We start from the raw sequence: 56,855 nt of genomic DNA on the forward strand, positions 1-56,855 counted from the left end.
GTGAACAGCGAATTGCCCGCCTCCAGCGTACGCATCGCATTGGGGTTCGTGGTCCAGTCCGTGCCCGGCGCTACGCCGAAGAACCCGAACTCCGGATTGGTCGCGTACAGGCGGCCGTCTTCGCCGAACCTCATCCAGGCGATGTCGTCGCCGAGGGTCTCCACACTCCACCCGGCGATCGTGGGCTCGAGCATCGCCAGGTTCGTCTTGCCGCACGCGGACGGGAACGCCGCCGCCACGTAGTGGACCTTGTTTGCGGGGCTGGTCAGCTTGAGGATCAGCATGTGCTCGGCAAGCCAGCCTTCGTCGCGGGCCATCACGGACGCGATGCGCAGGCTGTAGCACTTCTTGCCCAGCAGGGAGTTGCCGCCGTATCCGGAGCCGTACGACCAGATCTCGCGGGTCTCGGGGAAGTGGGAGATGTACTTGTTGTCGGCGTCGCACGGCCAGCGGACGTCGGGCCGGGCGTTGCCGTCGGCGTCGACGAGCGGGTAGCCGACCGAGTGCAGGCACGGCACCCAGTCGCCGCCGCCCAGCACGTCGAGGGCCGCCTGGCCCATCCGCGCCATGATCCGCATGTTCACGGCGACGTACGCCGAGTCGGTGAGCTGCACACCGATGTGCGCGATCGGCGAGCCCAGCGGTCCCATCGAGAACGGCACCACGTACATGGTGCGGCCGCGCATCGCCCCCGTGTAGAAGCGCAGCATCTCTTCGCGCAGCTCGGCCGGCGCGCGCCAGTTGTTGGTGGGACCGGCGTCGATCTCGTTTTCGCACGCGATGAACGTGCGCTCTTCGACGCGGGCGACGTCGGCCGGATCAGACAGCGCGAGGTAGCTGTTGGGTCGCTTGACGTCGTCGAGGCGCTCGAACGCACCCCCGTCGACGAGGCTCTGCGCCAAGAGGTCGTACTCCTCGGCGGAACCGTCGCACCAGTGGACCTGATCGGGCTGGAAGATCCCGGCCCAGTGGTCGACCCAGTCGCGCAGCTTCTGATTGGACGTCGTTGCAGTCATTGGTCTCCGGCTTCACACGGGGGAACGTGGTACCGGCCCAAAGAGGTCGCGACCACGCTGGGACCGCCACCCTACCGAGCGGTCACCTGCGGGTCCCATTCGTGCCGCCGGCCGTCACGGTCGAGTCGACGGTGACCGGGGCAGACGCACCACTAGCGGGTGGCCTTGACGACCTTGCCCGCTTTGAGGCACGACGTGCAGACGTCGATCCGCTTGGGGCTGCCGCCGACGATGGCCCGGACGCGCTGGATGTTGGGGTTCCACCGGCGCTTGGTACGCCGGTGCGAGTGGCTGACGTTCATGCCGAACGAGGGGTGCTTGCCGCACACCTCACACACCGAAGCCATGGATCCACCTTCAAGGTCGTTGGCCACGATGGGCCTGCCAGGACGGCTGACCATGGTACGGGCCGGCGGCCCTTGCCGACAAGCCGGGCCGGAGCAGGTGGGCCACCCGGACCTCACTACGATCGTCCCCCATGGCCATCCTGGAGCGGCTGGGCGCCGACGACCTCTGTCAGGTGATCGTCGCGTTCCGAGATGCGCTCCGCAGCCACCAGGAAGTCGTCAACCGGCTCAACGTCTACCCGGTGCCCGACGGCGACACCGGCACCAACATGGCACTCACCCTCGAATCGGTGGTGGCCGAGCTCGAACCGGTCACTCCGGCTGGCGGCGGCGCCGACCTCGCCGCGGTGTGCAAGGCCATCAGCCACGGCTCGCTGATGGGGGCACGGGGCAACTCCGGCGTGATCTTGTCGCAGATCCTGCGCGGCATCGCCGACGTCGCCCAGGCCGAGCCCGACGGCGACGGTGCGTGCTGGGCGAACGCACTCGGGCGGGCGTCGGCCGCCGCATACGAAGCCGTGATGAAGCCGGTCGAGGGCACGATCCTCACGGTCGTGCGGGAGTCGGCCGAAGCCGCGGCAGGCGCCGCTGCCGAGGGCGCGTCGCTGGTGGGTGTGCTCGAAGCTGCCCAGCTCGCCGGGCGCGCCGCCCTCGAGCGCACCCCCGACCTGTTGCCGGTGCTCGCCGAGGCCGGCGTGGTCGACGCAGGGGGCACCGGTTTTCTCCTGCTGCTCGATGCCGCGCTCCACGTGGCCGACGGCCGCCCGCTGCCCGAGGCCCCGGAGATCACCGGCGCCGACCCGGCAGCGGGGTTCGCCGCGCACGACCACGACCACGAGCCGGGCTTGTCCGACCTCCGCTACGAGGTCATGTACTTCCTGGAAGCCCCCGACCACACGATCCCCGCGTTCAAGGACGTGTGGGCCGGTCTCGGCGACTCCATCGTGGTGGTCGGCGGCGACGGCCTGTGGAACTGCCACGTCCACACCGACGACATCGGCGCCGCGATCGAGGCGGCGCTCGACTGCGGCCGGCCCCGCAACATCCGCGTCACCGACCTCCTCGAGCAGGTGGAGGAGGAGCGCTGGGTGCGCGAGGGCGCGGCAGCACCGGCCGGCGACGCGCCGCCGCCGGAGCCGGTGCCGTGCGGGGTGGTGGCCGTGTCGGTGGGCGACGGCGTGCGCCGGATCTTCCACTCCCTCGGCGTGCAGGTGATCGTGACCGGCGGGCAGACCATGAACCCGTCGACGGCGCAGCTCGTGGAAGCGGTCGAGGCGTGCCCGGCCGACCAGGTGGTGATCTTGCCGAACAACAAGAACATCATCCCGGTGGCCGAGCAGGTCGACGCGCAGACCTCCAAGCAGGTGCAGGTGGTGCCGACCCGGTCGGTCACCGAGGGCTTCGCCGCGCTGCTGGCGTACGACCCCCAGGCCGAGGTGGCCGCCAACGTGGCGTCGATGGGGGAGTGCGCCGCCAACGTCACCGCCGCCGAGGTCACCCGCGCCGTGCGCGACAGCTCCAGCGACGTCGGCCCCATCGCGGCCGGCGACTGGCTCGGCATCGCGGCCGACGGCATCCGTGCGGTGGAGCCCGACCTCGCCAGTGCCTGCACGGTGCTGCTCGGCGCCATCATCACCGCGGAGCACGAGATCCTCACGCTCATCGAGGGCGACGGCGCGACCGCCGCGGTCACCCGCCAGCTCACGGCGTGGGCCAGCGAGCAGTTCCCCGACCTCGCCGTCGAGGTCCACCAAGGCGGGCAGCCGCTCTACCCGTACCTGATCGGTATTGAATGACCGTCACCGAGCCGGACTTCCTGGCACGGCTCGCGGTCCATTTCCGGTACTTCGCCCGCAGCGAGTGCGACCGGACCGCTCCGCTGTACGCGGCGTTGTCCATCCGCGCGGCAGGTGATCCCGAGATCCTCGGCCTGCTCGCCCACGCGGCCCCCCGAGAAGCGCGCCCGACGCTGCTGTTCGCCGCCGTCCACTTCCTCGTGCTCGCCGAGCCCGCTTCGGAGCTGGCTTCGTTCTACCCGTCGGTGACCGGCCGCCCGGTTCCCGCGGGCGACGCGTATCCCGTGTTCCGGCAGTTCTGTCTCGACCGTCACGACGAGCTCGTCGCGCTCTTGTCCACCCGCATGACCCAGACGAACGAGGTCAACCGCTGCGTGGCGCTCCGGGCCGCGCTGGGCGCGGCGGTGGCCGACCTGCCCGATCAGCCGGTGGCCTTGCTCGAAGTGGGAACCAGCGCCGGGCTCAACCTCGGTTTCGACCGCTACGAGCTGCCCGGCCGCTTCGGCCCGGCCGGTTCACCCGTGCAGCTCGACTGCGACGTGCTCGGCGCGATCGCACCGCCGTTCGAGCCGGCCCTGCCGCCACTGTCGTGGCGCGCCGGGCTCGACCGCAGCCCCATCCGTGTCGCCGACGACGCCGAGATCCGCTGGCTCGAAGCGTGCTTGTGGCCCGAGCAGGTGGAGCGGGTGGCCCGCTTCCGGGCAGCCGTGGCGCTGGCCCGGGCCGACCCGCCGACCCTGGTGACCGGCGACATGGTCGACGACCTGGCGCGTGCTGCGTCGACCGCCCCGGCCGACGCGCACCTGGTGCTGTGGCACTCGTGGGTGATGACCTACCTGCCCCGCGAGCGCCGCCCCGACTTCGCGGCCGCGGTGGCCGACCTGGCCGCCGGCGGGCGGTCGGTCACGTGGCTGTCGGCTGAGGGCCCCGGGGTGCTCGACGATCTCGCCGCCCCACCGCTGGATGCCGATGCGTCCGACGAGCTGCGCGTCGCCACGCTGCTCGGCATCCAGCGGTTCCGCCGTGGAGCGGCGGGGGACCGCGTCTTGCTCGGCCGCTGCCACCCGCACCTTCGTTGGCTGGAGTGGCTGCGGCCGGCGTGATGGACCCTGGCGCTCAGGCCAGGGCGAGGAGGCTTGTCGCTTCGACCGTAGGAGCCCGACCTGTCGGTCCGGTTGCCACCGGGAGACCGCTTGGCGAACCCTCGGTGAGCACTGCGTGGCGAGATGCCCGCCCGGGCCTCGTCAGGTCGACGCCGGACGCCTCGTAGTCTCGGGGTCGTGGCTCGTCGGCTCGCGCAACTGGCAGCGCTTCCCGTCACGCAGCTGCGAGGGGTCGGACCCAAGTACGCCGAGGCCCTCGAGCGCGCGTTCGAGATCGAGACCGTGCTCGACCTGTTGACCCACTACCCCCGTCGCTACATCGACCGCACGAACCTCCAGGCCATCCGCGACCTGCGGGTGGGCGACGAAGTGATGGTGATGGCGACCGTGCGCCGCATCAGCGGCCGTCGCACCCGGGGTGCGCGGGGCCGACGCCCGATGGCCCTGGTGACGGCAGAGGTCGCCGACCCTTCCGGCGGGCACTTGCAGGTGGTGTTCTTCAACCAGGGGTGGCGCGAGCGGCAGCTCCCCGCGGGCGCCGAGTGCATCTTGTTCGGCAAGGTCACCGAGAACCGCGGGCGGCTGCAGATGGCGAACCCGCTGGTCGACCTGGTCGGCACCCAGACCGGCAAGATCGTGGCCGTCTACCCGCAGTCCGAAAAGGAGCGCCTCACGTCGTCGGACCTGAGCCGGTGGATGACCGAGGTGCTCGAACGGGCCGGGGAGTTCGCCGAGGCCGTGCCCGAGCAGGTGCTCGACCGGCTCGACCTGATCGACCGCACGTCGGCGTTCCGAACCGTGCACCTGCCCGAGACGATGGGCGAGGCCACCGCGGCCCGCAAGCGACTGGTGTTCGACGAGCTGTTGCGGGTGCAGCTCGCCCTCGTGTTGCGCAAGCGCGCGCTCGAGCGCGCGAGCACCGGTCTGGTGCACCGCATCGGCCCCGGCCCCGCAGGCGAGCCCGACCTGGTGTCGGCGTTCCACGAGCGCCTGTCGTTCCCGCTCACGGGCGCGCAGCGGCGGGCGATCGCGGAGATCGACGCCGACCTGGCGGGACCTCATCCCATGCACCGGCTCCTGCAGGGCGACGTGGGTGCTGGCAAGACCGTGGTGGCGGTGTCGGCGCTGCTGGTCGCGGTGCAGAACGGTCACCAGGGCGCGCTCATGGCACCCACCGAAGTGCTGGCCGAGCAGCACCACCTGGGCATCAAGGCGCTGTTGGAGGGCTTCACGATCGGCGACGGCGGCACGTCCCTGTTCGGCGAGCGACCCTTGCGGGTGGAGCTGCTCACCAACCGGGTGACCCCCACCGAGCGGCGACGCATCCTCGAGCAGCTCGCCGCCGGCGACGTCGACCTGCTGATCGGCACGCATGCCCTGATCCAGGAGGCGGTCGAGTTCCGGTCGCTCGGCGCGGTCGTGATCGACGAGCAGCATCGCTTCGGGGTCGAGCAGCGTGCCGCGCTGCGCGACAAGTCCGGCGGTGAGCACACGCCCGACGTGCTGGTGATGACCGCCACGCCGATCCCGCGCACCGCCGCCATGACCGTGTACGGCGACCTCGACGTGTCGGTGCTCGACGAGCTGCCCCCCGGTCGCACCCCGATCGACACGATCTGGATCCGCACCCCGGGCGACGCGGAGGCCGACGACCCCGCGGTCGCCGCCGCCGAAGCTCCGGTGTGGGATCACGTCCGCACCGAAGTCGCCGCCGGGCGCCAGGCATATGTGGTGTGCCCGCTGGTCGACGAGTCCGAGAAGCTCGAAGTGCGTTCGGCCACCGACACGTTCGAGCGGTTGTCGGCCGGCGAGCTCACCGGCTTGCGGGTGGGCCTGTTGCACGGGCGGGTGCCGTCGGCCGACAAGGAGGTGGTCATGGACCAGTTCCGCCGCCGCGACCTCGACGTGCTCGTGGCCACGACCGTCATCGAAGTCGGCGTCGACGTGCCCAACGCGACCGTCATGGTGATCCTCGACGCGGACCGCTTCGGCATCGCGCAGCTCCACCAGCTCCGCGGCCGGGTTGGCCGCGGCTCGGCCACGTCGCGCTGCTACCTGGTCGGCGCCGCCACCACCCGCGAAGCCGAGGAGCGGCTCGCTGCCATGGTGCGCACCACCGACGGGTTCGAGCTCGCGGAGATCGACCTCGACCTCCGCGGTGAGGGCACGTTGATGGCCGAGCGCCAAAAGGGCCGCAACGACCTCAAGCTGGCCTCGTTGCGGCGCGACCGGGTGTGGGTCGAGCGTGCCCGCGAAGTGGCCTTCGAACTGGTCGACGCCGACCCGCAACTCGCCGACCATCCGCTGCTCAGGGAGGAGGTCGACTTGTTCCTCGGTGAGGACGAGGCCGACTTCCTGTTGAAGTCGTGACCCGCGACGACCGATCGTCCGGCCGCGGGCCCCACGGCTCGGCTGGGTCCGGTGGATCGGCTGGGTCCGGTGGCTCGGCTGGGTCCGGTGGCTCGGTTGGGTCCGGTGGCTCGGTTGGGTCCGGTGGCTCGGCTGGGCCCGGCCGACGGAGCCGCGACTCCCGTGCCGCGCGCCCTGGCCGACCGGTCCGGCCCGCCGCCGCCCAACGTCGGGCCGAGCGCCGCGCCGAGCAGGCCCGCACCCCGTACGCGAGCAACTGGCGATCGGTGCTGCTCGCCGATGCCGCGGTCGGCGTCGTCATCGTGCTCGTCGGCCTGGTCGTGCTGGCGCTGTGGAACTTGTTCGCCGGCGCCGGCCTCGGCGCGCTCGGCGTGGCGTACCTGGCGATGGTCGCCCGCCGCTACCACTACTGGCGCCAACTCCGCCGCGAGGCCGGCCTCGACGACTGAACTGCGCCGATGTTTGGCTCGTTCCTTTCGGAATCCGAAACAAACGAGCCAAACATTCGGGGCCATTACCGACGGGGTGCGACAGCCTTGTCGGATTGCGCCCGCGGGCGCGCCCGAGGGCGCGGCGTCGGGCCGACGATCAGCGCGACGCTCGGTAACGGCGGATCAAGGCGTTGGTCGACGAGTCGTGGGCGAGGGCCGGGTCGTCGGCGCACTCGAGCTCGGGGATGATGGCGGTGGCCAGCACCTTGCCGAGCTCGACGCCCCACTGGTCGAAGCTGTCGATGCGCCAGATCGTGCCCTGCGTGAACACCTTGTGCTCGTAGAGGGCCACGAGCGCGCCGAGCCGGCGCGGGGTGAGCTGGTCGGCGAGCAGGGTGCTGGTGGGTCGGTTGCCCTCGCACACCCGGTGGGCCACCTGGTGCTCGGGTGAGCCCGCGGCTCGCACCTCCTCCGCGGTGCGGCCCATGGCCAGCGCCTCGGTCTGCGCGAACAAGTTGGCCATCAGCAGGTCGTGGTGGCGACCGAGCGGGGTCAGGGGTCTGGCGAACCCGATGAAGTCGGCCGGGATCAGGCGCGTGCCCTGGTGGATCAGTTGGTAGAAGGCGTGCTGGCCGTTGGTGCCCGGCTCCCCCCACACGACCGGCCCGGTCAGGTACGTCACGCGGTTGCCGTCGATGTCGACGTGCTTGCCGTCGGACTCCATGTCGAGTTGCTGGAGGTAGGCGGGGAAGCGGTGCAAGTACTGGTCGTACGGCAGCACCGCATGGGTCGCGGCGGCGAAGAAGTTGATGTACCAGACGCCGAGCAGGCCCAGCAGCACCGGCAGGTTGTGCTCGAACGGGGTGGTGCGGAAGTGCTCGTCCATCTCGTGGAACCCGGCGAGCATCTCGGCGAACGCGTCGGGCCCGACGGCGATCATCAGCGACAAGCCGATGGCCGAGTCGTACGAGTAGCGACCACCGACCCAGTCCCAGAAGCCGAACATGTTCGCGGTGTCGATGCCGAAGTCGGCCACGCCCTTGGCGTTGGTCGACACCGCCACGAAGTGCCTCGCCACGGCCGACTCGTCGCCGTCGTAGGCCGCCAGCACCCAGTCGCGGGCGGTGTGCGCGTTGGTGAGCGTCTCGAGCGTGGTGAACGTCTTCGACGAGATGATGAACAACGTCTCGGTGGGGTCGAAGCCGAGCGTGGCCTCGGCGAAGTCGGTGCCGTCGATGTTCGACACGAACCGCACCGCGAGGTCGCGCTGCGCGTAGTGGCGCAACGCTTCATAGGCCATGACCGGCCCCAGGTCGGAGCCGCCGATGCCGACGTTGACGATGTTGCGGATCCGCTTGCCCGAGTGACCGGTCCAATCGCCGTTGCGCACCCGGTCGGCGAACGCACCCATCCGCCCCAGCACTTCGTGGACGTCGGGCACGACGTCGTGGCCGTCGACCTCCATCACCGCGTCGGCTGGCGCCCGTAGCGCCACGTGCAGCACCGCCCGGTCCTCGGTGACGTTGATGTGGTCGCCACGGAACATCGCTTCGATCCGCTCGGCGAGCCCGGACTCGCGGGCGAGCTGCACCAGCAGCGTGATCGTCTCGTCGGTGACGCGGTGCTTGCTGTAGTCGAGGAACCAACCGCCGCCTTCGGCGGTGAGGCGGGTGCCCCGGTCGGCGTCGTGCTCGAACAGGTCGCGCAGCTGCAGGTCGCGGACCTGGCCGTGATGGGCCACCAGCGCCTGCCAGGCCGGGAGGTCGGTGGGCGAGGTCATGTCGTGCCTCCAGGTGCGTCGGTCGGATCGCGCCACCCGCCGAGGTCGGCGACCAACCCGTCGGCCTCGGCCGGCCCCCACGTGCCTTTGGCGTAGGGGTGGACGGGCACGGCGTCGCCGAGCACGTCTTGCACCACCCGCCACGCCGCCTCCACACCGTCGATGCGCGCGAACAGCTGCGGGTCGCCGTCCATGGCGTCGCCCAACAGGCGCTCGTAGGGCTCCATGTCGTCGGACGCGTCGTCGTTGACCAGCAGCTCGACCGCCTCGCCGACCATCGCCTCACCGGGTGCCTTGTAGCGGGCGCCCAGCGCGGTGACCACGTTGGGGCTGAGGCGGAAGCGCACGTAGTTGCGCCCGCCGATGTCGCGCTCCTCGAAGATGACCTGGGGCGACTGGTGGAACTCGACCAGCACTTCGGTGGCGTGCGCCGGGAGGTGCTTGCCGGCGCGGATCACGAACGGCACTCCGGCCCAGCGCCACGTGTCGATGGCGAGCCGGACGGCCGAGTACGTCTCCACGGTCGAGCCCGGCGCCACACCTTTCTCCTTGACGTAGCCGCGGTACTGGCCACGCACGATCGACCCCGTGTCGAGTGGGCGGATCGCCTTCAACAACATGGCTTTGGCGTCGCGGACCGACTCGTGGTTCATGTCCGACGGCGCTTCCATGGCCAGCAGCGCGACGACCTGCAACATGTGGTTCTGGATGACGTCGCGGGTGGCGCCCGTGGCGTCGTAGAACGCACCCCGGTCGGCCACACCGAAGTCCTCGGCCATCGTGAGCTGCACGTGGCGGACGTGGTGGCGGTTGAACACCGGCTCGAGGAAGGTGTTGGCGAACCGGAAGAACAGCAGGTTCTGCACCGGCTCCTTGCCGAGGTAGTGGTCGATGCGGAAGACGTTCTCCTCGGGGAAGGCGGCGAGCAGCACCCGGTTGAGCTGCTGCGCGCTGGCCAAGTCGTGCCCGAAGGGCTTTTCGACCACCACCCGCGCCCCGGTGGACTTGTGGCCGTCGCGGCCGAGCGCGGTGACCACGGTCTCGAACATCGACGGCGGGATGGCGAGGTAGTGCAGCGGCCGCCGGGCGTCGCCCAGTTCGGCGCGCAGCGCCTCGAACGTGGTGGGTTCGCCATAGTCGCCGTCGACGTAGCGGAGCAGGCCGAGCAGCTTGGTCATCGCCTTGCGGTCGACTTTGTCGGCATGGGTCTTCACCGAGTCCTCGGCCCGCTTCTTGAGCTGCTCGAGATCCCAGCCGGCCTTGGCCACGCCGATCACCGGTACGTCGAGGCGGTCGTTGCGCACCATGGCGTACAGCGCCGGGAAGATCTGCTTGTACGCGAGGTCGCCCGTGGCGCCGAAGAAGACGAGGGCGTCGGACCGCCGGTCGGACCGCGGGTCGGCGCGGCTGCCGGCCTTGGCGCCGCTCACTGCTGCGCCGGCTTCTCGAGGTGGCCGCCGAACTGGAAGCGCATCGCCGACAGGACCTTGTTGGCGAACTGGTCGGCGTCGCGCGACGAGTACCGGGAGAACAAGGCGGTGGCCAGCACCGGCGCGGGGACGGTCTCGTCGATGGCGGCCAGCACGGTCCAGCGCCCTTCGCCCGAATCGCTCACCCGCCCGCCGAACGCGTCGAGCTGCGGGTCACCGGCCAAGGCGTCGGCGGTGAGGTCGAGCAGCCACGAGCTGATCACCGACCCTCGTCGCCACACTTCGGCGATCTCCGACAGGTCGAGGTCGAACTGGTAGCGCTCGGGCTCGGCCATCGGGGTGGTCTCGGCGTCGGCGTCCTGCTCGGTCTTGCCGGCGTTGGCGTGCGCCAAGATGTTCAGGCCCTCGGCGTACGCCGCCATCAGGCCGTACTCGATGCCGTTGTGCACCATCTTCACGAAGTGCCCCGACCCGGCCGGGCCGCAGCGCAACCAACCGTGCTCGGCCGTGCTCCCCTTCGGGCCCTTGCCCGCTGCCCGCGACGGGGTGCGGGGCGCGGCGTCGATGCCCGGCGCCAACGCCTCGAAGATCGGCGTGAGCCGGCCCACGGTGTCGTCCGGGCCGCCGACCATCATGCAGTAGCCCCGGTCGAGCCCGAACACCCCGCCGCTGGTGCCGACGTCGACGTAGTCGATCTTCTTGGCCGCCAGCTCGTTCGAGCGACGCAGGTCGTCGATGTAGTGCGAGTTGCCGCCGTCGATGACCGTGTCGCCGGCGGACAGGTGCGGCACGAGGTCGTTGGCCACCTGGTCGACGAGTGCGGTGGGCACCATCAGCCAGATGTGGCGCGGCGCCGCCATCTTGTCGACCAACTCGGCAAGCGACCCGGTACCGGTCGCGCCATCTGTCACCGACGCCTCGACTGCGGGCGGGTGCACGTCGTACACCACGCACTCGTGTCCGGCGGCCAACAGCCGCTTGACCATGTTGGCGCCCATCCGGCCGAGTCCGATCATCCCGAGCTGCATGCCAGCGACAGTACGGGAGCGCAACCATCCCCGCAGGCCAGGCGCCCGCCGAGCGGACGTTCGGTCGCCCGAACCCCACCCTGCTGTGAGCACTCAGCCACCGTGGAGGTGGTCAAGTGCTCACAGCGGGATGGTTGCCGGCGGGACCCCGTTCTGCTGTGAGCAGCCAGCCACCGTGGAGGTGGTCAAGTGCTCACAGCGGGATGGTTGGCGGCGGTTTGGCGGGCTACTCGTCGCCGAGGACGAGGTCGAAGCGCTCCATGCAGTCGGAGCAGCGGTACGTCAGGAGGTCGCCGACGTGGAAGTGGCCGTCCTCGTCGGGGCGGGAGATGAGGTGGCAGGTGCCGTCACAGTCGACGCAGGGGTACTCGGTTGGCGGCTGCAGCGGAGGAGTGGACACGGTCAGCGCTCGCCACGGGCAGCGCGTTCGGCCTGGTTGGTGCCGAACCCGTCGACGCCGGCGGCGAACCCCGGTGCGAACACGACCTTGCGGCCGTGGCGGTCCTCGTTCTCGAGCGCGGCCTGGAGATCGAGCCCGTAGGACTCGTACACCGAGCTGCGGTCGTGCACGACGGCGTTCCAGGGCGACGACGCGATCACTTCGGCGATCTCGACGGCGGTGGCCAGCGCGGCGCCCGGCTCGACCACCCGGTTGACCAGCCCGATCCGCTCGGCTTCGGCGGCATCGACCTCCCGGCCCGTCAAGATCAGGTCCAACGCCCGGCCGAGGCCGACGATGCGGGGCAGCCGGACCGTGCCGCCGTCCATGAGCGGCACCCCCCAGCGGCGTTCGAGGCAGCCGAACCGGGCGGTCGAACCGGCCACGCGGAAATCGCACCACAGCGCCAGCTCGAGCCCGCCAGCGACGCACCAACCCTCGACCGCGGCGATCACGGGCTTGGAGAGTTGGAGACGGGTGGGTCCGAGCGGCCCCGACGGGCGGAGGTCGGGGAGGTCGCGCAAGTTGGCGCCGGCACAAAAGGCCTCGTCGTCACCCGTGAGGATCGCGACGCGGGCATCGGGATCGGCCTCGAACGCGACGAACTCGTCGTGGAGGCGGGCCGCCGTCGCCGAGTTCACTGCGTTGCGGACGTGTGACTGGTCGATCTTCACGATCCGGATCACGTCGCTCATGATCGGGACCGTACCGGGTGGGCTGCGCCGGTGGAGCGGTACGGTCCGCTGCGTGCGAGTGGTGGCCGGGACGGCGCGAGGCAGAAAGCTCACCGCGCCGCGCGGGCGCGACGTGCGGCCCACCACCGACCGGGTGCGCGAAGCCATCTTCAACGCCTTGCGGTCGCTCGACGCCATCGACGACGCGTCGGTCCTCGACCTGTTCGCCGGCACCGGCGCGCTCGGGATCGAGGCGCTGTCGCGCGGCGCCGCCCACGCCACGTTCGTGGACCAGGACCGGGTCGCCCGGGCGTCGGTCAGCGCCAACTTGTCCGCGACCGGCCTCGAGGGGCGGGCAACCGTCGTGGCCGACGACGCCTCGCGGTTCGTGGCCCGCCACCCCCGCACCCAGTTGTTCGACCTGGTGCTCCTCGACCCCCCGTACGCGTTCGACTCGTGGATGGAGCTGCTCGATGCCGTGGCGGGTGTGGTGGCTGACGGCGGCGTCGTGGTGGTCGAGTCGCCAGCGGAGCCACCCACACCGACCTGGGGGTCGATCGTGAGGGTGAAGTCGTACGGCAGTACCGTGGTGACCCTGCTGCGACGAACACCTTCCCCCGAGCCGGAGCCCCGCCCGTGACACGAGTGCTGTATCCGGGGTCGTTCGACCCCATCCACAACGGCCATGTCGAGCTGATCGAGACCGCTTCGCATCTGTTCGACGACGTCGTGGTGGCCGTGATCCGGAACCCGCAGAAGGGGCAGGGACTCTTCGACCTCGAGGAGCGCAAGCAGATGATCGAGGAGTCCGTTGCCCACATGGACAACGTGTCGATCGTCAGCCAGACGGTGCTCACCGTCGAGTTGGCCCGCGACGTCGGTGCCGATTTCATCATCAAGGGACTGCGGGCGGTCTCTGACTTCGAGTCCGAGCTCCAACAAGCGCAGATGAACTTGGCCATCTCGGGGGTGCACACCGTGCTGATCCCGTCGGCCACCACGCACTCGTTCATCGCGTCGAAGTGGATCCGAGAGATCGCACGTCTGGGCGGCGACGTCACTTCGCTGGTGCCGGCCTCGGTGGCCAAAGGCCTTGCCGAAAAGGACTTCGAATGACCTTCCACGACGACGTGCCCACCGCCGGTGAGGCATCCGGACCGCAGCCGGTCGCCCGCACCGAGCCCTCGTATCCACCCGACGCCCCGCGCACCACCCGCAGCGCCCACAACCCTCCCCAGACCGAGCCGTTGCTGCGCCGCGCGGCCGATCTCATCGAGTCGGCCCGCCCCATGCCGTTGTCGTCGTCGGTGATGATCAACAAGGACGAGGTCCTCGAGCTCATCGACGAAGCCGTCGCGCAACTGCCCGAAGAGCTCCGGGCGGCCCGATGGCTGCTGAAGGAGCGCGAGGAGTTCCTCGACAAGGTCCGCCGCGAGGGCGATGAGATCCTCGACGCGGCTCGCGCCAAGGCCGAACGCATGGTCCAGCGCACCGAGGTCGTCAAGCAGGCCGAGGCCCGCGCCCGTCGCATCGTGGACGGCGCCGAGGCCGAGTCGCGGCGCATGCGCCACGAGTGTGAGGACTTCTGCGACCAGAAGCTCGCCAGCTTCGAGATCGTGCTCGACCGCACCATGAAGCTCGTGGCGGCGGGCAGGGAGAAGCTGGCGGGCCCACCGCTCTCGCCGGCCGAAGACGAGCCGAACGGCGCCGATCGCGAGGGCGCCCCGTTCAACCAGGACGACCTCAGCTGAGCGACCTCGACGTCCGCGTCCTCGATCTGCTCCGCCATCCGGGGGAGCGGCACCGGATCGACGCAACGGCCGACCTGTCCGATGTCCACACCACGTCTGCCCGGGTCACGGAGCGTCCCGTGGAGCTGGCGCTCGACGTCGAGGCCCAAGGCAGGCAAGTGATGGTCCACGGCCACTTCACCTTCGAATGGGAAGGGGCGTGCCGGCGTTGCCTCGAGCCCACCCGCCAGGTGGAGACCGCGGAAGTGCAAGAAGTGTTCGAGCCGTCGCCGGTCGAAGGCGAGACGTGGTTGCTCGACGGCGACCACATCGACCTCGCGCCGGTCGTCCGCCAGGCGGCGTCGCTGGCCCTGCCCCTCGCGCCGCTGTGCCGGCCCGACTGCCCGGGGCCCGACCCCGAGCACTACCCCGCAACTGGTGCGGGGCCCGGGGCCGGCGACACCGCCGGTGCCGGTCGGGAAGGCAACCAATCGGGCGACCCGGCGGGCCCGGCGCGCGATCCGCGGTGGGCCGCGCTCGACGAGCTGCGGTTCGACCAGGACTGACCGGGTCCGGCGTTGGCCGCCCCCCGTCCGCGCCCACTAGCCTGTCCTCTCCGTGCCCGGCGCCCCTGCCGGGTGCTCCACGAGCTCGATCCAGGATTCCGCCATGGCTGTCCCCAAGAAGAAGACCTCGAAGGCGAAGAGCCGCAGCCGCCGGGCGTCGGCCTGGAAGTTGTCGACCCCTGCGCAGAGCACGTGCCCGCGCTGCGGTACCACCAAGACCCCCCACGTCGTGTGCGGCAACTGCGGTTGGTACGGCGGACGGCAGGCCATCGAAGTCGAGTGAGGGTCTCGTGCGGGAGGGAGCCCCTTTCGCACGATCCTGATGGCGCCGGCTGTGGCGACCCGCGGCGCCCGCGAGCGGCCCAGCCGCCCTACGGCGCGTCGGTGCGGGGGCGGCGCCACGCACGCCCCAGCGGCTGCGCCGGGGCGGACCCCTGGTCTGCAGAGCTGTTGAGCCCGGAGGACTGTGATGACGGCCACTGAGGGACTGCTGCCGATTGCCGTGGACGCGATGGGGGGCGACAACGCTCCGGACGCGATCGTGGCGGGGGCGCGGCGCGCCGCCGACGAGCTCGGCGTGCCGGTCGTGCTGGTTGGTCGGTCGGCGGAGCTGGGTGACACCGGCGGGCTCGACGTGATCGAGGCGTCCGAAGTGATCGCCATGGACGCCGACCCGGGCTCGAGCGTGCGGCGGATGAAGGACTCCAGCCTGGTGCGCGCCGCCGAAGCGGTGCGCGACGGGCGGGCCTCGGCCATGGTGTCGGCGGGCAACACGGGCGCCACGATGGCCTCCGCACTGTTGCGGATGGGCCGGATCAGAGGTGTGGCGCGTCCTGCCATCGCCACGCCGATCCCGGTGCCCGGCGCCGACCGGCCGACGATCCTGCTCGACGCCGGGGCCAACGCCGAGTGCCAGCCCGACTGGCTGGTGCAGTTCGCCCAGATGGGCAGCGTGTACGCCACCGATCGCTATGGGGTGACCGCGCCCAAGCTGGGGTTGCTGTCGATCGGCGAGGAGGCCACCAAGGGCAACACCTTGGTCAAGGCCACCCACGCGTTGCTGGCCGAGGGATCGTGGGCTCGAGCGACGGGCGCCTCGTTCGTCGGCAACGTCGAGGGCCGCGACATCATGACCGACGCCGTCGACGTGGTCGTCACCGACGGCTTCACCGGCAACGTCGTGCTCAAGACCCTCGAAGGCAGCATGCGAAGCCTGGTGGGTGCGATCCTCGGTGCGTTCGGCACCGACGACGCCACCCGCGCCGCCGCCGACACGCTCATGCCCGCCTTGGCGCCGCTGTACCAGACGCTCGACCCCGACAACACAGGCGGGGCCATGCTGCTCGGCGTCGATGGGGTCTGCATCATCAGCCACGGCTCGTCGTCGGCCACGGCGGTGTTCAACGCGGTGGAAGTGGCGGCCGAGATGGTGCGCGGCGACCTGGTCGGTCGCCTCTCGGCCACCATCCGCCCTTCTGGCTGACCCCGTCCCGCCAGCGTTCACAAGCGCACAAAGTCGGCAAGGGCTATGCTCCGCCGGTTCGCCGAGGCAAGGAGTGCGGCTGGTGCCGGCTGAGACGCATGTCGAACGGGGCCCGATCGGGCGTGAGGAGATCTTCGACCTCATCCGCGACCGGTTGGCCGACATCTTGGAGATCGACCCGACGTCGATCTCGGAGGGCGACTCGTTTGCCGACGACCTCGAAGCCGACTCCCTCGCCTTGATCGAGCTCGTGGAAGCCCTCGAGGAGGAGCTCGGTGAGCGCACCGTCGGCTTCCGCATCGACGACGAGGACCTCGAGGATCTGAAGTCGGTCCGCGACGCGGTCGACTACGTGTACGCCCGGGTCGGAGGCGCGTCGGAGGCTTGACACCTCTCACGGACCGGCTCGGTCACACCTTCGGCGACCCCGCGCTGCTCGAGCGTGCGCTGACCCACCGCTCGTGGTGCGCGGAGCACCCCGGCCACCTCTCCAATGAACGTCTCGAGTTCCTCGGTGACGCCGTGCTCGGACTGATCGTCGCCGACTACGCCTTTCGGACCTATCCGGACCACGGCGAGGGATGGCTGTCGCGGGCACGGGCCTCGGTGGTGCGTGCCACTGCGCTGGCCGAGATGGCCACCGACCTCCACCTCGGCGACCACCTGCGGCTCGGCAAGGGAGAAGCGGCCTCGGGCGGGCGGGAGAAGCCGTCGATCCTCGCCGACTCGCTCGAAGCCGTCATCGGCGCCGTGTACCTCGACGGTGGGTGGAACGAAGCCCGGCGATTCGTGCTCGACCTGCTCCGCGACCGACTGGAGCAACTCGCCGACGGCGACGCCGACCAGGACCACAAGAGCCGCCTGCAGGAACTGTGCGCCCGCCTGTTCGACCACGGACCCGATTACCAACTCAGCGAGAAGGGCCCCGAGCACGACAAGGAGTTCCGGGCCGAGGTCTGGGTCGACGGTGGGGTCTGGGGCACCGGCACCGGTCGCACCAAGAAGCAAGCGGAGCAGGACGCGGCCGAACAGGCGGTCCAGCGGCTCAGCGAAGTCCACGCCCAACATCTCCCACCCGATGTCGTCAACGGCACGTTGGCGCCGGATCACGAACCCACCCCCCGACGCGACGAGACGACAGATGCCTGAGCTTCCCGAGATCGAGACCCTCCGCCACGACCTCGAACGTGAGGTCGGCGGCAAGCGGATCAAGTCCGTGGAGGTGAACAGCGCCAAGGTCGTGAGCCGCCACGCCAACCGCAAGCAGTTCGCCGGCCACCTCGAAGGGGTGAAGATCAACAGCGTCCGGCGCCGCGGCTCGATCCTCCTGGTGCCGCTCGACACCGACGAGACCTTGATCATCGACCTGCGCGCGGGCGGGCGGCTGCGGCGGGCTGCGGCCCGCGAGGAGGTCGAGCCCAAGACCCAGATGGTCGTCACGTTCACCCAGGGCGGTCAGCTCCGCCTCATCGACAAGGCCGACGGCGCGGCGCAGCTGTTCGTCGTCCCGAGCGACCAGGTCGACGAGGCGCTGCCAGAGCTCGCAGAGCTCGGCGTCGATCCGGTGGCCGAGCCGGTGTCGTGGGTGACCTTCGGCGAACTGTTGCACCGCAACAAGTTGAAGCTGAAGAACTTCCTCACCGACCAGACCGTCGTCGCCGGCCTTGGCCCCGTGTACAGCGACGAGATCCTGTACGAAGCGGGGCTGCGGCCCGATCGCATGTCGAACGAGCTCTCGTCACAGGAGATCCGCCGCCTGTACCGGGCCGTGGTCGAGATGATGCACGAAGGGATGAAGCACCGAGGTGTCACGCTCGACGACGACGGGTTCCTCGACCTTGCCGGCAAGCCCGGCGGGTTCACCGAACTGCTCAACGTGTACGGGCGCGACGGGCTGGCGTGCCGCCGGTGCCGGGCGGTGATCTCGAAGCGGAAGATGGCCGGCACCACCGTGTACCTGTGTGAGCAGTGCCAAGTCTGAGGTCGGTGGCCGAAAGTCACGGCACCGCCCGTCGGGTGTGATCGACTGGTCCCCGGATGTTCCTGAAATCCCTCACGCTGAAGGGCTTCAAGTCCTTTGCCGACGCGACCGTCCTCGAGCTGCAACCCGGGGTGTGCGTGGTCGTCGGTCCGAACGGCAGCGGCAAGTCCAACGTGGTCGACGCGATCGGCTGGGTGCTCGGTGCCCAGGCGCCCTCCGCCGTCCGATCCCAGAAGATGGACGACGTCATCTTCGCCGGCACGTCGAAGCGCCAGGCGCTCGGCCGCGCCGAGGTGTCGCTGACGCTCGACAACTCGGCGGGGCTGCTCCCGATCGAGTTCTCCGAGGTCACCGTCACCCGCACGCTGTTCCGCAGCGGCGACAGCGAGTACGCCATCAACGGCGTGCCGTGCCGGCTGCTCGACATCCAAGAGCTGCTGTCGGACTCGGGTGTGGGGCGCCAGCAGCACGTCATCATCTCCCAGGGTCAGATCGACGCCGTGCTCAATGCCCGACCCGAGGACCGCCGGCTGATCATCGAGGAAGCCGCGGGCGTCTTGAAGTTCCGCCGCCGCAAGGAGAAGGCGGAGCGACGGTTGGCCGCCACCGAAGGCAACCTCACCCGCGTCCAGGACCTGCTCCGCGAAGTCCGTCGTCAGTTGCGGCCGCTGGAGCGCCAGGCCGACGCGGCCCGCCGCCATGGTCAGGTCGTCGCCGAGCTCCAGGCGTTGCGGGTGTACGTGGCTGGTCGGGAGCTGAACCAGTTCGAGACCCGTCTCGGCCGCGCCACCGCGCAGCGCCAAGAGCTCGGCGCCGCGGAGCGCGACCTCCGCGCGCGGCTCGCCGAGCTCGACACGAACGTGCTCGCGGCGGAGCGGGAGCTGTCGAACCAGGGTGGCGACGACCTCGGCGACGCGCTCGTCCGGTTCGAGGCGCTGCGGGAGAAGGCCCTCGGGCAGACCGCAGTGCTGGCGGAACGCCGGCGCGGCATCGACCGGGCGCGAGAAGCGTTCGTCGACCAGGCCGTGGTGGCCACCCTCGAAGCGGAAGCCGCGCGGCTGCGGCGCGACCTCGACGAGCTCGGCCAAGGCGAAGCCGCGCTGGCGGCCAGGTTCGAAGAGCTGGCCGAGGCCGAAGCCGGTGTCGACGACCAGCGCACCCTGTTCGCCGAGCAGTGGCCCGAGTCGTTGCCGGTGCCGACCAGCCAAGCTGCCGAGGTCCGCGGCGAGCTGGCGGCCTTGCAGGCCGGGGCCGATCGCACGACCAGCGAGGCGGCCCGCATCCGCACCCGGGTGGCCACCCTGGCCGACAAGCGTGCGCGGTTGACCACCGAGGTCGAGGAGCTGCGCACCGAGCACCAGCAGCTCGAGGCCAGCGAGTCGGAGCTCCGGGCCGAGGCGGAGGCGGCCGCCGGCCGTCGACGCGAGGCCGACGCGGCGCTGGCCGCCGCCGACGACGCGCGCCGCGCGGCCGAAGGCGGGCACCACCGGTGGACGGCACGCGCCGATGCCCTGGCGCAAGCCCTCGAGTCAGCCCGGGCGCGAGCCGGAGCGGAGCAGTTGGCCGGCGTCGACGGTGTGGTGGGGACGTTGCTCGACCTGGTCGCGATCGACGACGGATGGGAGCTGGCGTTCGAGGCTGCGGCGGGCGCGGCCATCGGCTCGGTGGTCGTCGACGACGTGGCCGCCGGTCGGCGCGCGCTCGACGCGCTGCACCACGCAGGGTCGCCGGGCGCCGTGCTGGCGCTGGGCGCCGCGCTCGAGCCCGCTGGTGGTGGATCGGGGTCGACCCTTCCCGGCACGCCGCTGCGTCGCCACGTCCGAGCGATGCGGCCCGACGTCGAGCGGCTGCTCGATGCGCTGCTCGCGTCGGCCGTGGTGGTCGACGACTGGACTGCGGGCATCGATCTCGTGCTGGTGCACCCTGGCGCCGTCGCCGTCACCCGCGCCGGGGATCACATCGCCAGCACAGGTTGGCGTCTCGGTGGTGGCGGCACCGGCGCCACCGGCGCAGCGCTCGACGAGGCCTGCCGCCAAGCCGAACAGGCGGCCGATGCGGTGGCCACCAGCCGGGCCGCCCTCCAGAACGCGCGCGACGCTGCAGCGCACGCGCAGGAGGAGGCAGCCCAGCGGGCCAAGGCGTTCGACGCGGCTGCGCACCGCCTGCGGGCCATCGCCGACACGCTGCCTCGTCTCGAACGCGAGCTGGCCGACGGTCAGCGGGAAGCGGAGGCGCTCGAAGCGCAGCTCGCCGAGTCGACCCGCGGCGCCGAGCGCGCCGCCACCCGCTTGGGTGAGCTCCAGATCCTCCTGCCTGAGCTCGAAGCCGCCGAGGCCAGAGCCAGCGAGCTGGCCACCGCCAAGGCGGAGGCCAAGGCCGGGCTCGAGGAGAGCTCGTCGGCGGTCGCCGCACGGCGCGCCGACCTCGACCGCCAGCGGGCCGGGATGGTGGAGCGCCGTGACTTCCTGCATGGCCGGTTGGTCGAGGTCGAACAACGACTCGAGCACCAGCGCGACGCACGGGAGGCGGCCGCGACGCGTCGCGCCGAGCTCGATCAGCAACAGCTCGCGGTCGACCGGCTCGCCGCCTGGGTGGCCACGCGCGAACAAGCCATCGACAGCGAGCTGACCGGCCTGCGCGAGCGCCGGCGCCGTCAGTCGGAAGCGGCGCGCGCGGCCGCTGCCCGGCTCGACACGCTGCGCAAGGAGCGCGCCGAGGCCGAGCGTGAGCTCGAGGCGCACCGCGAGCGTCAGCGCCGCGCCGAGCTCGACGAGACCGAGCTGCGGCTCCGCTTGGAGCAAGCGGTCGAGTCGTGCCGCCGCGACCTCGACACCGAGCCGTCAGCAGCGATGGCCGCAGCCGAGCCCGAGCTGCCCGAGGGCACTTCGGCGGCAGCCCGCATCCGCGAGCTCGAGCGCGACTTGCGGATCATGGGTCCGATCAACCCGCTCGCGCTCGAGGAGTTCGAAGCGCTCCAGGAGCGGCACGTCTTCCTGGAAGGGCAGCTCGACGACGTCAAGACCTCGCGTCGTGAGCTCGCCAAGGTCATCAAAGCGATCGACGCCGAGATCGTCAGCGTGTTCGCCGCCGCCTACGCCGATGTCGAGTCCAACTTCCGCGACTTGTTCTCCACGCTGTTCCCCGGTGGCAGCGGCCGGTTGCGGCTCACCGAGCCCGACAACTTGCTCGACACGGGTGTGGAGGTCGAGGCCCGGCCGTCGGGCAAGAACGTCCGCAAGCTGTCGCTGCTGTCGGGTGGCGAACGTTCGCTCACCGCGCTGGCGTACCTGTTCGCCGTCTTCCGCGCACGGCCGTCGCCCTTCTACGTGATGGACGAGGTGGAAGCGGCGCTCGACGACGTGAACCTGCACCGCTTCCTCGACTTGGTGGCCGAGTTCCGCGCCGAGGCGCAGCTGATCATCGTGAGCCACCAGAAGCGCACGATGGAAGCGGCCGACGTGCTGTACGGCGTCACGATGCAGCCCGGTGGCTCGTCTCGGGTGTTGTCCGAAAGAGCGTCCTGACGCTTCCGGGCGCGTGGCCTGGCGGCTCGGTCAGGGCAGGCGGTTGAACCACGCCAGCGACAGGCCCGACGCGGCCAGCAGCAACACGATGCCGCCGCCCACGAACCAGGCTGTCAGGTCCGACGGCACGTGCAGGTAGCCGATCGACTTGCCGATGTCGTGGTACACGTTGCGGATCTGAGTCGAGTTCTCCGCCGTGAACGCCCGCCCGCGGGTGGCCGCCGCGATCGCCGCGAGCGCGTCCCGGTCGACCGACACGTCGGCGATTTCGCCGTTCACCTCGATCGTGGCTCCTTGCTGGCCGAACGCGATCGTCTCGACCGGCACGTGCTGGGCCCTGGCGTCGCGCGCAGCGGTCGCGTTGCTCGTGCCAACGGTGGTCGTGCCGTCGGACAGCAAGACGATGTAGGCCGGCACGCGCTCGCCGTTGGGGGCGGGCGGTGCCGATTCGATCGCGTCGAGGCTGGTCTCGATGGCATCGCCGATGGCAGTGGATTCGCCCAGCCGTAGCTGTGCGATGTGGTCGCGCACCGTGGTGCGGTCGGTGGTCGGCGCGACTTCGAGCGTGGCGTGACCGTTGAAGGACACGAGCCCCACGTTGAGGTCCTTGGGTACGACGTCGAGGAACGCGGTGGCCGCGGCTTTCGCGGCGGCGAGGCGGTTCGGCTGCACGTCGGTGGCCTTCATCGACAGCGACGTGTCGATGGCGAGCATGACCGTGGCCCGGTTCTTGGGGATCCGGCGCTGGTGAAAGGGGCCGGCCACCGCGAACACGAGCAGCACGAGCGCGCCGAGGTAGATGGCAGCAGGCGCGTGGCGGCGCCACCCGGGACGTTGCGGCGCCACGCTGTCGAGCAGCTCCAGGTTGGTGAATCGCACCGTGTAGCGCGGGCGGCGCGACTGGAGCGCGAGGTAGCCGGCGGCCACGCCGGCCACGACCACGAGGAGCCACAGCCAGCCGGCGCGATGGAACGAGAGTGCGACGAGGGTGCTCACCGGCGTGCCGCTCCGGTGACGTGGCGGCGGCGCCGGTCGACGAATCGGACCAGGTCGTGCAGCCAGTCGCTGTCGGTGCGCAGCACCAGGTGGTCGGCACCGGCCTCGCGCATGGCGTGGGCGTTGCGTTCTCGTTGCGCACGGGCCGCGTCGGCGTAACGGCGCCGGAGGTCGGGCGAGGTGCGCACCTCGCGGTGGGCGCCGGTCTCCGGGTCGACCAGGTCGAGTGTCCCGACGTCGGGCAGCTCCAGCTCGCGGGGATCGATGACCTCGACACACAGCGCTTCGTGGCGGGAGCTGACGGCGCGCAGCGCACGAGTCCAGGTGGGTGGTGCCAAGAAGTCGGAGATGACGACGACAAGGCCGCGCCGGTTCGCGGAACGGCCGAGCCGGCCGATGCCGTCGGCCAGGTCGGTGGACCCCTCAGGCGCCCGGCGCCGGTCGGCCACCTGGTGCAGCAGCGCCATCAAGTGCCCTCGGCCGGCGCGGGCCGGCACGACAGTGACACCCCTCGGGTCGAGCAGCAGGGCGCCGATGCGGTTGCCGGTGTGGTGCGTGAGGAAACCGATCGCAGCCGCGGCGGCCACCGCGAGATCGCGCTTCTCACAGCTGGCCGTCCCGAAGTCGAGGCTGGGGGACAGGTCGATCAACAACCACGTCTCGAGCTCGCGGTCGGCGATCGTCTCGCGGATGTAGGGCTCCTGCAGTCGGGCGGTGACGTTCCAGTCGATGCGACGGACGTCGTCGCCGGGCTGGTACGCCCGGGTCTCGCCGAGCTCGGTGCCGTGCCCGGGCACGAGTCCCTGGTAGTTGCCGTGGAGCACACCTTCGAGCCGGCCGGCGATGGCGAGCTCGAGGCGCCGCAGCAGCTCCTCGGTCGACGCCTGGCCGAGGTGCGGCGGCGCGGCACCCGGCCGTGTGGGGACGGAGCTCACCGGTAGGAGTGCCCCAGCGCGGGTGGCGGCGGCACGTGCCCGTTGGGCGCCACCCGGCCGTCGGCGGCGAGGCGCGGCGCCGGCACCGTGGAGAGCACTTTGGCCACGAGCTGATCGGCCACCACTTGTTGCGCCAGCGCCTCATACGACATCACCAGGCGGTGGCGGAGGACGTCGGGAGCCACGTCGTAGACGTCCTGCGGCAGCACGTGGGCCCGACCGCGGATCAGTGCCAGCGCGCGGCCGGCCGCGACGAGACCGAGCGTGGCCCGGGGGCTGCACCCATACGTGAGGAACTGCTCGATCTCACCGACCCGGTAGCGGACCGGGTCGCGGGTGGCCATCACGAGGTTGACGGCGTACTCGACGACGGAGGGGTCGATGTAGATGTCGTCGGCGGCCGACTGGAGGCTCACGAGCTGCTCGGGGGTGAGGACCTGGCGCGCTTCGGGGGGCCGCACACCCATCCGGTAGACGATCTCGGCTTCCTGCTCGGCAGTGGGGTGATCGACCAGCACCTTCATCAAGAAGCGGTCGCGTTGTGCCTCCGGGAGCGGATACACGCCTTCCTGCTCGATCGGGTTCTGGGTGGCGAGGACCAGGAACGGCTCGGGCACCTCGAACGTCGTGCCGCCGATCGACACGTGGTGCTCGGCCATCACTTCGAGCAGGGCGGACTGGACCTTGGCCGGCGCCCGGTTGATCTCGTCGGCGAGCACGAAGTTCGCGAACACCGGGCCCGGCTCCACGTCGAACGCCTCGGTGGACGCCCGGTAGATGCGCGTGCCCACGACATCGGCGGGCAGCAGGTCGGGGGTGAACTGGATGCGGTGGAACGTGCCGCCGACCGTCCGGGCCAGCGTCTCGGCGGCGAGGGTCTTGGCCAGCCCGGGCAGCCCCTCGAGGAGGCAGTGGCCCCGCGCGAGGAGGCAGACCACGAGGCGCTCGACCACCCGCTCCTGACCGACGATCACCCGCTCCACCTCGCTCATCGTCGTGCCGAGCAGCTCGGCGGGTCGGCTGGTGGTCGTGTCCAAGAGTTCGCTCCAGAGTCGCACAGAGGGCGGTTGGTGGGTGTTGGCGCGGCCGGCAGGCGCCCTTACCCGCCGTCACAGAGCGTAAAGCTCCCCGCTCGGCTTTCGGGCGCGGACGCCGGTCCGCGGTCGATCCGGTTACCGTCACCGCGATGCGTTTGCTGGTGGTGGAAGACGAGGTCGACCTCGCCGACGCGCTCGGTCGCGGGTTGCGTCGTGACGGCTACGCGGTCGATGTGGTGAACAGCGGTGCTGATGCGCTCTCGCGCCTGGCGATCGCGCCCTACGACCTGGTGTGCCTCGACTTGAACCTCCCTGACATGGACGGCTTGGAGGTGTGCCGGCGCCTGCGCACCGAGCCCGAGTACCACCCGGATGAGGGCCAGCCCGCCGCACGCGTGCTGATGTTGACCGCCCGGGATCGACTCGACGACCGCGTGGCCGGTCTCGACGAAGGGGCCGACGACTACCTGGTCAAGCCGTTCGCGTTCGACGAGCTGCGAGCCCGCGTCCGCACGCTGTTGCGCCGCGACGCGGGCAAGAGCGGCGCAGTGCTGCGGGTCGGCGACCTCGTCCTCGACACGGCGCGGTTCGAGGCGGAGCGGTCGGGGCGCCCGCTCGAGCTGACGGCGAAGGAGTTCGCGCTGCTGCGCTACTTCATGACGCACGCCGGTGAAGTGCTCTCCCAGGAGCACTTGTTGGAGCATGTCTGGGACGAGCACGCCGATCCGTTCACGAACACCGTGCGCGTCACGGTCGGGACGTTGCGGCGCAAGCTCCTCGGCGACGGCGACGACCAGCCCATCGAGACGGTGGTGGGCGCCGGGTACCGGCTCCGTGACGTGCCGGCCACTTCCACCAGCGACACGACCGATCCTGGCCGCGAGCAGTGAGACGGTGACCGGACCCGTCCAGCACGGCGACGTCCCGCAACCTGCGCCCGAGCCGGCGGAGCCTCCGGCCCAGCGCCCGAGGAGCCGGGTCGACCGGATGGCCGACAGCCTGCCGTCGTGGATGGGCTCGGTCCGCTTTCGCCTCACGGCCATCTACTCGCTGGTGCTGTTCGGCCTCGCTGCGGTGCTGGTGGCCGGCATCTACCTCGCCGTCGCCGCCCGTTTGCACAAGCAAGTGGTCGCCGACCGAGCCATCCGCGCGCAGGTCACCCCCAACGGGTTGGTCGTCCCCGACCAACAGCAGGTGTACGAGTACATCGAGCACCAGGCCAACGAACGGGCGTTGCGGACGCTTCGCCAGTTCTCCTTCACCGCGCTGAGCTTGCTGTTCCTCGCCAGCCTGGCCGTCGGGTGGGTGGTCGCCGGCCGGGTGCTGGCGCCGATCGAGCGGATCACTGCCGTTGCCCGCGACATCCAAGTCACCGACTTGCAGCGCCGCATCGGCATGCGCGGCCCGCCCGATGAGCTCCAGCGCCTCGCCGACACCTTCGACGCGATGCTCGGCCGGCTCGACGAGGCCTTCGAAGGCCAGCGTCGGTTCATCCACGAGGCCAGCCATGAGCTGCGCAACCCGCTTGCCGTGATCCGCACCAACCTCGACGTGTTGCAGTCGGACCCCGACGCCGACATCGCCGACTACCGCACCGCCGCCGAGGTCGTGCAGCGGTCGACGGAACGGATGGGTCGGCTGGTCGACGACCTGTTGGTGTACGCGGATCGTGGTTCGCCGACCAGCAAGCACGAACCGGTCGATGTGGCGATGGTCGTGCACGACGTCGCCGCCGAGTTCCTCGTGCCAGCCGACGCCCGCGGGTCGCGGCTGCTCGCGTCGGCCGATCCGGGCCTGTGGGTGTACGGCGATCGCGACACCTTGCGCCGCGCGCTCGCCAACCTCCTCGCCAACGCGGTGCGCTTGTCGGAGCCAGGCTCGACGATCCGCCTGGCGGCCGGGCGCGAGACGGGGTGGATCTGGATGGCCGTCGAGGACGAAGGCCCGGGGATCCCGCCCGAGCAGCGCGAGCTCGTGTTCCGGCGTTTTTGGCGCGGCGACGAAGCCGGCGCACGGCGCGAAGGTCGCTCAGGGCTCGGCTTGACGATCGTCCGCCAGATCGCCGAGGCCCACCGCGGGACGGTGCGGTTGTTGCCCTCACCCAAGGGCGGCTCGACCTTCGTCATCTGGCTGCCCGCATCGGCGTCGAACGGCGCGCCGGGCGCACCCTCCTCGGCCGCCCCTCCCGCTCCGCCCGACGCGCCTCCACCTCCCGGTTCTCAGACTCCTCCCAGCGTCGATCCAGGTGCCGTGGAGGGCGGCGAGTGAGGCTGTGCTTGACCGGGGTTTTCGTGGCGCGTCCTAGCCTGGGACCGACCCGCCGAGGAGGATCGTGATGGCGCCGATGGACAGGAACGTCGACCCGGGTGAGCAGCCGCCCGCCCGTGAAGGGTCGTGGGTTCCCGCGCCACCGGCGTCCCCACCTCCTCCCGATCCGACCGTCGTCGATGCCACGCCCGCCGCGCCGGCCCCGCCGCCACCCGCGCCGCCCGTCGAGTCGCCCCAACCCGCGCCGCCACCCGCCGTCGCGCCGCCTCCGGTCCTCGCTCCGCCGGGTGCCGCTGTCGGCGCGGCTGGGGCGCCGCCGCCGCCGCCGGCGCGTACCGCGGGCGGCGGGGCGGGTGTCGGGCGCAACGCCAAGCGGGCGCTGGCCGCGGGGCTCGTCGCAGCCGTCTTGGCCGCCGGTGGCGGGTTCGCGGCTGGTCGCATCACGGACGACCATGCACCGTCGCGCACGCTGGCCGGCGTGTCCGCCCCCACCGATGTCGCGTCGAACAGCCAGACCGGCACCACGGTGGCGCCGCCGCTGAGCGGCAACGAAGCCGAGCCTGCGGCTGCGGTCGCCCAACTGCTCGGGCCGGCCATGGTGCAGATCACCGCGAGCGACGGGCTCGGATCGGGTTTCGTGTACGACAAGTCCGGCCTGGTCATGACCGCGGCGCACGTGGTCGGTTCCGCCAAGCGGGTCAAGATCCAGCTGGCCGACGCCACCCAGGTCGAGGGCGAGGTGCTCGGTGCCGACCCGTCGACCGACGTGGCCGTGATCAAGATCCCGGCCCGACCAGGTCAGGCCCTGGCCCAGCTCGGTCTGGGCGTGAAGGTCGTGCCGGGCCAGACGGCCATCGCGATCGGTAGCCCGTACGGCCTGTACCAGACCGTGACCGAAGGCATCATCAGCGCGGTCGACCGCAGCATCCCGACCAGCGACGCGCTGAACGAGGTGCCGATGTTGCAGACCGACGCGCCGATCAACCCGGGCAACTCCGGCGGCGCCCTGGCCGACCGCCGCGGCCGGGTCATCGGCATCAACGACTCGATCTACTCGGGCAGCACGGACCCCAACGGCGAAGCCGGCAACGTGGGCGTCGGCTTCGCGATCCCGATCGACCTCGCCAAGTCGGTGGCCGACCGGATCGTGGCGGGCAAGCCGATCGAGCCGGGATTCCTGGGCGTGAGCGGCCAGACGTCGACCGGGGCGAGGCTGGGCGCCGAGCTGGTGACGGTGGAGTCGGGCTCGCCCGCCGCCAAGGCCGGCCTCGAGAAGGGCGATCTCGTCGTCGCCATCGACGGGCGTCGCATCGGCAGCATGGCCGACCTGGCTGCCGGTGTCCGCACCCGCCAGCCCGGCAGCACGGTCACGCTCACGGTGGAGCGCGACGGCAAGCAGCTCCAGACCCAGGTGGTGCTCGGCAAGGGCAAGTGACGGGTCGGAGGCGACCGCTCTGCCGAGGTGAGCGGAACGCTCACGTAGGCTCAGACGCACCATGACTGCCCTGATCATCGGAATCATCGTCGCCGCGCTCATCTTGGTGGTGAGCGGCGTGTACTTCGTGACGTCGCGCCGCGGCGACCGAGGTCCGCAGCTCGAACCGCCGGGCCGTGGGGGAGCCGGCACCGCCGTCCGTGAGCGGCCAGCCCACGGGCGGCCCGCGAACGACGAACCGGCAGCCGTGCAGCCGGTCGACGAGGCCGCCGTCGACGAGACCGAGGTCGAACAAGGCGCGGTCGAACAAGCCGCGGTCGACCAGGCGACCGTCACCGAGATCGAAGAAGCGCTCGGCGGGGTCGAGGCGGAGGCGCCGCCGGAGCGGCCGTCGTTCCGTGACCGCCTGGCCAAGGCACGGGGCACGTTCTCGGGCTACTTCGGTTCGATCCGCGGCCGTGGCCGCATCGACGACGAGACGTGGGACGACCTCGAGGAAGCCATGATCCGCGCCGACGTCGGTGTCGCCACCACCACCTCGGTGCTCGACCAGCTGCGCGCACAGGTGAAGGACGAGGGCATCAAGGAGCCCGCGGTGCTGCTCGAAGCGCTCAAGCAGCAGCTGACCTCGCGGTTGTCGCAAGGCGATCGCATGCTCGCGTACGCCGACGACGGACCGACGGTGTGGCTCTTCGTCGGCGTGAACGGTGTCGGCAAGACCACCACGATCGGGAAGCTGGCCAAGGCGGAGGCCGACGCCGGCAAGTCGGTGATCCTTGCTGCAGGAGACACCTTCCGCGCGGCGGCAGCAGAGCAGCTCGGCACGTGGGCCGAGCGTTCCGGCGCCGACTTCGTGCGCGGCGCGGAGGGGGCAGACCCCGGCTCGATCATCTTCGACGCCGTCGAGCGAGCCGAAGCCCGCAACGCCGACCTGGTGTTGGGCGACACCGCCGGGCGCCTCCACACCAAGACCAACTTGATGGAGGAGCTCCGCAAGGTCCGGCGCGTGGCCGACAAGGGTGCCGGCACCGTCACCGAGGTGTTGCTCGTCCTCGACGCGACGACCGGCCAGAACGGGCTCGTGCAGGCCCGCCAGTTCACCGACGCAGTCGACGTCACGGGTGTCGTGCTGACCAAGCTCGACGGCTCGGCCAAAGGCGGTATCACCCTCGCCATCCACGACGAGCTCGGCATCCCCGTGAAGCTCGTCGGCCTCGGCGAAGGTGTGGCCGACCTCGTGACGTTCGATCCCGCCGAGTTCGTCGACGCCCTGTTCGCTGAATGACCGCTCCGCCCCCGACCGACGGAGGACCCCCATGTCACTGATCCGCCTCGTCCTGTTGCCGCCGCGGGTGCTGTTCGGCGTGTCCAAGCGGGCCACCAAGGTGTCGTACCGGGTGGGTCGGGCCGTTGGTTACCGCCGCATCGTGCTGTTCGGCGCCGGCGCGGCGGTCGGGTTGCTGGTCGCGCCCGTGCCGGGCCGGGACTTGCGACGGCGCCTGCTCGAAGGCACCGGCCTGGCCACGGGCGACGTTCCGCCGGGCATCGCCGAACAAGAGTTGGCCGACGAGGTGCGCACCCACCTGCGCCAAGCGCCACGCACGTGGCACCTCCCACAGCCGGTGGTCACCGAAGTCGCGCCCGGCCGGATCCGCCTCGACGGCTCCGTGTCCGACGACACCGCCCGCCGCGACCTCGAATCCACGGTCGCGCAGGTCGAGGGCGTCGACGAGGTCGACAACCAGGTTCGGGTGGTCGGCACGGCCAGTACCATCGAACCTTCGTAGTGCGGCACTTCAGCCGCACCCACGCCTGATCCACGGGGTTCCCGCATGTTCGAAGCACTGAGCGATCGCTTCGAAGGCATCTTCAAGCGCCTTCGCGGTCACGGCCGGCTGAGCGACGCCGACGTCGACGAGGTCCTGCGCGAGATCCGCGTCGCGCTGCTCGAGGCCGACGTCAACTTCACCGTCGTGCGCGGCTTCGTGGACCGGGTCCGCGAGGCGTGCGTCGGGGCCGAGCTGCACCAGGCGCTGAACCCCGCCCAGCAGGTCATCGACATCGTCCACCAGGAGCTGATCGACACCCTGGGCGGCGAGACGATCCGCATCACGTACGCATCGCGCCCGCCGACCGTGGTGCTCATGGCGGGCCTCCAGGGCTCTGGCAAGACCACCAACTCGGCCAAGCTCGCCCGCTGGTTCAAGCAGCAGGGGCGCAACCCGTTGCTGGTCGGCGCCGACCTCCAGCGGCCAGCCGCCGTCGAGCAGCTGCGCACGCTCGCCCGCCAGATCGACGTGCCGGTCTACTCCGCGCCTGACGACATCGTGGCGAGCGGCACCGGCGACCCGGTGGCCACCGCGGGCGACGGCATCGCCGAGGCCCGGCGCCTCGGTCGCGACGTCGTGATCGTCGACACCGCCGGCCGCCTGTCCATCGACGAGGAGCTGATGGATCAGGTCCGGCGCATCGAAGCGGTCACGGAGCCCCAGTACACGTTCCTGGTCGTCGACGCGATGACCGGTCAGGACGCGGTCACCACCGCCGAGAACTTCCACAAGGCACTCAGCCTCGACGGCGTGATCCTCACCAAGCTCGACGGCGACGCCCGAGGTGGTGCCGCCTTGAGCGTGAAGGAAGTGGTCGGCCGCCCGATCGCGTTCGCGTCCACCGGCGAGAAACTCGCCGACTTCGACTTGTTCCACCCCGATCGCCTCGCCGGCCGCATCCTCGGCATGGGCGACGTCCTCACCTTGATCGACAAGGCCAAGGAGGCGTTCGACCAGGACGAGGCCGAAGCGGCCGCCGCCCGGCTCCTCGAGGGCCAGTTCACGCTCGAGGACTTCCTCGAGCAGATGCAACAAGTCAAGAAGATGGGTCCGATCGGGAACTTGATCGGCCTCATGCCTGGCATGCCCAAGGAGTTGAAGAACACCGAGATCGACGACAAGGAAGTCGGCCGGATCGAGGCCATCATCCGCTCGATGACCACCGAGGAGCGCCAGCGGCCGGAGATCGTCGACGGGTCCCGGCGGGTCCGCATCGCCAACGGGTCGGGCACGTCCACCGGCGAGGTCAACCAGCTGCTCAAGCAGTTCAAGGACGTGCAGCGGATGATGAAGCGCTTCGGCGGAGGCGGCGTCACGAAGCGCAAGGGCAAGAAGGGCAAGAAGGGCAAGGGTCAAGGCCGGGGGAGGGTGCGACCCATGTTGCCGCCCGGTATCGATCTGGCGGACTTCGGCGATCTCGGCGACCTGGCCGGCGACGGCCCGGGCAGCCCGCCGGCCCGTGGCGGCGGGCTGAAGCTCCCCGGCCTCGACTGACCCCCCGCCCCCGCCCCACCCCCACCCCCGTTCCCCACCCCCGTTCTGGGCTGCTTTCTACGCGTCCCAACGCGTAATTTTCAGCCCAGAAGCGTTGGGGGGTGGCGGCCGGTTTGCCGCCAACGAGTCGACTCGCCACACTGGTACGTCGGCTTCGGCCGGTCCTCGCCGACACCCGAACACACTGAGAGGCAGGTCACTCCGTGGCTGTAAAGCTCCGCCTGATGCGGATGGGCAAGAAGAAGCAGCCGACGTACCGCATCGTCGCGGCCGATTCGCGGTCGCCTCGCAACGGTCGCTTCATCGAGATCCTGGGCACGTACCAGCCCCGGCTCGATCCGTCCGGCATCACGGTCGACGAGGACAAGGCCGTCAAGTGGCTCCGCAACGGTGCCCAGCCCACCGAGTCGGTCCGCAAGCTGCTCGAGCTCACGGGCGCGTGGGCCACGTTCAAAGGTGAGCCCAAGCCGGCCAGCGCGGCCGCGTTCCAGCCGGCCACGGAGCCGGCAGCCGACGCGTCGTGAGTGACCACGACGACGACTTCAACCGCGTCGACGACGACCTCGCCGACGACGACCTCGCCGACGGCGACGGCAACGCCGCGCCGGTTCCGACTGCCGTCGACGTGCTCGAGTACGTCGTGAAGTCGGTGGTCAACCACCCCGACGGTGTCTCCGTCGAGGTCGACGACCGTCGTTCGCCGATCCGCCTCGACGTCCATGTGGCCGACGGCGACATGGGCCGGGTCGTGGGCAAGCGTGGCCGCACCGCGCAGGCCATCCGCACCGTCGTGCGGGCCGCCGCGCACCGCGACGGCGCCGAGGTCGACATCGAGTTCGTCGACTGATGCGCCCGCCCTGCGCATGATCCGGGGGGCCGCGTGACCGACGCCCGGCCCGAGTTGCTCGAAGTCGGGCGCATCCATCGTGCCCATGGCCTCCGGGGCGAGGTGCAGGTCTCGCTGACGACCGACCGGGTGGAGCGAGTCCAGCCGGGTGCGCAACTGCAGACCGCGCAGGGACCGTTGACGGTGGCGGCGTCCCGCCCCCATCAGGGCCGCTGGCTCGTCCGGTTCGAGGGATACGCCGACCGCACGTCTGCCGAGACCCTGCAGGGTCGGGTGCTGTCCGCCCCGCCGCTCGATGGTGGTGAGGGCCTGTGGGTCCACGAGGCCATCGGAGCCGAGGTGGTGCTCGTCGACGGCACGACGGTCGGCAAGGTCGCGGCAGTGGTCGACAACCCCGCGCACGACCTGATCGAGCTCGACAGCGGCACGCTGATCCCGGTGGTGTTCCTGGTCGACGCCGACTCCCGCCCTGGCCGCTTGGTGATCGATCCCCCGCCGGGCCTGCTCGAGCTGGGGTGAGGCGTGCGGATCGACGTCTTCACGATCTTCCCCGACATGGTCGACGGCTTCGCCGGCCAGAGCTTGTTGGGGAAGGCCCGAGAACGGCACCTGGTGGATGTGCGCGTCCATGACCTGCGCGCCCACACGCGCGACCCTCACCGGTCGGTCGACGACGCGCCGTTCGGCGGGGGAGCGGGCATGGTGCTGATGCCCGAGCCGATCTTCGCGACCGTCGAGGCGGTCGACCCGCCGCGGCCTTTGCTGCTGCTCGGGCCGGGTGGCCGGCGATTCGACCAGGCCGCCGCGCGCGAGCTGGCCGCGCTCGACGGCTTCTCGTTGCTGTGCGGGCGCTACGAGGGCGTCGACGACCGGGTGCGTGCGCACCTCGTCGATGGCGAGCTGTCGATCGGCGACGTCGTGTTGAGCGGTGGTGAAGTGGCGGCCATGGTGGTGCTCGAGGCGGTGTCGCGGCTGGTGCCGGGCGTCATGGGCAACGAGGCATCCGCCGACGACGAGTCGTTCGCCGACGGTTTGCTCGAATACCCGCACTTCACGCGGCCCGCCGAGTTTCGTGGCTGGGCCGTGCCCGAGGTGCTGCGGTCGGGCGACCATGCCCGCGTCGCCCGCTGGCGGCGGGCGCAGGCGTTGGCCCGCACCCAACGTGACCGCCCCGACCTCATCGAAGCGCGCGGCGGTCTGAGCGACGACGACTGCCGGGTGCTCGAGGAGTTCCCCGAGCGCTGACCACGTGCCACGAGCTTGGTGGCCTCCGGACTGCTCGTCTACAGTGATCCGTCGCCCCGACCACGGTCGGCGGCCCCGGACACCGTCCGGTTGCCTGATCGCACCACCGGCGCAAGGAGCGCGAGTCACATGCACAGCACCGATCTCGTCGACCAGGCGAATCTGCGCACCGACGTGCCGGACTTCGCGCCCGGCGACACGCTCAAGGTCCAGGTGCGCGTCGTCGAGGGCTCCAAGGAGCGGCTCCAGGCCTTCCAGGGCGTGGTGATCCGCCGGCAGGGCTCGGGTGTCCGGGAGACCTTCACGGTCCGCAAGCTGAGTTACGGCGTCGGTGTGGAGCGCACGTTCCCGGTGCACTCGCCGATCATCTCCGACATCGAGGTGGTCACGCTCGGCGACGTGCGCCGCGCCAAGCTCTACTACCTGCGCGACCGCATCGGGAAGGCCGCCAAGGTCAAGGAGAAGCGGGTCCGCTGATCCTCGGCGTACCATGCAGCCCGTGACGTCGCGGGTCCACCGATGAACACCGACGATCTCGAGCAGTACGAGTCGGAGATCGAGCTGCAGCTCTACAAGGAGTACAAGGACGTCTGTCCGATGTTCTCCTACGTGGTCGAGACCGAGCGCCGCTTCTACTTGGCGAACTCGGTCACAAAGACGGTCCACGACGAAGGCGGGCGCACCTGGGTCGAGCTCGAGCTCGCCGACGCGTGGGTCTGGGACATGTACCGCCAGAGCCGCTTCGTCCAGTCGGTCCGTGTGGTGACCTTCAAGGACGTCAACGTCGAAGAGCTGCCGGGCCGCGAGCTGTAGCCGCGCCGGCGCCATGGCCGACCCGCGTCGAGCGCTCGGAGCCCACGGCGAGGATCTCGTCGCGGCCTGGTACGAAGCCCGCGGCTACGACGTGGTCGACCGCAACTGGCGTGTGCGGGAGGGTGAGATCGACCTGGTGCTGGCCCGTGGGCGCGACATCGTGTTCTGTGAGGTGAAGACCCGCAGCAGCGCCGCGTTCGGTCCGCCGTCGCTGGCCGTGACGCCGACCAAGCAGCGGCGGCTCCGCAAGCTCGGTTCGATGTGGTTGTCGGCGCGAGGGCACGCCCCTACCGACATCCGTTTCGACGTGGCGTCGGTGCTGGGCGACGAGATCGAGGTCCTACCCGCCGCGTTCTGAGCGGTTGACAAAGGTGAGGGTGTTAAGGCATCCTTACGACATGCAACAGGCGCGCTGGGGCTACCGGTGTGAACAACCCCCACCAGCGGGTGCACGGCGATGATGGTGTGCCACTGCCGTTCGGTGAGCGACCGCGCCATCTGCGGCGCCATCGACGCCGGCGCGACCGATGTGGAGTCCGTGGGCTTCCACTGTGGTGCGGCGACACGCTGTGGCGGTTGCCGACCGACGGTCGAGGCGCTCCTCGCCGAGAACCGCCAAGTCGAGATCCGCACCCCGGTCGGCGCCTGAGCCGCGCGGTTCGCCTCGGTCGGCGGCGGTGACGGGATAGGGTCCGGCCACTGCCGGATCAGGAGGCGACCGTGCAAGGCAACCCCGAGATCATCGAGCTGCTGAACGACATCCTCACCGCCGAGCTCACGGCGATCAACCAGTACTTCGTGCACGCCAAGATGGCCGACAACTGGGGTTTTGAGCGACTGGCCGACAAGATCCGGGCCGAGTCGATCGACGAGATGCACCACGCCGAGAAGCTGATCGACCGGATCCTGTACCTCGAGGGCGCGCCGAACCTCCAACGACTCGGCGCGCTGCGCGTCGGGGAGACGATGGTCGAGGCGCTGCAGCTCGATCTCGCGGTCGAACACGAGGCCATCCCGCGGTTCAACGCCGGCATCGCCCGCGCCGCCGAGCTCGGCGACAACGGCACCCGTGAGCTGCTCGAAGACCTGCTCGTGAGCGAGGAAGCGCACACCGACTGGCTCGAGACGCAGGTCGACTTGCTGCGCCAGGTGGGTGAGCAGCACTACCTCGCCCAGCAGATCCGCGACTGAGCTGATGGCGTCGGGTCCCGCCACCGCACCGAACCCGTATCTGTCCGGCAATTTCGCGCCGGTACACGACGAGCTCACCACCGACGCGCTGCAGGTCAGCGGGCGACTTCCCGAGGCGTTGGAAGGCACGTTCATGCGCAACGGCCCCAACCCCGCGTTCGCGCCGCTCGGCCGCTACCACGTGTTCGACGGCGACGGCATGGTGCACGCGGTCGAGCTGCGCGACGGCACCGCGCGCTACCGGAACCGATGGGTGCAGTCGCGGGGCCTGCAAGCGGAGCGCAAGGCGGGGCGGGCGCTCTACGGCGGCCTGTCGGAGTTCCATGCCCCCGACCCCGAGGTCGTGGCCGAGGCCGGCGGTCTGAAGAACACGGCCAACACGCACGTGGTGCGCCACGCAGGTCGGTTGCTCGCCCTCATGGAAGCTGCCCTGCCGACCGAACTGACCGGTGACCTCCAAACCGTCGGCGAGTACGACTTCGACGGCCGGCTCGCCGGGCCGATGACCGCGCACCCCAAAGTCGACCCTGACACGGGTGAGTTGTTGTTCTTCGGCTACAGCCCGTTCCCGCCGTACCTCCGCTACCACGAGGCCGACGCCGAGGGGAGCCTGATCCGCACGGTCGACATCGACCTGCCGAAGCCGGTGATGATGCACGACTTCGCCGCATCGCAGCAGCGTGTGGTGTTCTTCGACCTGCCGGCGATCTTCGACCTCCGAGCGATGCTGTCGGGCGGCGCCGGCATCTCGTGGCAACCCGCCAACGGGGCGCGCATCGGCGTCCTCGACCGACGTGATCCTGCGGCGACCGTCCGCTGGTTCGACGTCGAGCCGTTCTGGGTGTTCCACTTCCTCAACGCGTCCGACGACGGCGACTCGGTCGTCGTCGAAGGCTGCCGGGCCGAACGCCTCAACATCGCGTTCGGGCCCGACGAGCTCGACAGTGCGGCGCCTCCGACACTGCACCGGTGGCGCATCGACCTCGCAGCCGGTCGCGTCCACGACGGGCCGCTCGACGACCGGCCGGCCGACTTCCCGCGCCTCGACGACCGCCGAGCCGGCAAGCCGGCCCGTTTCGGGTACCTCGCGGCGGCCCGTGACTGGTCCGACGAAGTGGCCGACTTCGACGGATTCGTGAAGCACGACCTCGCCACCGGTGCCTCCGAGCGCTACTCGTACGGGCCGCGGTCCTTCGCGGGCGAGGCGGTCTTCGCCCCGGACCCCACCCGCACGGACGAGGACGCCGGCTGGTTGGTCAACTTCGTGCACGACGGTGATCGCGACGAGAGCTCGCTGGTGATCGTCGACGCGCAAGCCCTAAAGGAAGTCGCGCGGGTGCGCTTGCCACGTCGCGTGCCGTTCGGGTTCCACGGGAGCTGGCTCGCCGCGATGTGAACGGCACCCCCGCCCGGCGGGGACCCGGCGCGATGCTCAGCGCAGCCGCCCCGGTCGGCGGCGTCCCCGGTTGGCCCAACACGCCCGGTGCCAGTGGCGCCGGAGATCGGGTGCCGCCTTGGGGACCGCCACCAGGTGGCCGAGCCCGGGAGGGATGTCCTGGTTGCAGCCCGGGCAGAGGTACACCTTGACGGCTTCGTACGGCTGCACCCGCCGCACGTCCACCTCGTCGTCGGCCCAGGGATCCATGGCTCGTCCGCGGTGCCGGCTCAGCCGAACACGGCCCAGGCCACTGCCGCGAGGCAGGCGAGCACGGCCACCGCCGCCATCACGTAGTCGCCGATCGAGTGATCCTCGGGGCGGAACGGGTTGAGGCCCATGGGCCGAGTCTCGCGGTCGCCGCGCATCGTGTCACAACCGCTGGCTACGTTGGTGGTGCCTCGAGGGCCGGGCTGACGGCCGCTCCTCCCATCACCTCGCATTGGGAGGGCTCCGTGCTCGCCACCACGCGTTCCGCCACTCTGCTCGGCGTCGACGGCCAGCCCGTCACCGTCGAGGTCCATGTCACCGTCGGGCTGGCCACGTTCACTGTCGTCGGTCTGCCCGACACGTCGTGTCGCGAGGCGCGCGACCGCGTCCGTGCCGCGTTCGCCGCGATCGACGTGCCGTTTCCGCACCGACGGGTCACCGTCAACCTCGCACCTTCCGCGTTGCGCAAGATCGGCAGCGGCCTCGACCTGGCCATCGCCGCGGCCCTGCTCGCCGCGTGCGAGGAGGTCGACGCGGAGCAGGTGCGGTCGCTCGGGTTCGTCGGAGAGCTCGGCCTCGACGGCACCGTCCGGCCGGTGCCCGGGATGATCTCGCTCGTCGACGCGCTCGGGTCGTGCGCCGCCGTCGTGCCGGCCGCCGCCCAGCACGAAGCCGCGCTCGTGGCGCACGGGCGCGTGCGCCCGGTCCGCGACCTCCGCGAGCTGGTGCTCGCGTTGAAGGGCGAGGCGCCGTGGCCCGAACCTGCCCAGCCGCCTGCACCCGTACCGTTGCCGCCGCCGTTGCAGCTCAACGACGTGCGCGGCCAGCACGTGGCGCGCGCTGCGCTCGAGGTCGCCGCTGCCGGCGGCCATCACTTGTTGCTGGTGGGACCACCTGGGGCCGGCAAGACCATGCTTGCCCGGCGCCTGCCGGGCTTGCTCCCCCCGCTCGGGCCCGAGGAATCGCGCGACGTCTCCCGCGTGTGGTCGGCGGCCGGTGAGCCGATGCCACCGGGTCGCCTCATCACCCGACCGCCGTTTCGAGCGCCACACCACAGCGCCACGATCGTGGGCCTGATCGGCGGCGGCTCCGCGGCGATGCGTCCAGGCGAGATCAGCTGCAGTCATGGAGGTGTGCTGTTCATGGACGAGCTCGGTGAGTTCCCCGTGCACGTGCTCGAGGCCCTCCGCCAGCCGCTCGAGTCCGGGTCGATACGGATCTCTCGCGCGGCGCTGAGCGTCGAGCTACCGGCGCGCTTCTTGCTGGTCGCTGCCATGAACCCGTGCCCGTGCGGCGAAGGCTCGGTCGATCGGTGTCGGTGTCGCGACTTCGATCGTGTGCGGTACCGGCGGCGGCTGTCGGGACCGCTGCTCGATCGTTTCGACCTGCGAGTCGTGGTGGGCCGCCCTGATGTCGACGAGCTCATCGGTGCGGTGCCCGGCGAGACCACCGAGTCCGTCGCCGCGCGGGTGGCCGAGGCGCGTGAGCTGGCCGCGCGGCGCGGGGTGCGCTGCAACGCGGATCTGCCAGATGCCGATCTCGACACTGCGGCGGCGCTCGACGGCGGCGCCACCGTGGAAGCCGAGGCTGCGCTCCGCCGCGGCACGCTCAGCGCACGTGGCTTCGCACGAGTGCGTCGGGTGGCGCGCACCATCGCCGATCTCAGCGGTTGCGACGGCCCCATCGACCGGCGGCAGTTCCTCACGGCGCTGCAGCTGCGGGTCGACCCGCTGCCCGATCACCAGGTGGCGGCATGAGCGCCGGTGCGTCGCCCGCCGATGCCGCGCCGTCGGGTGGCGAGCCCTGGTGGGCCGACTTGGGTGAGCGTCTGGCTCCACCCGCCTCCACCGGCGACGGCCCTGTCGGCCCGGGCCCCGGCGCCGCGCGACCAGGCCGACCCGCTGACGCCGCCAAGGCCGCCGAGCACGCCGAGCCCGCCGCGGAAGACCGGCCGGAGCGGGCGGTGGTCGGCGGCCTGCCCCACTTGCCCGACGCGGCGTGGATCGCCGCCATGTTGCTGCTCGACGACATGGGCCCGGTCCGCCTCGCCAACCTGCTGCGCTCGTTCGGCGCCCAAGGCGCCTGGCGACGTGTCCTCGATGGGTCGCTCGGCGTTCGTCCCGAGCTCGCCGGTCGGCTCAACGGCCGGTCCTGGGACGCAATGCTCGCCACCTGGCAGCGCCAAGCGCGACTGGTCGACGTGGCGGGTTTCTGGGCGCGTCACGAGGAAGCCGCGGTCGGCGTCACGGTGCACGGTGGTCCGTCGTTCCCACGGGCGCTGGTCGACGACCCCGAGCCGCCCGCGGTGCTGTTCCACGCCGGCGACCCTGGCTGCATCGCCGGGCCGAGGGCCGCCGTGGTGGGCACCCGGCGGTGCAGCGAGCGCGGCCGCCGCTTCGCCGAAGAGCTGGGCTTCGCCCTTTCCCGGGCCGGTGTCGGCGTGGTGTCCGGCCTCGCGCGCGGCATCGACGGGGCGGCGCACCGGGGCGCGCTGCGGGCCGCGGAACGGGGCGGCGCACCCCCGATCGGCGTGGTCGCTTCGGGGCTCGACGTCGTCTACCCGCACGAGCACGCTGAGTTGTGGGCACGGGTGGCGCAGACGGGTGTCCTGTTGTCGGAAGTGCCGCTGGGGGTCCGGCCCAACCGGTGGCGCTTCCCGGCCCGCAACCGGGTCATCGCCGGTTTGGCCGACGTGCTGGTCGTGGTGGAGTCGCCCGCCAAGGGTGGGTCGATGTACACCGTCGAAGAGGCCATGCGACGCAACGTGCCGGTCCTGGCCGTGCCCGGTGCGGTCGGGTTGCGCGCGGGCGAGGGCACCAACGCCTTGATCTTCGACGGCGCGGGTGTCGCCCGCGACGCGGCCGACGTGCTGCTCGAGCTGGGCCTGGCGGAGGAGGCGCCGGCGGCGCGGGAGGCGGACTCTCGACCCGTGCCTTCGCCGGAGGGGAGTCGCCTGCTCGACGCCGTCGCGTGGCAGCCCGTCACCTTGGCGGGGCTGGTCGGCCGGCTCGACTGGTCGGTCGGTGACGTCGCAGAGGCGCTGACCGAGCTGCGCGACGCGGGTTGGATCGCCCAAGCCGGGGCGTGGTTCGAGCGGATCGCCCGATGACGGCCCGCGGTGCGCCGCCGGGGGCCCGATCTCGACCCATGTGGTCACCGTGGCGGTCGGGCGTCGCCGGTACCGTTGACGCCGTGGGAGGGCCGTCGGCAGCCGAGCGTGACGAGGAGGCCAGCGAGTGGCGCGTCGACGCGTTCCTCGCGTCGCTCACCTCGCTGTCGGCCAACACCGTCAAGGCCTACCGGGCCGACCTCGCCAACTTCGTCGACTGGGCGGGTCGGCTCGGCGCCACGGGTCCTGCCGCCGTCGATCGGAAGGTCCTGCGGCGCTACCTGGCCTTCTTGGCGTCCGGTGGCAAGCAACGCCGCACGATCGCCCGGCGAGCCTCGGCGCTGCGGCGCTACTTCGGGTGGCTGCGGCGCACCGGCGTGCTCGACGTCGACCCCACGCTGGAGCTGTCCGCCCCGAAGGGCGACGGCCGCCTCCCGCACGTCCTCGGCAGCGCCGAGCTGCAGCACCTCCTCGACGAAGCGCCCGCGGGCGGGCCCACCGACGACCGTCCCGACGCCCGGGCACGGCGATGCCGCGACGACGCGCTGCTCGAGGTGCTCTACGGCAGTGGCCTCCGGGTGGGTGAGCTGTGCGGCATCCGCACGGGCGACGTCGATCTCGGTCGTGCGCGCCTCACCGTGTGGGGCAAGGGCTCCAAGCAACGGCTCGTCCCGCTCAGCGAGCCCGCCGTTGACGCGTTGGTGGCCTGGCTGCACGACGAGCGCCCCGCGCTGGCCACCAGCGACGCCGCCGCCGATTTCGTGTTCGTGAACAGCCGCGGCCGACCGATGCAACCTCGTGACGTGCGACGGGTGCTCGATCGCCGTTCGGCCAGCCCCACCCACCCCCACGCGCTGCGCCACACCTTCGCCACCCACCTCCTCGACGGCGGTGCCGACCTCCGAGCGGTCCAGGAGCTGCTCGGCCACGCCGACCTGTCGACCACGCAGCTGTACACCCACGTGAGCAAGGAACGCCTCCGCAAGGTGTACGACGCGACGCACCCCCGCGCCTGACGGGATCCCCGAACAGCAACCCAACCCCGCACGGCAACCCGACCGTGAGGGGCTCGCGGCTGTCGCCGCCTTCCACGACACACGACGCCGTCGCACCGCTCGTGCCACGGCAGGGAGGCGAGATGCCGACCGCTCCCACCCTCCGCAGGACACGCTTCGCCGGGCGCGTCGTTGGGGCGGACACCCACCGCCGTTCGACGCGCTTCGCCGCGGCCGTGCTCGCCGCGACCGCGCTGTTCGGCGGCGCGCTCGTCGCCAGCGCCGCCACCCGGTCGGCAACGTCACCCCATGGGCGCGCTCGAACCATCTCGACGGCAGGGCTGGTGCACTACGTACCGCCGGTCGCCGCCCCCGTCGTCGACCCGTTCCGCGCGCCGGCCAGCCCGTACGGACCGGGCAACCGCGGGATCGAGTACGCCACGGCACCGGGCACCACCGTGGGCGCGGCCGCGGCCGGCACGGTCACCTTCGCCGGGCGGGTGGCCGGATCGCTCGACGTGACGATCTTGCATGCCGACGGCATCCGCACGTCGTACGTGGGGTTGGCCACGATCGAGGTGCGGCTCGGCCAGCGCGTCACCCTCGGCGAGCCCATCGGGACCTCGGGCGCCAGGCTGCACGTGGGTGCGCGGCGGGGCGACGTCTACCTCGACCCGGCCACGCTGTGGTCGTCGGGCGGCGGAGCCGTCCTGGTGCCGCTCGACGGCGGCCGCTGATCGGTGCCGTGGCCCGCTGGGGCGGATCTCGCTTCCCGGACTCGGCGGGTGTGCGGCTACAGTGGACGCTCGGCTCAGCGACCGCTGGGTCAGCTCGTCACCCGCCACGTCATCCCACGGTCGCCTCGGCGCGCACGTGGCGGCACCGTCAACCGTTGGGGAAAGGAGCGAGCGCCATGGCGCCCGTCGTCACGATGAAGCAGCTGCTGGAGGCCGGAGTCCACTTCGGCCACCAGACCCGTCGCTGGAACCCGAAGATGAAGCGCTTCATCTTCGGTGAGCGCAACGGGATCTACATCATCGATCTCCAGCAGACCCTCGAGCGCATCGAGACCGCCTACACCTTCGTGCGCGACACCGTGTCCGACGACGGCACGGTCTTGTTCGTCGGCACGAAGAAGCAGGTCCAGGAGCCGGTGCAGTCCTACGCCGAGAAGTGCGGCATGCCGTACATCAACCAGCGCTGGCTGGGCGGGATGCTCACCAACTTCCAGACCATGTCGAAGCGGATCAACAAGATGCTCGAGTACGAGCGTCAGCGTGACTCCGGCGAGTTCGACGCGATGCCCAAGAAGGAAGCGCTGCGCGTGAGCCGCGAGCTCGAGAAGCTCGAGCGCAACCTCGGCGGCATCCGCAACATGGAGAAGCTCCCCGACGTCGTGTTCGTGCTCGACACCAAGAAGGAGCACATCGCGGTGACCGAGGCCAAGAAGCTCGGCATCCCGATCGTGGCCCTCGTCGACACCAACTGTGATCCCGATCTGGTGCAGTACGTCGTGCCGGGCAACGACGACGCCATGCGATCCGGCTCGCTGCTGTGCCGCGTGATCGCCGAGGCGGTCGACGAAGGCCGTCACATCGCGCAGCGTCGTCGGCCTGACGCCGGCCCGCGCCGCACCGCCGAAGACGAAGCCCGTGTGGCGGCCGAGCAAGCCGAGGCCCGACGCCAGGCCGCTGCCCAGGCCGCCGACCGTGAGGCGCGGGTCGCCGCGGCGACCACGGCCGGACCCCCACCCGCCCCTGCGACCAACGCTGCACCGCCGGCAGCCGAACCGGCAGCCGCGGTTTCGCCCGCGCCTGCACCGGCGCCGGCAGCCGAGGCCGCGGTACCCGCCGAGACCGAGGCCGGCCCCACTGGCGAGGCCACCACCGAGACCACCGAAGGCTGAGCAATGGCCAACTTCACTGCCAAAGACGTACAAGCCCTGCGCCAGTCCACCGGCGCCGGGATGATGGACGCCAAGAAGGCGCTCACCGAAAACGACGGGGACTCCGAAGCCGCGGCGAAGTGGCTGCGCGAGAAGGGCCTGTCGAAGGCCGCCGGGCGCGCCGACCGCGAGAACTCGCAGGGCGCCGTCGCCATCGCCCGCGTGGGCGACGCAGCGGCCGTCGTGGAGTTGAAGTCCGAGACCGACTTCGTGGCCAAGAGCGACCAGTTCACCGAGTTGGTCCAGACGCTGGCCGACCGCGTGGCCGCAGACGGCGCCGGTGCGGCCGACAGCGTCAAGGACGCGGTCGACGACCTCAAGGTCACGTTGAAGGAGAACATCGAGGTCGGCGCCGTGATCCGCGTCGAGGCCGCGCCCGGGAACCTGCTCGACACCTACCTACACCGCCAGGACGGCCGTGGCGTCAACGGCGTGATCGTCGAGCTCTCGGGTGGCACGCCGGAGCTCGCCCACGACCTCGCAGTGCACATCGCCTTCACCAAACCGCCGTACCTGACCCGCGACGAAGTCCCTGCCGAGGAAGTCGACGCCGAGCGTGAGACGCTCACCAACTTGACCCGCGCCGAGGGCAAACCCGAGGCCGCGCTCGACAAGATCGTGCAGGGACGCCTCGGCGGCTGGTACGCCGAGCGCGTGCTGCTCGAGCAGAAGTTCGTGCGCGACGAGAAGCAGACGGTCAAGGCGCTGCTGGGCAACGCCGAGCTCGTGCGCTTCGCGCAGGTGTACATCGGCGCCTGATCTACGGTGCGGGGCGGCGCCGACGGCGCCGCACCCACCTCCACCACCTCCACGAGGAGATCCCCTAGCGTGACCGACGACGCAGGCACGGGGCGGACGGACGGCCAGGCTTCCACCGACGGGCCCCAGCCCCGCTGGAACCGGGTCCTGCTCAAGCTCTCCGGTGAAGCGTTCGCCGGCCGCGAGGGGTTCGGCATCGATGGCGACGTCGTCGGTCGCCTGGCCCGCGACATCGTCGACGTGCGCCGCGACCTCGAGGTCGACATCGCGATCGTGGTCGGCGGCGGCAACATCTGGCGCGGCATGGCGGGCGCCGGCGCGGGGATGGACCGGGCGCAGGCGGACTACATGGGCATGCTGGCCACCGTCATCAACGCGCTGGCGTTGCAGGACCTGCTCGAGCGCCTCGGTCAGGACACCCGGGTGCAGTCGGCCATCCACATGGCGCAGGTCGCCGAGCCCTACATCCGGCGTCGGGCCATCCGCCACTTGGAGAAGGGCCGGGTGGTGATCTTCGCCGGTGGGACCGGCAACCCGTTCTTCACCACCGACACGACCGCCGCGCTGCGGGCCGTCGAGATCGAGGCCCAGGCGCTCCTGAAGGGTAGCCACTCGGGAACCGATGGCATCTACACCGACGATCCCCGCCAGAACCCCGATGCCCGAAAGCTCGACCGCGTTTCGTACCTCGACGTGCTCAATCAGGGTCTCCGGGCCCTCGATGCCACCGCCATCACGCTGTGCATGGACAACAACCTGCCGATCGTGATGTTCGACCTGATGGGCGAAGGCAACGTGCGGTCCCTGCTGGAGGGGCGCACGATCGGTACGTTGGTGTCGTGAGCGACGAGATGGTCGGCGTCGTCCTCGAAGAGGCGACCGACAAGATGGACAAGGCGGTTGCGCACTGCCGATCGGAGTTCTCCGGTGTGCGCAGCGGCCGCGCCAGCTCTGCGCTGGTCGAGCGTCTCGTCGTGGAGTACTACGGGGCCGACGTCCCATTGCGGCAACTCGCCAGCTTCTCGGTGCCCGAGGCCCGCCAACTCCTGGTGGCGCCGTTCGACAAGGGGTCGATGGCGGCCATCGAGAAGGCGATCCGCAACTCCGATCTCGGCCTGAACCCCTCGAACGACGGCCATGTCATCCGGCTCTCGTTTCCGGCGCTCACCGAGGAACGCCGCCACGAGCTCGTGCGGCTGGTCCGTGGGATGGCCGAAGAGGGCCGCATCCACGTCCGGAACCTCCGCCGTGCGGCCCGCCACGAGCTCGGTGGGCTCGAAAAGGACGGAGATCTGAGCGAGGACGAGTTGGTGCGGGCAGAAAAAGAGCTCGACAAGGTCACCCACGCCAAAGAGACCGAGATCGACCAGGCGCTGGAGGCCAAGGAGCGGGAGTTGCTCGAATCGTGACCGCCAGGAGGTCCGCATGACCGATCACTTCGCGCAGTCCCCGGAAGATGGTGAGCCCGATACCGAGGGTGTGCGCATCATCGGAGCGGAGGAAGCCCAAGAGGCGATCGAGCGCGGCGACGTCGCCCCACGCCTGTCCGACATGGAGCCCCGACCCGGCGAGCGGCCGGCGCCGCCCGCCGAGGGACCGCGGCCCACGTTGCGGTTCCCGCTGAGCGACGCCGAACGAGCGCAGGACGTCGCGCGCCCGGCGGTCGTGCCACCCCCCGAACCACCGCCGTCGGCCTCGTGGGGCGACGACGACGCCGGCTGGGCCGACACCGAAGGCGGGCCCTGGGGCGAGACCCAATGGGACCCGCCGGCCGAAGCACCCCCGGAGTACGGCGCGCCCACCTACGACGACACCGGCTATGACGCGCCGATTCCCGAACAGGCGGCAGATCTGGGCGACCACGGCGTCGCCGGCGGCTCCACGTCACCTGCCGAGTTCGGCGCCGCCGACCAGTACGCCGAACCCGACGAGTACGCCGCGTACGGCAGCCAACGAGAGCCGTTGTGGGGCGACGAGGCCAGCGGGGCCGAGCACGACGAGACGGCCGACGGCGACCCGTCCCAGCCGGTCGAGCTGCCGCACTGGACCGATCCGCCGACTGGAGAGGTCCCGAAGGTGATCGCGTCCGAAGACGATGACCTCGAAGCCTGGTCGTCGTTCGCGTCGCCGCCTCGTTGGCGCGGCGACAACCACGACTGGTCCGAAGGTGACTACGACGACATGTCCGCCCTCGGCGACGAGGAGTCCCGCGTCGGCGCGCTCGATCCCACGCGGGTCGGCGCCCCCGACAGCGACCCCTTCGCCGAGCTCGACGAACCGGAGCCGGCGATGGTAGGTGGCGTGTACGACGCGTACGACGACGAGCAGGAGGCGGCGCCGCGTCACCGACCGATGCGGCGGCCGCTTCGGCGCCACGTGGCGGGCATGGACGATGGCGGTGCTGGCGGTGGGCCCGGTCGTGACATCCAGACCGCCGCCACCGTCGGGATCGGCCTCGGCATCGCGGCGATCATCCTCATCGGCCTGGCACCGCCGAAGATCGGCATCCTCGCCGTCACCGCGGCTGCCGCCGTCGCCGCATGGGAGTTCTTCGGCGCCACGATCCAAGGCGGCGCCCGGGCCGCGGTGCCCGTCGGTCTGGTGGCGGCTGCCGGGCTGCCGCTCGCCACGTACTGGAAGGGCGCCCAAGCGGTGCCGTTGCTGTTGGTGCTCGCGCTGATCACCGCACTGGCGTGGTACGTGATCGGAGCAGGTGGCAACGCGCCCGTCCTGGAAGGGGTGGGCACGACGCTGCTCGGCGTGGTGTGGATCGGGGTCCTGGCCTCGTTCGCCGCCCAGTTCCTGTTGGCCCACCAGGGTCGCAGCATGTTGATCGGGATCATCGTGGTGGTGGTTGCCGCGGACGTCGGCGCCTTCTTCGGCGGTCAGAGCATCGGCCGGACGCCGTTGTCGCCGGTGAGCCCCAACAAGACCCGCGAGGGGGCCATCGTCGGCCTGGTCGCCGCCATCGTGATGGGTGTCATCATCGGCATCTTGAAGGTCGGCGTGTACCGCGGGGTGGGCGCCGGCTTCCTGCTCGGCCTGGCGATCGGCATCGTGGCCCCCATCGGTGACCTGTGCGAGTCGGTCATCAAGCGCGACCTCGGCGTCAAGGACATGGGCAACCTGCTGCCCGGCCACGGCGGCCTGCTCGACCGTATCGACGGGCTGCTGTTCGCCCTGCCCGCGGCGTACTACCTGATCGCCGCGTTCCACTTCCACTACTGACCGCCGGGAAGGCGGGGGCATCGTGACCACCACCGTTGCCATCGCCGGTTCGACCGGATCGATCGGCACGCAGTCGATCGACGTCGCCTTGGCCGAGCCTGATCGGTTCACGGTGGTGGCGCTCGGCGCCAGCGGCCGCAACCCGGATCTGCTGGTCGCCCAGGCGGACACGCTGCGGCCGGGCATCGTGGCCGTCGCCGATGACACGGTGGCGTCGGAGCTCGCGCAGCGTCTCCCCTCAGGGTGCGAGTTGCGCGCGGGGCGCGAGGCGCTCGCCAGCCTCGGCGCAGAAGCCGACGTGTGCATCAACGGGGTCGTCGGTTTCGCAGGTCTCGGCGTCACGCTGGCGACGCTGATCGCGGGGCGACGGCTGGCGCTCGCCAACAAGGAGTCGTTGATCGCCGCCGGACCGGTGGTGCAGCGCGCCCGGCGCACCGCCGGCGCCGAGCTCGTCCCGGTCGACTCCGAGCACGGCGCGCTCCACCAGTGCCTGCGCTCCGGTGGCTTTCGGGCGGCCGGCGCGGATGGCGAAGCCCCCTCCGCGGTCAGCCGCCTCGTCCTCACGGCGAGCGGCGGGCCGTTCCGCGGGCGCACTGCCGGGGAGCTCGCCAACGTCACCATCGACGACGCCCTGGCGCACCCCACGTGGAGCATGGGACCGAAGATCACGATCGACTCGTCGACCCTGATGAACAAGGGCCTCGAGGTGATCGAGGCGCACGAGCTGTTCGGCGTGCCGGCCGGCCCGGCAGGGGTCGGCATCGGCTTCGATCAGATCGAGGTGGTGGTCCACCCGCAGTCGATCGTGCACTCGATGGTCGAGTACACCGACGGCTCGACGATCGCGCAGGTCTCGCTCCCCGACATGCGGCTGCCCATCGGCTACGCGCTGGCGTGGCCCGAGCGCGGTCGCACCCCGTACGGCCGCATCGACTGGTCGACGCTCGGGCACCTCGACTTCGAGCCTCCGGATCTCGACGCGTTCCCGTGCCTTGGTCTGGCCTACCAGGCCGGTCGCGTGGGCGGCACCGCCCCGGCCTGGCTGAACAGCGCCAACGAGGTGGCCGTCGAGGCGTTTCTCGGAGGGCAGATCCCGTGGAACGCGATACCTGAGGTCCTGGAACGGGTGCTGACCCGGCATGATGGGGGGACGGCCGGTTCGGCCGATGAGGTGATCGAAGCCGACCGCACCGCTCGGGCTCTGGCTCGTGAGGTGTTGGCCACGGCTTGGGCCACACGGAACTGACCTGACCCACCGGAGCGAGCGTGCGCAGACCGAACCACGACCGAGACGGCGACGCGCCGTCGATCGTCGCGCCTCCGCCGCCGCCGGGTGGCTATGCCCCCGCGCCGTCGGGCATCGGGCCGGCCACCTCAGCCGCCCCTGACCAACCGGCCGAGCCACCGAGTGGCCAGTGGCTGTGGGCCGGTGTCCTGCTCGCGGTCATCGCGCTGATCGTGGCCAAGACGGGCTGGTGGGGTCTGCTCGTGCTCGTCGGCCTGATCTTGATGATCTTCCTGCACGAGCTCGGCCACTTCCTCATGGCCAAGCGGGCCGGCATGAAGGTCACCGAGTTCTTTCTCGGGTTCGGCCCTCGCCTCGTGTCGTTTCGCCGCGGCGAGACCGAGTACGGCATCAAGGCGATCTGGGTCGGTGCGTACGTGAAGATCGTCGGGATGAACAACCTCGACGAGGTGGCTCCCGAGGACGAGCCCCGGGCATACCGGCAAGGGAAGTTCCGTGACCGGCTCGGCGTCGCGGTGGCTGGCTCCGCGATGCACTTCTTGCAGGCGTTGGTGCTCGTCTTCGTGCTGCTCACGATGGTGGGCGTACAAGGCGGCAGCTTGTTCGGCAGTGCCGGCGCGGTGAAGAACTGGTCGGTCGACACGGTGAGCAGCGGTTCCGCCGCCGCGGCGGCCGGCCTGCGTCCCGGCGACCGGATCCAATCGGTCGCGGGGGTGTCGGTGCGCGATTTCGACGCGCTGCGCGAGGCCGTGGCAGCCCACCCCGACCAGAAGGTGACCATCGTCTACTCGCACAAGGGGGCGACCGAGCGGGCCACTGTCCAACTCGGGCACCAGCCCGACGACCCGTCAGAGGGTCTGCTCGGCATCACGCCGCAGTTGCCCACCGAGCGGGTCGGCGTGGTCGACGCGGTGCCGCAGACGTTCCGCGACGTCGGAACCGTCGCCAACCAGTCGGTCCGAGGTCTCGCGGATCTGGTGAGCCCGACGGGGATCAGCGGGTTCTTCCACCAGCTGACCCACACGAGCCATGACGAGGCCGGACCAACCGTCACGTCGAATTCCAACCACACCAGCCAGTCGTCGTCCTCGTCTTCGTCGAGCGCCAGTGACGATCGCCCGCTGTCGATCTTGGGCGTGTTCCAGATCACCACGTCGGCGGCGCAGGCCGACGGCATCACCGCGGTGCTGAGCTTGTTCGTCTTGATCAACGTGTTCATCGGCTTGTTCAACCTGATCCCGCTGCTGCCGTTCGACGGCGGGCACGTGGTGGTGGCCGTCTACGAGAAGGTGCAGGAGATGCGCCGCGGGCAGCGGCGCTACTTCGCCGATGTCAGCCGGCTCCTGCCGGTCACGTACGTGGTGGTGGTGCTGCTGGCGGGGCTGTTCGCGTCGACGCTCTACCTCGACATCGTGAATCCGGTGAGCATCAAGTGACCCCGGCGACCTCGCGCTGATGGAAGCACCCGAGAGCACCAAGTTCCCGCGGCGGCCCACCCGTCAACTCGTCTTGCGACACCCGTCGAATCCGGTGGCGGTCGGCGGCGACGCGCCGGTCACGGTGCAGTCGATGACGATCACCAAGACGGCCGACGTCGAAGGCACGCTCCAGCAGATTTACGCCCTTGCTGCTGCCGGCGCCGACATCGTGCGCTGCACGTGCAACGAGGTCGAAGCGGCCGAGGGCCTCGCCCACATCGTGCCGCGCTCGCCGGTGCCGATCGTGGCCGACATCCATCACCAGTACCGCCGAGCGCTCGAAGCGCTCGAAGCGGGCGTGCACGGCCTGCGGCTCAACCCGGGCAACATCAAGAACCCCGAGCACATCAAGACCGTGGCGCGCGAGTGCAAGGACCGCGGTGTGCCGGTCCGCATCGGTGTGAACGCCGGGTCGCTGCATCCCGCCCTGTACGAGAAGTACGGCGGCGCCACTCCGGAGGCCATGGTCGAGTCCGCGCAGTGGGAGATGGCGCTGTTCGCCGAGATCGGGTTCGACGACTACAAGATCTCGGTCAAGGCGTCGAGCGTCCCGCTGATGATCGCCGCATATCGCCAACTCTCCGAGGTCACCGACGCGCCCCTCCACTTGGGCGTCACCGAGGCCGGTCCGCCGCCCGCGGGGCTCGTGAAGGCCACCGCCGGCATCGCCACGCTGTTGGCCGAGGGCATCGGCGACACGATCCGTTACTCGCTCACCGCCGACCCGGTGGAGGAGGCGCGGGCTGGGCGGCAGTTGCTCGAATCGATGGGCCTGCGTGAGCGCAAAGGCCTCGACCTCATCGCCTGCCCGTCGTGCGGTCGTGCCGAGATCGACGTGATCGACCTCGCCCGGCGCGCGCAGGACGCGCTGGAAGATCGCGACCTCCCGTTGCAGATCGCGGTGATGGGCTGCGTGGTGAACGGCCCCGGCGAAGCGCGCGACGCCGACCTCGGCATCGCCGGTGGTCGCGGTCGCGGCCACTTGTTCGTGAAGGGCAACAACGTGGCCGTGGTGCCGGAAGCCGAGATGATCGACACGCTCGTCGACTGGGCGACGTTCATCCACGAGCACGGGGTGGAAGCCGCGTTGGCCCGCGTCGACACGGCGCGGGTGGCCCGCGAAGCCGAACGGGACCGTGCCGCGCTGTTGGCCGACAAGGGCGACGACGCCAATCACGCGTCCGAGCGCATCGAACTGATCCACCGCCGCGAGCGCGCGACCGACTGATCTCGCCCCGCCGCACCGGCAGTCCCCCAGTTGGTGGGATTTCTAGAACGCGTTCTAATGTTGGCCCGTGGAACAGACATCGGCACCTGCCATGGCGGCGGCATCGGCTGCAAGTGCGGCACCGGCAACGGTTTCGATGAATTTCGACGACACACCGGACGAGGCGGCGTTTCGCGCCGAAGCTCGCGCGTGGCTCGCCGCCAACGCGCCGTCGAAAGGGTCTGACGACGACTTCTCGGCGCGCTGGAACGACGTGTCGCTCGCACCGCCGGAGATCCAGGAGTCGCTGGCGGTCGAGTACGCCGAGCTGTGCCGCGGCTGGCAGGCGACGCTGTTCAAGGGCGGTTGGGCCGGCCTGACGTGGCCCGAGGCGTTCGGCGGCAGGGGACTGGGCGCGGCGGAAGCCACGATCTTCGCTGAGGAGCAGGCCGAGTTCGGCGTGAGCAACGGCGCGTTCATGGTGGCGATCGGGATGGTGGGTCCAACGCTCATCGCCCACGCATCGCCGGACCAAAAAGCGCGCTTGCTGGGCGCGATGTTGCGCGGCGAGCACTTGTGGTGCCAGCTGTTCAGCGAGCCAGGCGCCGGGTCCGATCTGGCCGGCCTCACCACTCGGGCGGTCCGCGACGGCGATGAGTGGGTGGTGAACGGCCAGAAGGTGTGGACCTCGAACGCCACCACGGCCGACTGGGGCATCCTGCTCGCCCGCACCAACCCCGCCGCGCCGAAGCACCACGGGATCACGTTCTTCGTGGTCGACATGACGTCGCCGGGCATCGAGATCCGCCCGCTGCGCCAGATGACGGGCGAGTCGCACTTCGCCGAGGTCTTCCTCACCGATCTGCGCTTGCCCGCCGATGCCGTGGTGGGCGAGGTGGACGGTGGGTGGGGTGTGGCCAGGACCACGCTGGCCAATGAGCGGGCGTCGATCGGTGGACAAGGGCGGTTCACCACTGACGACCTGGTCGCGGTGGCTCGCCGCTTCGGCCGCTTGAACGACCCGGGCGTCCGCCAACAGCTCGCTGGGCTCCACGCCACGGGCGAGTGCCTGCGCTTCATGGGCTACCGGCTGCGCACCGCGATCAGCCAGGGACGCCAGCCCGGCGCCGAAGCCAACTGCATGAAGCTGCTCCAAGCCCGCTACTTGAAAGATGCCAGCCGGTTCGCGGTCGGCGTGCAGGGGCCCGCCGGCATGATCGACCACACCGCGGTCAGCGGCGACGAGTACTGGAAGCACCTGCTGCTCAGCGCCCCGTCGATCCGCATCGCCGGGGGTAGCGACGAAGTGCAGCGCAACATCATCGGGGAGCGCGTGCTCGGCTTGCCGCGCGACCCACGGCCTCAAGAGGAGAACCGCTGATGGGAATGCCGACCGACGTCGGGATCATCGACACCATGCTCGGCTTCCCGGCCAAGGACATGGCGAAGCAGTACGCCTTCATCACGCAACAGACCAAGGACCGCGAGTCGAAAGAAGACTTCGAGTTCCCGGTCGAGTACATGTTCAAAGCGCCGCCCGACAAGGAGCTGAAGGAAGTCGCCGACCCGGTCGACTACACGCTCCACGAAATGGACCGCTGGGGGATCGACCGGGGGATGATCGGCGTGCACGGCGAGGTGGGGGAGCGGGCGATGAAGCTGCATCCCGACCGCTTCATCCCGTCGATGGCCGGCGACCCCAACAGAGGCATGGACGGCATCCGCGACATCCAGCGGCTGTACGAGACGTGGGGCATCCGTGCCGTCGGGCTGTTCCCCGCCGGGACGTTTCCGCAGGTCGCCATCAACGACAAACTGATGTACCCGATCTATGCCAAGTGCGCCGAGTTGGGGATCGCGGTGTTCTGCTGCGCCGGAGTCCCCGGCCCGCGTGTGCGGATGGAGCCGCAGAAAGTCGAGTACATCGACGAGGTGATGTTCGACTTCCCCGAGCTCACGTTCGTGACCCGCCACGGGTGCGAACCTTGGGCCGACCTGGCCGTGAAGCTCATGTTGAAGTGGCCGAACCTGTACTACTCGACCAGCGCGTTCGCGCCCCGCTACTACCCGAAGGCCGTGATCGACTACGCGAACACGCGCGGAGCCGACAAGGTCATCTTCGCGGGCTACTTCCCGATGGGGCTGTCGCTGGAGCGGATCACGACCGAGCTGAAGTCCGTGCCGTTCAACGACGACGTGTGGCCGAAGTTCCTGCGAGGCAACGCCGAGCGGGTGCTGAAGCTGAGCCAGTGAGCCGCTCGCGATGAGCCGTACCAGCGGCGAGCTGCCGACCTCGGTGGAGGACATGACGCCCAACCAACGGGCGCGCCGCCACCGCGTGATCGAGGCCGCGCTGGCCATGATCACCGAGGGCGGCGTGGAGGACGTGCAGATGCGTGCCCTGGCCGAACGGTCGGGCGTGGCCCTCGGCACCGTCTACCGGTACTTCTCGTCGCGCGACCACGTGGTCGCGGCCGCGCTGGTCGAGTGGGCCAGCGAGCTCGACCGGCACCTCGCCCGCCGTCCCGCCGAGGGGCTGGGCACGGCCGAGCGGCTCCAGTCGGTGCTGCGCGCGGGCGTGCGTGCGTTCCAGCGGTCGCCCGAGTTCGCCGAGGCGATGATCCTCGCCGGCTCGTCGGACGATCCGCACGCGTGGGCCTGCTACCAGCAGATGGGCCAAGGCGTGCAATCTGTGCTGCGCAAGGCCATCGACGGCGAGCTCACCGACGACGAGCAGTCGAAAGTGCTCGTCGTGGTCAACGCGGTCTGGTACACCGCGCTGGTGTCGTGGGTGCACGGCCGCATCACGATCGACCAGGTCCACGTGCAACTCGACGCAGCCTGTGAGGTGGCGTTGGGTTGGCGCGAGCGCCAACCCAGTCCTTGACGCGCCCGACCGATTCGTGCGCGCCGCCTGAGGCGAGCCGCCGGCCGGACCGCTCCGATCGCGCCAGTACCATCGGTCGCCATGGCCAAGGCACCGGTGCTGACTCCCCAGGCAGACGACTTCCCGCGCTGGTACCAGGACGTCGTCGCCAAGGCCGGCCTCGCCGAGAGCGGACCGGTGCGGGGCACGCAGGTGATCCGGCCCTACGGCTACGCCATCTGGGAGCGCATGCAGGCCGAAGTCGACGCCCGGATCAAGGCGGCCGGCGTGGAGAACGCGTACTTCCCGCTGTTCATCCCCGAGAGCTACCTGCAGCGCGAAGCCGAGCACGTGGAGGGTTTCAGCCCCGAGCTGGCCGTGGTCACCCACGCGGGCGGCAAGGAGCTGGAGGAGCCCATCGTGGTGCGTCCCACCAGCGAGACGGTCATCGGCGAGTACATGGCCAAGTGGATCCAGAGCTACCGCGACCTGCCGTTGCTGTTGAACCAGTGGGCCAATGTCGTGCGGTGGGAGCTGCGGCCTCGGCTGTTGCTCCGTTCCAGCGAGTTCCTGTGGCAAGAAGGGCACACCGCCCACGCTGACGAGGCCGACGCCTCCGCCTTCGCTCGCCGGATCCTCCTCGACGTGTACCGGGCCTTCATGGTCGACGTGCTGGCGATCCCCGTGTTCGCGGGTCGCAAGACCGCCAGCGAACGTTTCCCGGGCGCCACGAACACGCTGACCTGCGAAGCGATGATGGTCGACGGCAAAGCGTTGCAGATGGGTACCAGCCACGAGCTGGGCCAGAACTTCGCTCGGGCGTTCGACATCCGCTTCCAGAGCGATGCGGGGGTCGAGGAGCTGGCGTGGACCACCTCGTGGGGTGCGTCGACCCGGATGCTCGGTGGGCTGATCATGACCCACGGCGACGATCGCGGCCTCCGCCTGCCGCCGCACGTCGCACCGATCCAAGCAGTCGTCATGTTGGTGCGCGACGAGGACGGTGCCGGTGCCGCGGCGGACCAGCTCGTCACCGACCTGACCGCAGCCGGGGTGCGGGTGCGGCTCGATGCTCGCACGGACCTCAGCTTCGGACGCCGGGCCACCGAGTGGGAGCTCAAAGGCGTGCCGGTGCGGCTCGAGGTCGGGCCCCGCGATCTGGCAAACGGCGAGGTCACGCTCGTACGCCGCGACGACGGCACGAAGGTGCCCACCTCGGTGGGGTCGGTCGCGGGGGCGGTGCCGGGCCTGCTCGACACGATCCAACAATCGCTGCACGACGCGGCACTCGCTGCTCGCGACGCTCGCACCGTGGCGGCCACGTCGGTCGCCGAAGCCGCCGAAGTGGCTGCCGGGGGGTTCGCGCGGCTGCTGTGGGCCGATCTCGGCGAAGGCGGCGAGGAAGAGCTGGCCACTTCGGCCGTGACCGTGCGCTGCCTGCTGCGCCCCGACGGATCGGTGCCGGACAGCGACACGGAGCCAGGCCTGGAAGCCGTCGTCGGCCGGTCGTACTGACGTCCCGCTGATCGTCATCGGGATCGTCGGGGCGGGCGCCGATCGCCCGCCAGAACCGGTATAGTTGACCAGCCACATCCAGCCGGATGCTCGAAGGCGTGGGCTCTGCCCACGCCTTTTGTTTCGATCCGGCCTTGACTCGACGAAGGAGGTGCCCATGGCCACGACCGATCTGACCGCGCTCATCGAGCCCTTGCTCGGACCCCTCGGCGTCGAGCTGTGGGACGTGGAGGAGTCGGGCGGTGTGCTGCGGGTCGCGGTCGACCGCCCGGGTGGCATCGACCTCGACGCCATCGCCGCCGCCACCCGCGCGGTGTCAGGTGGTCTCGACGAGGCCGACCCGATCGCGGGGCGCTACACGCTCGAGGTGTCGAGTCCAGGTGTCGAGCGGCGTTTGCGCACCCCCGCGCACTTCCGCCGCACGATCGGCGCCGAAGTCAACATCAAGACAGTCGCCGGCTTCGACGGCCCGCGCCGTCTGTTGGGCACGCTCGAAAGTGCCGATGACCAGGGCATTCGTCTCGCGATCACCGGCGGCGACGCGGAGGCCGTGGTGGCCGCCGAGTCGGCCACTGGCTCGGTCATCGACCTCGCGTACGGCGACATCGAGCGGGCGCGCACGGTCTTCGCCTGGGGCGCCGCGGGCCCGGCGCGCTCGGGCAACCACAAGGGCCGAAAGAGGAAGGCAGCATCATGAGCAGCAGCAACCCCGAGATGATGGAGGCGCTCCAGGTCTTGGCCGCCGAGAAGGCGATCTCGGTCGACACGGTGCTCGCCGCCCTGGCCGACGCCCTCGAGTCCGCCTACAAGCGCCTTCCCGACGCGTACGAGTACGCCTGGGTGACCATCAACCCCGACGACGGTGAGATGCGCATCTTCGCCCAGGAGCTCAACGAAGACGGTGAGCCCTTCGGCCCCGAGCTCGACGTGACACCCGATCGCGCCACGATGGGCCGCATCGCCGCGCAGACGTTCCGCCAGGTGATGATGCAGCGCCTGCGCGAAGTCGATCGCGAGATGAAGTACGAGGAGTACGCGGGTCGCGAAGGCGACATCGTCACGGGCATCATCCAG

59 protein-coding genes (1 of these 59 running past the window's edge) are annotated in these 56,855 nt (G+C 70.6%); 48 read left to right on the forward strand and 11 right to left on the reverse strand.

The genetic code is table 11. The features are described from left to right. Together VHA73_11280 and rpmB are read right to left on the reverse strand one after the other, a co-directional pair. Positions 1–1,016, reverse strand: a 1,016-nt coding sequence (locus VHA73_11280; GenBank protein ID HVX18603.1) for a phosphoenolpyruvate carboxykinase (GTP), incomplete at its 3' end; no start/stop codon positions are given. A 152-nt stretch (positions 1,017–1,168) separates the two neighbouring features. Further along, positions 1,169–1,363 carry a 50S ribosomal protein L28 gene (rpmB, locus tag VHA73_11285; protein HVX18604.1) on the reverse strand — a complete coding sequence of 65 codons (195 nt, stop codon included), beginning with the start codon at positions 1,361–1,363 and terminating at the stop codon, positions 1,169–1,171. A gap of 131 nt (positions 1,364–1,494) precedes the next feature. On the opposite strand from rpmB, the gene VHA73_11290 reads away from it, so the two are divergent. From VHA73_11290 to VHA73_11305, 4 genes are all read left to right on the forward strand, one after another. Further along, on the forward strand, positions 1,495–3,159 hold the full coding sequence (locus tag VHA73_11290) for a DAK2 domain-containing protein (protein HVX18605.1): 1,665 nt from the start codon (positions 1,495–1,497) through the stop codon (positions 3,157–3,159). Further along, entirely contained in the window at positions 3,156–4,262 is a 1,107-nt protein-coding gene (locus VHA73_11295; GenBank protein HVX18606.1) for a DUF2332 domain-containing protein, read from the forward strand. The genes VHA73_11290 and VHA73_11295 overlap by 4 nt, the downstream gene beginning before the upstream one ends. A 177-nt stretch (positions 4,263–4,439) precedes the next feature. Then, on the forward strand, positions 4,440–6,632 hold the full coding sequence (recG, locus tag VHA73_11300) for an ATP-dependent DNA helicase RecG (protein HVX18607.1): 2,193 nt from the start codon (positions 4,440–4,442) through the stop codon (positions 6,630–6,632). A gap of 266 nt (positions 6,633–6,898) precedes the next feature. Then, positions 6,899–7,081, forward strand: coding sequence for a hypothetical protein (locus tag VHA73_11305; protein ID HVX18608.1), 183 nt, complete (start codon positions 6,899–6,901; stop codon positions 7,079–7,081). Positions 7,082–7,220: 139 nt separating this feature from the next. Here VHA73_11305 and pgi read toward each other — a convergent pair whose 3' ends face one another. The 5 genes from pgi to VHA73_11330 all read right to left on the reverse strand — a co-directional run bounded on the left by pgi (position 7,221) and on the right by VHA73_11330 (position 12,435). Then, positions 7,221–8,843 carry a glucose-6-phosphate isomerase gene (pgi, locus tag VHA73_11310; GenBank protein ID HVX18609.1) on the reverse strand — a complete coding sequence of 541 codons (1,623 nt, stop codon included), beginning with the start codon at positions 8,841–8,843 and terminating at the stop codon, positions 7,221–7,223. After that, complete coding sequence (zwf, locus tag VHA73_11315) at positions 8,840–10,273, reverse strand: glucose-6-phosphate dehydrogenase (GenBank protein ID HVX18610.1); 1,434 nt, start codon at positions 10,271–10,273, stop codon at positions 8,840–8,842. The genes pgi and zwf overlap by 4 nt, the downstream gene beginning before the upstream one ends. Then, complete coding sequence (gnd, locus tag VHA73_11320) at positions 10,270–11,394, reverse strand: decarboxylating 6-phosphogluconate dehydrogenase (GenBank protein ID HVX18611.1); 1,125 nt, start codon at positions 11,392–11,394, stop codon at positions 10,270–10,272. Before gnd ends, zwf begins: the two co-directional genes overlap by 4 nt. Before the next feature lie 133 nt (positions 11,395–11,527). Continuing rightward, complete coding sequence (locus VHA73_11325) at positions 11,528–11,701, reverse strand: hypothetical protein (protein HVX18612.1); 174 nt, start codon at positions 11,699–11,701, stop codon at positions 11,528–11,530. Between the two features lie 2 nt (positions 11,702–11,703). Beyond that, complete coding sequence (locus tag VHA73_11330) at positions 11,704–12,435, reverse strand: crotonase/enoyl-CoA hydratase family protein (protein HVX18613.1); 732 nt, start codon at positions 12,433–12,435, stop codon at positions 11,704–11,706. Between the two features lie 52 nt (positions 12,436–12,487). On the opposite strand from VHA73_11330, the gene rsmD reads away from it, so the two are divergent. From rsmD to smc, 10 genes are all read left to right on the forward strand, one after another. Then, the gene (rsmD, locus tag VHA73_11335) at positions 12,488–13,054 is read left to right on the forward strand and encodes a 16S rRNA (guanine(966)-N(2))-methyltransferase RsmD (GenBank protein ID HVX18614.1); all 567 of its coding nucleotides are present in this window, start codon (positions 12,488–12,490) and stop codon (positions 13,052–13,054) included. Further along, positions 13,051–13,530 (forward strand): pantetheine-phosphate adenylyltransferase, encoded by a 480-nt coding sequence (gene coaD / locus VHA73_11340; GenBank protein HVX18615.1) that lies wholly within the window; start codon positions 13,051–13,053, stop codon positions 13,528–13,530. The genes rsmD and coaD overlap by 4 nt, the downstream gene beginning before the upstream one ends. Then, on the forward strand, positions 13,527–14,165 hold the full coding sequence (locus tag VHA73_11345) for an ATP synthase F0 subunit B (protein ID HVX18616.1): 639 nt from the start codon (positions 13,527–13,529) through the stop codon (positions 14,163–14,165). The genes coaD and VHA73_11345 overlap by 4 nt, the downstream gene beginning before the upstream one ends. Before the next feature lie 119 nt (positions 14,166–14,284). Next, positions 14,285–14,710, forward strand: coding sequence for a DUF177 domain-containing protein (locus tag VHA73_11350; protein ID HVX18617.1), 426 nt, complete (start codon positions 14,285–14,287; stop codon positions 14,708–14,710). Positions 14,711–14,813: 103 nt separating this feature from the next. Then, entirely contained in the window at positions 14,814–14,993 is a 180-nt protein-coding gene (rpmF, locus tag VHA73_11355) for a 50S ribosomal protein L32 (protein ID HVX18618.1), read from the forward strand. Between the two features lie 186 nt (positions 14,994–15,179). After that, positions 15,180–16,193 carry a phosphate acyltransferase PlsX gene (gene plsX, locus VHA73_11360; protein ID HVX18619.1) on the forward strand — a complete coding sequence of 338 codons (1,014 nt, stop codon included), beginning with the start codon at positions 15,180–15,182 and terminating at the stop codon, positions 16,191–16,193. An 82-nt stretch (positions 16,194–16,275) separates the two neighbouring features. Beyond that, entirely contained in the window at positions 16,276–16,581 is a 306-nt protein-coding gene (locus VHA73_11365) for a phosphopantetheine-binding protein (protein ID HVX18620.1), read from the forward strand. Next, the gene (gene rnc, locus VHA73_11370; protein ID HVX18621.1) at positions 16,578–17,342 is read left to right on the forward strand and encodes a ribonuclease III; all 765 of its coding nucleotides are present in this window, start codon (positions 16,578–16,580) and stop codon (positions 17,340–17,342) included. Before VHA73_11365 ends, rnc begins: the two co-directional genes overlap by 4 nt. After that, positions 17,335–18,174, forward strand: coding sequence for a DNA-formamidopyrimidine glycosylase (gene mutM / locus VHA73_11375; GenBank protein ID HVX18622.1), 840 nt, complete (start codon positions 17,335–17,337; stop codon positions 18,172–18,174). Before rnc ends, mutM begins: the two co-directional genes overlap by 8 nt. Positions 18,175–18,230: 56 nt before the next feature. Then, a complete protein-coding gene (gene smc / locus VHA73_11380) occupies positions 18,231–21,698 on the forward strand; it encodes a chromosome segregation protein SMC (protein ID HVX18623.1) in 3,468 nt (1,155 codons plus the stop codon). Positions 21,699–21,728: 30 nt separating this feature from the next. Here the strand turns inward: smc and VHA73_11385 are convergent, their stop codons facing one another. From VHA73_11385 to VHA73_11395, 3 genes are read right to left on the reverse strand one after another with little or no spacing between them, the layout of a single operon-like run. Beyond that, complete coding sequence (locus VHA73_11385; protein HVX18624.1) at positions 21,729–22,694, reverse strand: VWA domain-containing protein; 966 nt, start codon at positions 22,692–22,694, stop codon at positions 21,729–21,731. Further along, positions 22,691–23,629 (reverse strand): DUF58 domain-containing protein, encoded by a 939-nt coding sequence (locus tag VHA73_11390; protein ID HVX18625.1) that lies wholly within the window; start codon positions 23,627–23,629, stop codon positions 22,691–22,693. The genes VHA73_11385 and VHA73_11390 overlap by 4 nt, the downstream gene beginning before the upstream one ends. Continuing rightward, entirely contained in the window at positions 23,626–24,666 is a 1,041-nt protein-coding gene (locus tag VHA73_11395) for a MoxR family ATPase (protein HVX18626.1), read from the reverse strand. The genes VHA73_11390 and VHA73_11395 overlap by 4 nt, the downstream gene beginning before the upstream one ends. Before the next feature lie 149 nt (positions 24,667–24,815). Here VHA73_11395 and VHA73_11400 point away from each other — a divergent pair, with 149 nt between their 5' ends. The 16 genes from VHA73_11400 (at position 24,816) to VHA73_11475 (ending at position 37,184) form a co-directional block, all read left to right on the forward strand. Beyond that, on the forward strand, positions 24,816–25,556 hold the full coding sequence (locus VHA73_11400; GenBank protein ID HVX18627.1) for a response regulator transcription factor: 741 nt from the start codon (positions 24,816–24,818) through the stop codon (positions 25,554–25,556). A 4-nt stretch (positions 25,557–25,560) separates the two neighbouring features. Next, positions 25,561–26,934: a HAMP domain-containing sensor histidine kinase gene (locus tag VHA73_11405; GenBank protein ID HVX18628.1), complete on the forward strand. Its 1,374-nt coding sequence runs from the start codon at positions 25,561–25,563 to the stop codon at positions 26,932–26,934. A gap of 76 nt (positions 26,935–27,010) precedes the next feature. Continuing rightward, positions 27,011–28,369, forward strand: coding sequence for a trypsin-like peptidase domain-containing protein (locus VHA73_11410; protein ID HVX18629.1), 1,359 nt, complete (start codon positions 27,011–27,013; stop codon positions 28,367–28,369). A 61-nt stretch (positions 28,370–28,430) separates the two neighbouring features. Continuing rightward, positions 28,431–29,654: a signal recognition particle-docking protein FtsY gene (ftsY, locus tag VHA73_11415; GenBank protein HVX18630.1), complete on the forward strand. Its 1,224-nt coding sequence runs from the start codon at positions 28,431–28,433 to the stop codon at positions 29,652–29,654. A gap of 31 nt (positions 29,655–29,685) precedes the next feature. Then, positions 29,686–30,156, forward strand: a complete 471-nt coding sequence (locus VHA73_11420; GenBank protein ID HVX18631.1) for a BON domain-containing protein — start codon at positions 29,686–29,688, stop codon at positions 30,154–30,156. A gap of 45 nt (positions 30,157–30,201) precedes the next feature. Beyond that, a complete protein-coding gene (gene ffh / locus VHA73_11425) occupies positions 30,202–31,692 on the forward strand; it encodes a signal recognition particle protein (GenBank protein ID HVX18632.1) in 1,491 nt (496 codons plus the stop codon). 203 nt (positions 31,693–31,895) lie between these two features. Further along, entirely contained in the window at positions 31,896–32,216 is a 321-nt protein-coding gene (gene rpsP / locus VHA73_11430) for a 30S ribosomal protein S16 (GenBank protein ID HVX18633.1), read from the forward strand. Further along, entirely contained in the window at positions 32,213–32,539 is a 327-nt protein-coding gene (locus VHA73_11435; protein HVX18634.1) for a KH domain-containing protein, read from the forward strand. The genes rpsP and VHA73_11435 overlap by 4 nt, the downstream gene beginning before the upstream one ends. A gap of 33 nt (positions 32,540–32,572) precedes the next feature. Beyond that, the gene (gene rimM / locus VHA73_11440) at positions 32,573–33,058 is read left to right on the forward strand and encodes a ribosome maturation factor RimM (protein HVX18635.1); all 486 of its coding nucleotides are present in this window, start codon (positions 32,573–32,575) and stop codon (positions 33,056–33,058) included. 3 nt (positions 33,059–33,061) lie between these two features. After that, positions 33,062–33,784, forward strand: coding sequence for a tRNA (guanosine(37)-N1)-methyltransferase TrmD (gene trmD, locus VHA73_11445; protein HVX18636.1), 723 nt, complete (start codon positions 33,062–33,064; stop codon positions 33,782–33,784). Positions 33,785–33,913: 129 nt separating this feature from the next. Next, the gene (gene rplS / locus VHA73_11450; protein ID HVX18637.1) at positions 33,914–34,261 is read left to right on the forward strand and encodes a 50S ribosomal protein L19; all 348 of its coding nucleotides are present in this window, start codon (positions 33,914–33,916) and stop codon (positions 34,259–34,261) included. 42 nt (positions 34,262–34,303) lie between these two features. Continuing rightward, positions 34,304–34,597, forward strand: a complete 294-nt coding sequence (locus VHA73_11455) for a DUF2469 domain-containing protein (GenBank protein HVX18638.1) — start codon at positions 34,304–34,306, stop codon at positions 34,595–34,597. A 13-nt stretch (positions 34,598–34,610) separates the two neighbouring features. Beyond that, on the forward strand, positions 34,611–34,955 hold the full coding sequence (locus VHA73_11460; GenBank protein ID HVX18639.1) for a YraN family protein: 345 nt from the start codon (positions 34,611–34,613) through the stop codon (positions 34,953–34,955). Positions 34,956–35,057: 102 nt separating this feature from the next. Continuing rightward, positions 35,058–35,246, forward strand: coding sequence for a (2Fe-2S)-binding protein (locus VHA73_11465; protein HVX18640.1), 189 nt, complete (start codon positions 35,058–35,060; stop codon positions 35,244–35,246). A gap of 71 nt (positions 35,247–35,317) precedes the next feature. Then, positions 35,318–35,788 (forward strand): bacterioferritin, encoded by a 471-nt coding sequence (bfr, locus tag VHA73_11470; GenBank protein HVX18641.1) that lies wholly within the window; start codon positions 35,318–35,320, stop codon positions 35,786–35,788. A 4-nt stretch (positions 35,789–35,792) separates the two neighbouring features. Next, positions 35,793–37,184 (forward strand): carotenoid oxygenase family protein, encoded by a 1,392-nt coding sequence (locus VHA73_11475; GenBank protein HVX18642.1) that lies wholly within the window; start codon positions 35,793–35,795, stop codon positions 37,182–37,184. Positions 37,185–37,220: 36 nt separating this feature from the next. Here VHA73_11475 and VHA73_11480 read toward each other — a convergent pair whose 3' ends face one another. Further along, complete coding sequence (locus tag VHA73_11480) at positions 37,221–37,433, reverse strand: hypothetical protein (protein ID HVX18643.1); 213 nt, start codon at positions 37,431–37,433, stop codon at positions 37,221–37,223. 245 nt (positions 37,434–37,678) lie between these two features. Between VHA73_11480 and VHA73_11485 the strand changes: the two genes are divergently transcribed. The 18 genes from VHA73_11485 to nusA form a co-directional block, all read left to right on the forward strand. After that, the gene (locus VHA73_11485; GenBank protein ID HVX18644.1) at positions 37,679–39,190 is read left to right on the forward strand and encodes a YifB family Mg chelatase-like AAA ATPase; all 1,512 of its coding nucleotides are present in this window, start codon (positions 37,679–37,681) and stop codon (positions 39,188–39,190) included. Continuing rightward, complete coding sequence (locus VHA73_11490; protein ID HVX18645.1) at positions 39,187–40,542, forward strand: DNA-processing protein DprA; 1,356 nt, start codon at positions 39,187–39,189, stop codon at positions 40,540–40,542. The genes VHA73_11485 and VHA73_11490 overlap by 4 nt, the downstream gene beginning before the upstream one ends. Before the next feature lie 83 nt (positions 40,543–40,625). Continuing rightward, the gene (locus tag VHA73_11495) at positions 40,626–41,558 is read left to right on the forward strand and encodes a tyrosine recombinase XerC (GenBank protein ID HVX18646.1); all 933 of its coding nucleotides are present in this window, start codon (positions 40,626–40,628) and stop codon (positions 41,556–41,558) included. Between the two features lie 122 nt (positions 41,559–41,680). Next, on the forward strand, positions 41,681–42,274 hold the full coding sequence (locus tag VHA73_11500) for a M23 family metallopeptidase (GenBank protein ID HVX18647.1): 594 nt from the start codon (positions 41,681–41,683) through the stop codon (positions 42,272–42,274). Positions 42,275–42,450: 176 nt separating this feature from the next. Continuing rightward, positions 42,451–43,443 (forward strand): 30S ribosomal protein S2, encoded by a 993-nt coding sequence (rpsB, locus tag VHA73_11505; GenBank protein ID HVX18648.1) that lies wholly within the window; start codon positions 42,451–42,453, stop codon positions 43,441–43,443. A 3-nt stretch (positions 43,444–43,446) separates the two neighbouring features. Further along, the gene (tsf, locus tag VHA73_11510) at positions 43,447–44,241 is read left to right on the forward strand and encodes a translation elongation factor Ts (GenBank protein HVX18649.1); all 795 of its coding nucleotides are present in this window, start codon (positions 43,447–43,449) and stop codon (positions 44,239–44,241) included. Positions 44,242–44,310: 69 nt separating this feature from the next. Continuing rightward, complete coding sequence (pyrH, locus tag VHA73_11515) at positions 44,311–45,084, forward strand: UMP kinase (protein HVX18650.1); 774 nt, start codon at positions 44,311–44,313, stop codon at positions 45,082–45,084. Continuing rightward, positions 45,081–45,650, forward strand: a complete 570-nt coding sequence (gene frr, locus VHA73_11520; protein HVX18651.1) for a ribosome recycling factor — start codon at positions 45,081–45,083, stop codon at positions 45,648–45,650. The genes pyrH and frr overlap by 4 nt, the downstream gene beginning before the upstream one ends. A gap of 16 nt (positions 45,651–45,666) precedes the next feature. Then, positions 45,667–47,469 carry a phosphatidate cytidylyltransferase gene (locus tag VHA73_11525; protein HVX18652.1) on the forward strand — a complete coding sequence of 601 codons (1,803 nt, stop codon included), beginning with the start codon at positions 45,667–45,669 and terminating at the stop codon, positions 47,467–47,469. A gap of 22 nt (positions 47,470–47,491) precedes the next feature. Next, positions 47,492–48,715, forward strand: a complete 1,224-nt coding sequence (gene dxr, locus VHA73_11530) for a 1-deoxy-D-xylulose-5-phosphate reductoisomerase (GenBank protein HVX18653.1) — start codon at positions 47,492–47,494, stop codon at positions 48,713–48,715. A gap of 20 nt (positions 48,716–48,735) precedes the next feature. Continuing rightward, entirely contained in the window at positions 48,736–50,151 is a 1,416-nt protein-coding gene (locus VHA73_11535; GenBank protein HVX18654.1) for a site-2 protease family protein, read from the forward strand. 19 nt (positions 50,152–50,170) lie between these two features. Next, positions 50,171–51,421 carry a flavodoxin-dependent (E)-4-hydroxy-3-methylbut-2-enyl-diphosphate synthase gene (ispG, locus tag VHA73_11540; GenBank protein HVX18655.1) on the forward strand — a complete coding sequence of 417 codons (1,251 nt, stop codon included), beginning with the start codon at positions 50,171–50,173 and terminating at the stop codon, positions 51,419–51,421. A 136-nt stretch (positions 51,422–51,557) separates the two neighbouring features. Beyond that, positions 51,558–52,781, forward strand: coding sequence for an acyl-CoA dehydrogenase family protein (locus VHA73_11545; protein ID HVX18656.1), 1,224 nt, complete (start codon positions 51,558–51,560; stop codon positions 52,779–52,781). Next, positions 52,781–53,653, forward strand: a complete 873-nt coding sequence (locus VHA73_11550) for an amidohydrolase family protein (GenBank protein HVX18657.1) — start codon at positions 52,781–52,783, stop codon at positions 53,651–53,653. The genes VHA73_11545 and VHA73_11550 overlap by 1 nt, the downstream gene beginning before the upstream one ends. 10 nt (positions 53,654–53,663) lie before the next feature. Then, positions 53,664–54,287 carry a TetR family transcriptional regulator gene (locus tag VHA73_11555; GenBank protein HVX18658.1) on the forward strand — a complete coding sequence of 208 codons (624 nt, stop codon included), beginning with the start codon at positions 53,664–53,666 and terminating at the stop codon, positions 54,285–54,287. Between the two features lie 81 nt (positions 54,288–54,368). Further along, positions 54,369–55,781, forward strand: a complete 1,413-nt coding sequence (proS, locus tag VHA73_11560) for a proline--tRNA ligase (GenBank protein ID HVX18659.1) — start codon at positions 54,369–54,371, stop codon at positions 55,779–55,781. Between the two features lie 157 nt (positions 55,782–55,938). After that, positions 55,939–56,478 carry a ribosome maturation factor RimP gene (gene rimP / locus VHA73_11565; protein ID HVX18660.1) on the forward strand — a complete coding sequence of 180 codons (540 nt, stop codon included), beginning with the start codon at positions 55,939–55,941 and terminating at the stop codon, positions 56,476–56,478. Beyond that, positions 56,475–56,855: the 5' portion of a transcription termination factor NusA gene (nusA, locus tag VHA73_11570; protein ID HVX18661.1), read on the forward strand. It continues 960 nt past the right edge of the window; the window shows 381 of its 1,341 coding nt (coding positions 1–381); the start codon lies at positions 56,475–56,477; the stop codon falls past the right edge of the window. Before rimP ends, nusA begins: the two co-directional genes overlap by 4 nt.

The organism is Acidimicrobiales bacterium (genome assembly GCA_035547835.1).
Taxonomy (GTDB): Bacteria; Actinomycetota; Acidimicrobiia; order Acidimicrobiales; family Iamiaceae; genus DASZTW01.

What these genes read in the sequence shown, in the direction of transcription:
- rpmB (HVX18604.1), bottom strand. Translation starts at nt 1,363, where the DNA reads ATGGCTTCGGTGTGTGAGGTGTGCGGCAAGCACCCCTCGTTCGGCATG.
- VHA73_11290 (HVX18605.1), top strand. Translation starts at nt 1,495, where the DNA reads ATGGCCATCCTGGAGCGGCTGGGCGCCGACGACCTCTGTCAGGTGATC.
- VHA73_11295 (HVX18606.1), top strand. Translation starts at nt 3,156, where the DNA reads ATGACCGTCACCGAGCCGGACTTCCTGGCACGGCTCGCGGTCCATTTC.
- pgi (HVX18609.1), bottom strand. Translation starts at nt 8,843, where the DNA reads ATGACCTCGCCCACCGACCTCCCGGCCTGGCAGGCGCTGGTGGCCCAT.
- VHA73_11330 (HVX18613.1), bottom strand. Translation starts at nt 12,435, where the DNA reads ATGAGCGACGTGATCCGGATCGTGAAGATCGACCAGTCACACGTCCGC.
- VHA73_11345 (HVX18616.1), top strand. Translation starts at nt 13,527, where the DNA reads ATGACCTTCCACGACGACGTGCCCACCGCCGGTGAGGCATCCGGACCG.
- rpmF (HVX18618.1), top strand. Translation starts at nt 14,814, where the DNA reads ATGGCTGTCCCCAAGAAGAAGACCTCGAAGGCGAAGAGCCGCAGCCGC.
- plsX (HVX18619.1), top strand. Translation starts at nt 15,180, where the DNA reads ATGACGGCCACTGAGGGACTGCTGCCGATTGCCGTGGACGCGATGGGG.
- mutM (HVX18622.1), top strand. Translation starts at nt 17,335, where the DNA reads ATGCCTGAGCTTCCCGAGATCGAGACCCTCCGCCACGACCTCGAACGT.
- smc (HVX18623.1), top strand. Translation starts at nt 18,231, where the DNA reads ATGTTCCTGAAATCCCTCACGCTGAAGGGCTTCAAGTCCTTTGCCGAC.
- VHA73_11400 (HVX18627.1), top strand. Translation starts at nt 24,816, where the DNA reads ATGCGTTTGCTGGTGGTGGAAGACGAGGTCGACCTCGCCGACGCGCTC.
- VHA73_11410 (HVX18629.1), top strand. Translation starts at nt 27,011, where the DNA reads ATGGACAGGAACGTCGACCCGGGTGAGCAGCCGCCCGCCCGTGAAGGG.
- ftsY (HVX18630.1), top strand. Translation starts at nt 28,431, where the DNA reads ATGACTGCCCTGATCATCGGAATCATCGTCGCCGCGCTCATCTTGGTG.
- VHA73_11420 (HVX18631.1), top strand. Translation starts at nt 29,686, where the DNA reads ATGTCACTGATCCGCCTCGTCCTGTTGCCGCCGCGGGTGCTGTTCGGC.
- ffh (HVX18632.1), top strand. Translation starts at nt 30,202, where the DNA reads ATGTTCGAAGCACTGAGCGATCGCTTCGAAGGCATCTTCAAGCGCCTT.
- rplS (HVX18637.1), top strand. Translation starts at nt 33,914, where the DNA reads ATGCACAGCACCGATCTCGTCGACCAGGCGAATCTGCGCACCGACGTG.
- VHA73_11455 (HVX18638.1), top strand. Translation starts at nt 34,304, where the DNA reads ATGAACACCGACGATCTCGAGCAGTACGAGTCGGAGATCGAGCTGCAG.
- VHA73_11460 (HVX18639.1), top strand. Translation starts at nt 34,611, where the DNA reads ATGGCCGACCCGCGTCGAGCGCTCGGAGCCCACGGCGAGGATCTCGTC.
- VHA73_11465 (HVX18640.1), top strand. Translation starts at nt 35,058, where the DNA reads ATGGTGTGCCACTGCCGTTCGGTGAGCGACCGCGCCATCTGCGGCGCC.
- VHA73_11475 (HVX18642.1), top strand. Translation starts at nt 35,793, where the DNA reads ATGGCGTCGGGTCCCGCCACCGCACCGAACCCGTATCTGTCCGGCAAT.
- VHA73_11480 (HVX18643.1), bottom strand. Translation starts at nt 37,433, where the DNA reads ATGGATCCCTGGGCCGACGACGAGGTGGACGTGCGGCGGGTGCAGCCG.
- VHA73_11490 (HVX18645.1), top strand. Translation starts at nt 39,187, where the DNA reads ATGAGCGCCGGTGCGTCGCCCGCCGATGCCGCGCCGTCGGGTGGCGAG.
- VHA73_11500 (HVX18647.1), top strand. Translation starts at nt 41,681, where the DNA reads ATGCCGACCGCTCCCACCCTCCGCAGGACACGCTTCGCCGGGCGCGTC.
- rpsB (HVX18648.1), top strand. Translation starts at nt 42,451, where the DNA reads ATGGCGCCCGTCGTCACGATGAAGCAGCTGCTGGAGGCCGGAGTCCAC.
- tsf (HVX18649.1), top strand. Translation starts at nt 43,447, where the DNA reads ATGGCCAACTTCACTGCCAAAGACGTACAAGCCCTGCGCCAGTCCACC.
- VHA73_11525 (HVX18652.1), top strand. Translation starts at nt 45,667, where the DNA reads ATGACCGATCACTTCGCGCAGTCCCCGGAAGATGGTGAGCCCGATACC.
- ispG (HVX18655.1), top strand. Translation starts at nt 50,171, where the DNA reads ATGGAAGCACCCGAGAGCACCAAGTTCCCGCGGCGGCCCACCCGTCAA.
- VHA73_11545 (HVX18656.1), top strand. Translation starts at nt 51,558, where the DNA reads ATGAATTTCGACGACACACCGGACGAGGCGGCGTTTCGCGCCGAAGCT.
- VHA73_11550 (HVX18657.1), top strand. Translation starts at nt 52,781, where the DNA reads ATGGGAATGCCGACCGACGTCGGGATCATCGACACCATGCTCGGCTTC.
- VHA73_11555 (HVX18658.1), top strand. Translation starts at nt 53,664, where the DNA reads ATGAGCCGTACCAGCGGCGAGCTGCCGACCTCGGTGGAGGACATGACG.
- proS (HVX18659.1), top strand. Translation starts at nt 54,369, where the DNA reads ATGGCCAAGGCACCGGTGCTGACTCCCCAGGCAGACGACTTCCCGCGC.
- rimP (HVX18660.1), top strand. Translation starts at nt 55,939, where the DNA reads ATGGCCACGACCGATCTGACCGCGCTCATCGAGCCCTTGCTCGGACCC.